The sequence below is a fragment of the Micromonospora fulviviridis genome (assembly GCF_014648395.1).
Taxonomy (GTDB): domain Bacteria; phylum Actinomycetota; class Actinomycetes; order Mycobacteriales; family Micromonosporaceae; genus Micromonospora; species Micromonospora fulviviridis.
Map to the genome: position 1 here is coordinate 1 of NZ_BMRA01000001.1, position 56,725 is coordinate 56,725.

The window sequence follows — 56,725 nt, forward strand, 5'->3', positions numbered from 1 at the left end:
ATGTACAACGACCGGCGGCCCACCATCATTCCGGGCCCGGCCACCCCGCCTCGCGGGGCGCCTTCCTCGGTCGTTCACCCGGATACAACGACGCCCACCCGCCCGCCATTCCGCCAGTAGAGCGCCGGCGGCCACCCGGCGAAACGGACACCCCGCCCACGCCGGCCCGGCCGGTCGAACGTCATGGGTGTATCCGGACCTCGGTGACAGCCAATGACGCTCCATCCACGGCCCCCGTGCCCCGTCGATGGATCGGCATGGAGATATCCGGACCTCCGAGACCCATGACGTTCCACCCAACAGCCCCGCGCACCGCCGGTGGAACGCCATGGAGGTATCCCGGCCCCGGAGACATACATGGCGTTCCACTCACCGGCTGAGGCCGCGCCCGAAGCGGACATTCACCCCAAAACCCGCGATCAACCCTGGACCGCCGACCCCGCACCCGGCCCACCCGCTCGGCCCCTTTGCTCTGCTGCCACGGACGCAACACCCCGAGACCTCCCCCGTTGCGTGGAGGGCTGCAGAGCAAAGGCGGTGACCGAGCACCTGCCACCCGTGCTGGAGGCGATCGGATCTGGTCCGTCCCGACCTGGCATCAGGGCGGTCGGGGGCAGGGGCAGAGCTACAGGGTCAGCGGCGGCCGTGCCGGGCGCGGAGGTAGTCGGAGACGACGTACTCACCGAGGTCGTCGAGGTCCGGCGTGAACATCCGACCCTTGGAGCGGCGGGCCACCGCGTCCACGAAGCGGCGCAGGCCCGGGTCGTCGCCGAGCATGAACAGGTTGAGCGTGGCGCCGTACCGGGTCAGCTTGTCCACCTCGCGGATGGTCGCCTCGATGGTCTCCGGCAGCGGCGGCCAGTGGAAGTACGCCTCGCCGTCGGACGGGTCGAGGTGGGCGGTGGGCTCGCCGTCGGTGACCACCAGCACCACCGGCTCGGCGCCGGGGTGCCGGCGCAGGTGCCGCCCGGCCAGCCGCAGCGCGTGCTGGAGGTTGGTGCCCTGCTCCATGTCCGGCTCCACGGCGGCCAGCTCCTGCTGGGTCAGCGGCACGGCCTCCCGGCCGAATCCGATGATCTGCAGGGCGTCCTGGGGGAAGCGGGTCGCCATCAGGTGCGACAGCGCCAGGGCCGTCTGCTTCATGGGGCCCCAGCGCCCCTGCGAGATCATCGAGTACGACAGGTCGACGCAGAGCGCCACCGCCGCCGACGCCCGCCGCTCGGTCTCCATCACCTCGAAGTCCTCGACCGCGAGCTGCACCGGCACCCCGGGGCCGGCCCGGCGTACCGCGCGGGTGAGGGTGCGGACCACGTCGAGGGGCTGCTCGTCGCCGTACTCCCACTGCCGGGAGGCGCCGCTCACCTCGCCGGCCGCGCCCGCGGAGCGCAGGTCGTGCTGACCGCGCGGTCCGGCGGTCAGGTCGGCGAAGACCCGGCGCAGGGCGGTGCCGGCGAGCCGGCGCAACGCCTTCGGGCTGAGCGTCAGCCCTTCGGCGTCCCGGGTCACCCAGCCCTGCCGGCGCAGCTCACGCTCAAGTTCCCGCAGCCGGCGTACGTCGTCGGCGGCGTCCCGGCCCAGCGTCCGGGCGACCGCCTCGACGTCGACGTCGTCCAGGGTGGCGCCGGGCTGGTCCTGGTCGAGGGAGTCGAGCAGCTCGTCCAGTTCGGCGATCTCGCCGAGCGCGCCGGTGGCCTCGCCGTAGCCGAGCGGCTGCTCGCCCCGGACCCGCTCGCCGCGCTGCCAGTTCAGGTCGGGGCGCAGCGACCGCAGGTGGGCGTCCAGCTGGGACAGTTCCCCGGCCAACTGCTCGCCGAGGGACTGGCGCATGAGCCCGGCCAGTTCCTCACGCTGCCGGTCCGACAGCGACCGCATCAGTCGCTCCCCGGCCGCCGACCGGCGGGCCAGCACGTCGATCAGCTCGTCGACGTCCTTCGGCTGCTCCGGGAAGAACTGGCCGTGCCGGCGCATGAACTCGGCGAACGCGTCGGTGGTGTCCTCGGACCGGGCGTGCCGGGCGAGCAGGTCGTTGAGGTCGCGCATCATCTCGGCGAGCTGCTGCTGGGCGGCGGGGTCGGCGGCGGCCCGCGCCGCGTCGCGCAGCCCGGCGAAGCGCTGTTCCAGCACGTCGCCGCGCAGCCCGTCGAGGATCCGCTGGTACGTCTGCCGCGCCTCGTCGCTGGCCCAGTCGTATCCGGACAGCTCCTCGACGGCCCGGGCGGTCGAGCGGGGCAGGTTGTCCAGCACCGCCTCGGCGAAGCGGGCGGCGTCGCCGTCGCGCCCGCGCAGCTCCTCCCGCTCGGCGGCGACAGCCTGGTCGAGCAGGGCCTGAGCGCGGGTCACCGCGCCGTCCAGGTCGCCCCGGCGCAGCGCCTCCCGCCGCAACCGGCGGGCCCGGGCGGCCAGGTCGTCCAGGCCGCCGCGCCCCTGGGGGCCGCGCCGCAACAGGTCGCGCAACGCCTCCCGCAGGCTGCCGCCGGCGAGGACCTCCGAGCCGACCGCGTCCACGGCGGCACGTACGTCGTACGGCGGGGCGAGCGGGTCGGGCCCGCCGCGCCACTGCCCGTACCGGAAACGGTTGCCGGCCACGGTCAGCCCCGGCCGCCGTAGACGGTGCGCCCGGACTCGGTGACGTCCTTGCCCAGCCGGCGGGTGAGGTGCAGCCCTTCCAGGACGAACTCGATCCCGGCGGCGGCCTCCTCGGGGGTGGGCGCGTCGCCGAGGCCGAGCCGGTCGAGCACCTTGGCCAGCCCGGGCACGGTGCCGACCTGGCGCAGCAGATCGGCCGAGGCGACCAGCTCGCCGGTCTCGATCTCGCCGCCCTCGGCGACCAGCGCCGTGAACCCGGAGAGATCCAGCCCGGCCAGCCGGGCCCGGAACGTCTCGGCGGTGGCGGTCCGCAGCAGGTGGGCGAGGACCTCGATCTCCCGCCCCTCCTCACCGCTCTCGAACTCGACCTTGCCACGCAGCGTGGAGGTCACCGAGACGGCGTCGCCGACCCGGGCGACCGGGGCCTCGTGGGCGGCGGTGGCGAGCAGGCCGGCGCGGCGCAGCGCGGCGGCGGCGACGGTCTCCGCGGCGGCGATGGCGAACCGGGCGGAGACGCCGGAGCGCGGGTCCACCGACGGCGACTCCCGGACGGCGCGGGCGAACCGGGCGAGCACCTCCAGCACGTGCTCGGGGACGGTGGCGACCAAATCGGCCTCCTGCCGGATCAGCTCCAGCTCCAGCTCCAGGTCGAGCGGGTAGTGGGTACGGATCTCCGCGCCGAAGCGGTCCTTGAGCGGGGTGATGATCCGGCCCCGGTTGGTGTAGTCCTCCGGGTTGGCGCTGGCCACCAGGAGCAGGTCCAGCGGCAGCCGGAGCTGGTAGCCACGGACCTGGATGTCGCGCTCCTCGAGCACGTTGAGCAGCGCCACCTGGATCCGTTCGGCCAGGTCGGGCAGCTCGTTGACGGCGAAGACGCCCCGGTTGGTGCGCGGCACCAGTCCGAAGTGGATGGTCTCCGGGTCGCCGAGGGTACGCCCCTGGGCGAGCCGGACCGGGTCGACGTCGCCGATGAGGTCGCCGACGCTGGTGTCCGGGGTGGCCAGCTTCTCGCCGTAGCGCATCGAGCGGTGCAGCCAGCCGATCGGCAGGTCGTCGCCGCGCTCGGCGACCAGGGCGCGGGACGCCGGGGTGAGCGGGTGCATGGGGTGCTCGTTGAGCACCGAGCCGGGGATCACCGGGGTCCACTCGTCGAGCAGCGCGCCGAGCGAGCGGATGAGGCGGGTCTTGCCCTGGCCGCGCTCGCCGAGCAGCACCATGTCGTGGCCGGCGAGCAGCGCCCGCTCGACCTCGGGCAGCACCGTGTCCTGGTAGCCGACGATGCCGGGGAAGCGCTCCTCGCCGGCGCGCATCCGGGCGAGGAGGTTGTCGCGGAGCTCCTGCTTGACCGTGCGGTAGTGATGTCCGGACGCCCGCAGTTCGCCGAGCGTGCCGGGCAGGTCGGCGGGCGGGACCGGGGGAACCTGGTTGGGCGCAGTCACCCGACCCACGCTATCTCGGCCGGGTGACCGCGCGCCGCCTTCCGGACGGCCGGATCGTCACGGACGGGGAACGGGCCGCCCGCAGCGGGCGCAGGCGCCCCGGCGCCGCAGGTGGTACGCCAGGGTGGCCGCCCCGAGCGCGACGCCCCAGAGGGGCCAGAGCAGCATCGGCGCGGAGGCCAGGCTGAACTCGTGCCCGATCTGCCAGAACTCCGGCTTGGTGAGCAGCCCCAGGGTGGCCGCCGTCACCGACAGCGCGACCAGCGTCGCGGGGACGACCGCCAGCCGGATCGGCACCCGCCGGCCGGCCAGCCCCGGCAGCCACCGGGGGAACCGCTCGCCCCAGGGGCGGACCAGCCCGAGGGTGAGGATCGCCCCGACGGTGGCGAACGCGCCCAGCCCGGCACCGGCCCAGACGAGCCCGGTCTCCCGCATCTCGGCGAGGAAGTCCTGGGGGATGCCCAGCGGGATGCCGGCCGCCCAGGCGAACCGGGTGACCGCGTAGGCGAAGGGGATCACTGCGGCGGTGTACGCGGCCCAGCGTCCCCAGCGGGCGGCCGAGGCGGGCGAGGTCCAGCCCCGCTCGTCGTCGTCCCGACCGCAGGCCGGGCAGGCGCCGACGGTACGCCGCTGCCACAGCAGCAGTGCCCCGGCCAGCAGGACGCCGCCCACGAGGGCGGCGCACCGGGCCGCCAGCGGCCAGTCGAAGACCTGCCCGTAGTCGACCGGCGGCCAGCCGAACGGCGCGCCGATGATCAGCATGGGCAGGTAGCCGAGCACGACCAGCACCCGGGCGTCCGGGACGACCACGGTCAGCGCGAAGACGACCGCCCAGCCGTAGCCGAGCAGCAGCACGCGGGGCAGGCCGGGACGGCGTACCGTCGCCGGGCCGCTCATGGCGAGCGCCGCGACCGCCGCGAGCAGCAGCACCCCGGCGAAGAGGGGTGCGCCGGCGTCCACGGGGACCAGCCGGAGCAGGCTGACGTCGCCGCCGTGCGGGTCGTTGGCGCCGAATGGGTAGCCGGCGCCGGTCAGTGTCGAGACCAGGGCGAGCACGCCCCAGCCGCCGAGCCAGGCGGCGGCGAGCGGGGCGGCCAGGTCGAGCCGGGTCCGGGTGGCCCGACGGGGTGGGGAAACGGTTGTTGTCGTCATGACCTCAGCCTCGGCCGGCCGGGCCCCGGATCCCTCCCGCGCCGGGGTGGACCGTCTCCCCCGCGCGAGGGGTCAGCCGGTCGGCACCACGAAACCCGACTCGTACGCGGCGATCACCGCCTGGGTCCGGTCGCGCACGCCGAGCTTGGCCAGCACGTTGCCGACGTGCGTCTTGACCGTCTCCACGCCGACCACCAGCCGGTCGGCGATCTCCGGGTTGGACAGCCCGGCGGCCATCAACCGCAGCACCTCGGCCTCCCGCTCGGTGAGCCGGGCCGCCCGCAGCCCGTCGGAGCCCCGGCCGCCGTACGCGCCGACGAGCTGGCGGATCGCCGCCGGGAAGAGCAGCGACTCGCCGGCCGCCACCACCCGGATCGCCTCCACCACCTCGGCCGGGCGGGCCCGCTTGAGCAGGAAGCCGCTGGCTCCGGCGCGCAGCGCCTCGTAGACGTACTCGTCGTTGGCGAACGTGGTGACCACCAGGACGCGGGGCGGGTCGGCGGACGCGGCCAGCAGCCGCCGGGTGGCCTGGATGCCGTCGATGGCCGGCATCCGGACGTCCATGAGCACCACCCGCGGGCGCAGCCGGGCCACCAGCGACGGCACCTCGGCGCCGTCCGCGGCTTCGCCGACCACCCGCAGGTCGGGCTGGGCGTCCACGATCGCCCGCAGGCCGACCCGGATCAGCTCGTCGTCGTCGACGATCAGCACGTCGATGGTCATCCGGTCTCCTCCCTCGGCGCCGGCAGGGTGGCCCGTACCCGCCAGCGGTCGCCCTCCGGCCCGGCGGTGAGCTGCCCGCCGAGCAGCAGCACCCGCTCCCGCATGCCGTCGAGGCCGCGCCCGCCGCCACCCGGCCCGGTGGTGCCGCGCAGCCCGTTGACCACCTCGATCTCCAGACGACCATCGGGTACGGCCACCCGCAGCCGCACCGGCCCCCGGCCGTGCCGGACCGCGTTGGTGAGCCCCTCCTGGACGATCCGGTAGCCCTCCCGGGACACCACGGCGGGCAGGTCGCGCAGCGCCCCGCTGATCCGGGGCTCCACCTCCAGGCCGGCGGCCCGGGTGTCGGCGACCAGCCGGTCCAGCCCGTCGAGGGTGGCCTGCGGCGCGGTGGGGGCGGGCGCCCGCCCGTCCTCGGTCTCCCGGAGCAGCCCGAGCACGTGGTCCAGGTCGTCCATCGCGCGGCGGCTGGTCTCCTCGATGGCGCGCAGGGCCCGCCGGGTGAACTCCGGGTCGGTGTCGAGCAGCTCGCGGGCGGCGCCGGCCTGGAGGGTCGCCACGGTGAGCGCGTGCCCCACCGAGTCGTGCAGCTCGCGGGCCAGCCGGTTGCGCTCGGCCAGCCGCGCCGACCGGGCCTCCAGGGCGGCGATCCGCTCGGCCTGGGCCGGGCCGAGCAGCACCGGGGCCATGGAGGCGGCGAGCGCGCCGAGCCCGGCGACCGCGTACCCGAGCGCGACCAGCAGGGCCAGCCCGGCCAGTCCCGCCGCGACCGGGTGGCCCGGGCCGAACGCGCCGAAGCCGTCCTCGGGGGCGACGCCGGTGTCGACGCCGGCCAGCCCGGCGACGAAGACCAGCGCCATGGGGAACGCGCTGATCGCGGCGAACAGCACGAGGCCGCCGGTGAGCAGGTGCAGGGCGATCCAGAGCGCGGCGCGCAGCCGGGTCTCCCGATCGATCCGGTGGCCCGGGGCGGGCTCGGGCAGGTCGACCGCGAGCAGCGCCCGGGCGGCGGCGATCTCCAGCGCCCGGCTGCCGGCGAGGAACACCGGCACGGCGGCGAGCACCGCGGCGACCAGCAGCAGGCCGGCGCCGATCGGGCGGGGCACGTCGTCGTTGCCGAGCAGCTGCGCGAACGCCGCGGCGAGCAGCGCGTACGGCAGGACGAGCACCCCGCCGAGGAGCAGGAACACGGCGCGCCGCCAGGTGCTCCCGCGCACCAGCGGCGCCAGTACGCCCGGGACCGTCACCCGGCCATTCTGCCGCCGGGAACGGCCCGCCGACTCCCCCGCGACGGGGAGATCGGGTCAGCGGTGGTCCTGGACGTACTTCTCCGGGTCCTTGTCGCGGAAGGGCAGGTTGCGCCCGTTCTTGTGCTCGCCGTAGAACTTCAGCCAGCGCGCCCCCAGCTCGGCCCGTAGCTCGACGCCGGCGTGCCGGCGGAAGTCGGGCAGCGCCTCGTCCTCCTCCTCGGCCAGGTGTTCGCTGTTCTCCCGGCGGGCCCGCCAGACCGCGGCCCACCAGGCGTCCGAGCCGACCTCGTGCAGCTTCGACTCGGCGATGGCGTCGCGGATCTTGTTGTGGTCGCCGATGGCGTCCTCGGTCTCCTCCGCGCCGTCGTCGCCGTGCCGGACCAGGTGCGGGTAGAGGATGGCCTCCTCGGCCTCGGCATGGATGTCCAGGTGCAGGGCGAGCGCCTCCCAGACGGCCAGCAGCTCGGCCGGGTCGCGGGCGTCGTCGAGCCGGGCGAAGCCGCGGCGGAAGGCGGCGTGGTCGTCGAGGATCAGTGCGGTGATGTCGTCCATGGTGGTCACCTCCCGGTGCGGGCGCGGATCAGCTTGGGTACGGCGGCCAGCCCGGTGATCGGGCGGAACGCGTGGGCGGCGGTGACCAGTGCGGCGTACTCGTCGTCGGCCAGGTCGATCTCGGCGGCGGCGGCGTTGCGCTCCATCTGCTCCACCCCCGACGCGCCGGGGATGGCGACCACGTTGGGGTGGCGGAGCAGGTACGCCAGGGCGATCTGGCTGGGCGTGGCGTCGTGCGCGTCGGCCACCTCGCGCAGGGTGGCGATCAGCTCGGTGCCCCGCTCCAGGTTCTCCGGCAGGAAGTACGGGTTGGCCCGCCGCACCGCCCCGGTGGGCGGGTTCCGCGCGTCGTACCGGCCGGAGAGGAAGCCCTGCCCCAACGGGCTGTACGCGATGACGATCCGGCCGGCCTGCTCCGCGTACGGAATGAGGTCCTTCTCGGGGCCGCGGTCGACCATGCTGTAGCGGACCTGGTTGCTCAGCACCCGGCGGCCCAGCGCGGCCTCGGCGAACCGCCAACGGCGCAGGCCGTAGTTGCTGACCCCGACCTCGCCGACCAGCCCGACGTCCTGGAGCGCGCGCATCCCGCGCATGGTGGTGGTGTCGGCGACCACCGGGTTGGGCTGGTGCACCTGGTAGAGGTCGAGGCCGGCGACGCCGAGCCGGGCGGCCGAGGCCACGGCCCGCTGCTGCACCACCGGGGCGAGCGGCAACACCGGGAAGATCTTGCTGGCCACCACGACCTTGGCCCGGTCGTCGCCGAGCGCCGCGCCGAGGATGCGCTCGCTGCGGCCGAAGCCGTAGATCTCGGCGGTGTCGAAGAGCGTGACGCCCAGGTCGAGCGCGCGCCGGACGATCTGCGCGGCCCGCTGTTCGAAGTCCGGGCCGTAGCCCCACTCCCGCGAGCCGAACTGCCACGTGCCGAGGCCGATCTTGGAGATGGGCTTGGGGGTGTCGAGCGGGACGTAGCGCATGGACTCGAAGCTACCCAAGCCCGCAGGCCGGCATGCCCGTTCCGCCGTCCCGGCAGAATGGTCGGGTGACTCTCCTCATCCGCCCCGCCCGCCCCGAGGAGGCGGCCGAGCTGACCGAGCTGGCGCTGCGCTCCAAGGCCCACTGGGGGTACGACGCCGCTTTCCTGGCCCGCTGCCGCACCGAGCTGACCCTCACCCCGGCGGACGTGGCCGCCCGGCCGGTGCGGGTGGCCGAGCGGGACGGCCGGACGGTGGGTCTGCTGGTGCTCGGCGGTGAGCCGCCCGCGCTGGAGCTGGACATGCTCTTCGTGGACCCCCCGGCGATCGGCACCGGCGCGGGCCGGGTGCTGTTCGAGCACGCCGTGGCCACCGCCCGGGCCGCCGGCGCCCGGACGCTGTGGATCGAGGCGGATCCGGAGGCCGAGTCGTTCTACCGGCATCTCGGCGCGGTGCCGGCCGGCACCTCGGTCTCCCCGTCCACCGGCCGGGAGCTGCCCAGACTCCGCTACGACCTGGGCACTGGCCGGGGCTAGGGTCTTCAGACGTGACCTACCTAGCCAGCGAAGACCGTTACGACTCGATGATCTACCGGCGCAGCGGCCGGAGCGGCCTGCGCCTGCCCGCCATCTCGCTCGGGCTGTGGCACAACTTCGGGCCGGACCGGCCGTACGAGCGGCAGCGGGACATCGTCCGGCGCGCCTTCGACCTCGGGATCACCCACTTCGACCTGGCCAACAACTACGGCCCGCCGCCCGGCGCGGCGGAGGAGAACTTCGGCCGGCTGCTCGCCACCGACCTGAAGCCGTACCGGGACGAGCTGGTCATCTCCAGCAAGGCCGGCTATCTCATGTGGCCCGGCCCGTACGGCGAGTGGGGCTCGCGCAAGTACCTGATCTCCTCGCTGGACCAGTCGCTGCGCCGGATGGGGCTCGACTACGTCGACATCTTCTACTCCCACCGGTTCGACCCGGACACGCCGCTGGAGGAGACCATGGGCGCGCTGGACGCGGTCGTCCGCTCCGGCAAGGCGCTCTACGTCGGCATCTCCAACTACAACTCGGAGCAGACCGCCCGGGCCGCCGAGATCCTCCGCGAACTGGGCACGCCGCTGCTGATCAACCAGCCGTCGTACTCGATGCTCAACCGCTGGACCGAGGACGACGGGCTGCTGGACACGCTGGAGCAGGCCGGTGCCGGCTGCATCGCGTACAGCCCGCTGGCGCAGGGTCTGCTCACCGACCGCTACCTGGGCGGCATCCCGGCCGACTCCCGGGTGCGGACCAGCGTCTTCCTCAACGAGAGCGACCTCAGCGAGGAGAAGATGGCCACCATCCGCGGGCTCGCCGCGGTCGCCGAGCGGCGCGGCCAGAGCCTGGCCCAGCTCGCGCTGGCCTGGGCGCTGCGCGACCCCCGGATGACCAGCCTGATCATCGGGGCGAGCAGCGTGGCCCAACTGGAGGGGAACGTCGCCGCGCTGGACAACCTCGACCTCGGCGTCGACGACTTGGCCGAGATCGACCGGCACCTGGGCTGAGGACTACCAGATCCGGCGCCGGCCGGCCCGGTGGTTGCGGACCCCGCACGGCCGGCCGGCCGGCACGCTCCCGGCCCGCCGCAGCCGCATCGCCACCACGACGACGAGCAGCACGGTGACCCCGGCCGCCGCGCCGACCACGAGCGGCCGGGGGAACGTGCGGGTGTCGGTCACCGCCGCCACCGGCACCCCCGCCGCCGGGTCGCCGGCCCGGTCGCCGGTCGCGGCCCTCGGCACGGTACGCGGGGCCGCCGCGCTCGCCGGGGGCGACGCCGACCGGCCGGTGGGCGCCGCGGACGCCGCCCCGCCCGACGCCGGCCGGAACACCACGTCGGAGCAGGAGTAGTAGGTGTCCTGGGTGTCCGAGTTCTGCCAGATGGTGTAGATGATGTGCCGCCCGGTGCGCCCGGCCGGGAGCCGCCCCGGCATCTGGTAGGCGCCGTCCCGGATCGGCGGGTCGGTGACCGCCAGGAACGGCTTCTCCTCCAGGTCCGCCCAGGTCAGCCGTCGGGTCGGGGCGTACGAGGCGGTGGTGGCGTAGAACCGGAACGTGCCCTTGTGCGGGATCGTGGTGCGGTAGCGGAAGGTGTATCGGGCCCCGGCCGTGAGCGTGGTGGCCGGCCAGTCGGTCCGGGGCAGGTCCAGCCCCCGGTACGCCGACAGCCCGCCGCTGCACAGTTCCCCGTCGGGGATGCGTTCCCGGTCCCGCCCGTCGATCCGGGCCACCCGGATGTTGTCCCACTCCCGCACGGCCGCCCCGGCGGCGATCGCGGCCCGGCAGGCCGGCGTGTCCGCCCGCCCACCCTCCGGACCGCAGGCCGCGGCCCGGCTCAACGGGCTGGTGGGGGCGCCGTGCGCGCTCGCCGGCACGCCGGTGAGCAGCAGGGTCGCGGCGACGGCGGCGAGCGCGGCGGGCGTTCGGCGTACGGCCATGTCATCGACCTCCCGCGCACTGGTACGGGCACGGGCCGGCAAAGGTTCGATCGACGCGTCGGTGTGCCGCGGACCACGGGGCGCCCGAGTGCTGGGAGCCGGTCGGCGCGACCGGGGCGGTGGCCCTAGCGTGGTCGGCATGCGGGTCGCCGTCTTCAGCACCAAGCCGTACGACCGGGACTTCCTCGCCGAGGCGAACGCGGCGGCCGGGCACGACCTGGTCATGCTGGAGCCCCGGCTCTCGGTGGAGACGGCGGCGCTGGCGGCCGGCGCCGACGCGGTCTGCGCCTTCGTGAACGACGACCTCGGCGAGCCCGTGCTGGACCGGCTGGCCGCGGCCGGGGTACGCCTGGCGGCCCTGCGCTCGGCCGGCTACAACCACGTGGACGTGGCGGCGGCGACCCGGCTGGGCGTCACCGTGGTACGGGTCCCGGAATACTCGCCGTACGCGGTGGCCGAGCACTGCGTCGGGCTGATGCTCGCGCTGAACCGGCGGATCCACCGCGCGCACAACCGGGTACGCGAGCACAACTTCGCGCTGACCGGGCTGCTCGGCTTCGACCTGCACGGCAAGACCGTCGGGGTGGTCGGCACCGGCAAGATCGGCGTCTGCCTGGCCCGGATCATGGCCGGGTTCGGCTGCCGGGTGCTGGCCAGCGACCCGTACCCGAACCCGGAGGCGCTCGCCGTCGGCGTCGAGTACGTGCCGTTGAAGACCCTGCTGGCCGAGTCGCACGTGGTGACGCTGCACTGCCCGCTGACCCCGGAGACGCACCACCTGATCGACGAGGAGCGGATCGCGCAGATGCGCTCCGGTGTCATGCTGATCAACACGAGCCGGGGCGCGCTGGTGGACACCCGGGCCGTGATCCGCGGGCTGAAGACCGGCCGGATCGGCCACCTCGGGCTCGACGTCTACGAGGAGGAGACCGAACTCTTCTTCGAGGACCTCTCCGACCAGATGCTGCGCGACGACGACTTCTCCCGGCTGAGCACCTTCCCGAACGTGCTGATCACCGGCCACCAGGCGTTCTTCACGCAGGAGGCGATGCACAACATCGCCGCCACCACCATCGCGAACCTGAACGCGGTGGAACGGCACGGCCCCGACGGGGTCACCGGGCCGGCCCGGGTCTGCTGACCGAACGGACCACCGGGGCGGCGGTGGAGCGGGGTGCGGCCCTACAGTGACGGCACCCCGTGATCAAGGAGCGTGCCGTGTCCGAGCCGCCACAGACGCCAGAACCGCCCCGACCCGCCCCGGCGGCCGGGTCCGCGGCCGGCGACGTCCCCACCGACGTCACGCCGCACCTGCTCGTCGCGCCCGCGGTGGCGGGCGCGCCGCCCGCGGTGCCGTGGCCCGGCCCCGAGGGGCAGCCCGCCTGGGCCATCCCGGTGGTCGTGCCGCCCGGCACCCGCGGCTACGCGCTGTTCGTGCCACTGGTGCCCGTGGCCGAGGGAGAGCCGGGCGCGGCCCCCGGGCAGGCAGCCGCCCCGCGGATGATGGTCCCCGCGCCGGGCGTGCCCACCCAGGCCGCGCCGCCGGCCGTCGAAACTCCGACCCCGAGCGGCCCGGCGTCCGCGTCCGGTGACGGCGGTACCGGCACGACGACCGACGACGCTGCCGCGCCGGCCCCCGCCTCTGCCGGACGGGCCAACTCCGAGGCTCAGCCGGCACCGGCCACGAAGGCCGAGCCGGAAACCGGGGCCGCCTCCGCCCCGGCGACGACCGCAGCTCCGACCGCCGGACCAGCGATGGCCGCTGCGCCGCCCGCCGGACCTGCGACGACCGGCACGCCGGCAGCGCCGCCCGCCGTCGTCCCGGCGCCGCCGGTCGCGGCGCCGCCCTATCCGGTGGCGGTCCACGGGGTGCAGCCCTGGGGCGGCTACCCGCCCGGTGCCGGCTGGACGCCCCGGCCGCGGACGCCCCGGACCTCGTTCCTCGGCGCGCGCTGGCCGGGCCCGAAGCAGGCCACCGGCCGCGCGGTGCCGCTCGCGGTGCTGGCCGGCGCGCTCGGCACCGCGTTCTTCGTGCCGCTGAGCCGCGTCGGCATCGGCTGGTTCCTGGGCTGGCTCACGCTGACCCTCGGCGTGCTGGTCGCGGTACGCCGGCGTACCGCCGACCTGCCCCGCACCGAGCGGCTGATCCGCGGCGGGTGGGCGGCGGCGGCGCTGGTCCTGCTGGCCGTGCTGGCCTTCCGCAACGCCTGGTGGCTGGTGACGTTCTGCGTGCTCGGCGCGCTGGGCTGCGCCACCCTGGCCATCGTCGGCGGCCGGCTGGTCCGCTCGATCCTGTTCGGCCTGGCCGCAACGCCGTTCGCGGCGTTCCGCGGCCTGCCCTGGGTGCGCCGGCACGTCACCGCCTCCCCGGAGGCCGGGACCGTCCGCAAGGTCACCGGCTCGGTGGTCGCCACCGTGCTGGTGCTGCTGGTCTTCGGCAGCCTGCTCTCCTCGGCCGACGCGGCCTTCTCCGAGGTGCTGACCGCCATCGTCCCCGAGATCAACATCGGTACGGTGTTCCGCTGGATCTTCCTGGCCGCGGTCGGCGGGCTGATCGCGGTCGCGGCGGTCTACACCCTGGCCGCCCCGCCCGACCTGTCCACCGTCGACCGGCCGAGCGGCCGCCGGCTCGGCGTGCTGGAGTGGGCGCCGGCCATCGGGGCGCTGACGCTGCTCTTCGTGGGCTTCGTGATCGTGCAGTTCACCGTGCTCTTCGGCGGACAGCGGCACGTGCAGAAGGTCGCCGGCCTCAGCTACTCCGAGTACGCCCGCAGCGGCTTCTGGCAGCTCCTCTTCGTCACCCTGCTGACCCTGGCCGTGCTGGGCGGGGTGAGCCGCTGGGCCAGCCGCGAGCGGCCGGTCGAGCGGCACCTGCTGCGCGTCCTGCTGGGCCTGCTCAGCGCGCTCAGCGTGGTGATCGTCGTGTCGGCGCTGTCCCGGATGTGGACCTACCAGAAGGTCTACAGCTTCACCGGCGAGCGGATCTTCGTGATGGCGTTCGAGCTGCTGCTCGGCGCGGTCTTCCTGATGATCCTGGCGGCAGGCGTGCGGTGGCAGGGCCGGTGGATCCCGGGCACCACGGTGGCGCTGGCCGTCGCCATGCTGCTCGGCCTGGCCGTGCTGAACCCGGAGGACTACGCGGCGAAGCGCAACATTCTCCGGTACGAGCAGACCGGCAAGATCGACGCCTGGTACCTGCGGGCGCTCTCCGCCGACGCCACGCCCGCGCTGACCGGGCTTCCCGACCCGGTCCGCCGCTGCACGCTGAGCTGGATCGCCGACGACCTTGAAGAGTCCGACCCCTGGTACGCCTGGAACCTGGGCCGGTACCGGGCCCGCCAGGCCCTCGACCGGGTCGGGCCGGACGCGATCGGTGGTCCGAAGGACTGCCGCCGGGCCGACCAGTTCGACCTGCCCAAGTCCCGCCGTACCCGGTGACGTCGCCGGCCGGGCCGCGCAACGCCGCGGCCCGGCCGGCGGCGCATCCTGCCCGTCCGCGAACGTTCACCGTTCCCTCACGTCAGGGCCACGACGGACACCGACCCCGCACCTAGCTTCGGCTGCGCGAACGTCAACCGAGGTAGCGGAGGTTTTGCCATGTCCGTCCGTCAGCTCATGACGGTGCTGGCCGTCGGGGCGGTGCTGGCCGTGCCGACGGCCGCCCACGCGGCCCCCGTCGCCGGCCCCGGCGTGCTGCCGCAGAAGACCCACTTCGACCTGCAGGCGCACCGGGGCGGGATCGGGCTGACCACCGAGGAGACCCTGACCGGTTTCGCCAAGGCCATGCGCCTCGGCGTCACCACGCTGGAGCTGGACACCCAGGTCACCCGGGACGAGAAGGTGGTCGTCACGCACGACCGGCAGGTCAGCGCGCAGAAGTGTCGCGACACCGGGCCGGTGACCCCGGGCGACCCGATGTACCCGTACGTCGGGAAGTACATCAAGGACCTGACCCTGGCCCAGATCAAGACCATGGACTGCGGCTACCAGCAGCTGCCCGGGTTCCCGGAACAGGAGCAGATCGCCGGGGTCCGGATGGCCGAGCTGCGGGACGTGCTGGACCTGGTGAAGGCCTGGCGCGCCCACCAGATCACGCTGAACATCGAGACGAAGGTGGAGGCCGGAGCGCCCGAGCAGACCGCCCCGCGCGAGCTGTTCGTCCGCCGGGTCTTCGAGGAGATCCGCGCCTCGGGCATCGAGGACCAGGTCACCATCCAGTCCTTCGACTGGGGCGCGCTGCGGGTGATGCACCGGCTCGCGCCACGGTGGCCGCTGGTGGCGCTGACCAACTACGACTTCCTCCAGGTCGGCAGGCCCGGCGCCTCGCCCTGGCTTGGCGGCTTGGACGCGGACGACTTCGGTGGCGACTTCGTCCGGGCGGCCGCCGCGATCCCCGGCGTGACCACCCTCTCCCCCAACTACGGCTTCCCGCAGAACGGCACGGTCGCCGACCCGGCCTTCCGCTTCTACCCGGACCCGAAGATGATCGCCGACGCGCACGCCCGCGGCCTGAAGGTCGTGCCGTGGACCTGCGACGACCCGGCCACCGTGGCGGCGCTGATGGACCTGGGCGTCGATGGGATCATCACCAACTACCCGGACCGGGTCCGGCAGCTCATGGCCGAGCGGGGCATGCGCCTGCCCAAGGCGTACCAGCCGCGCTGAATTCCGTGCAGGCGTCCGTCCCGCGGGGCGGACGCCTCCCGGCCCGGTCAGGCCGGGCCGCCGCCGAAGCCGATCTCGTTGCCGTCCGGGTCACGGAAGATCGCCTTGCGGACGCCGTTGTCGTAGGTCTCCTGCTCGGCCGGCGTCAGGCCGCGCTCGGCGATCTGCGCGAGGCGGGCGTCGAGGTCGTCGACGAAGACGGTGTGCATGGCGTGCCCGGCGTGTTCGGGCCGAACCTCGATGTACAGGTACCGGTGCTCGGCGATCTCCCACACCGCCTCGGTGTCGTTCGGCAGGAACGAGGGCGGCGCGCCCAGGAGCCGCTCGCACCAGGCCGCCGCCGCGCGGTAGTCACGGACGGGCAGGCCCGCGAACAGATCTACTGTCATGCGCCCATGCTAGGGATCACACCGACAATTCCCCCAGGATGGCCGGAGCGGGCGCGACCTGCTTCGAACACGACGAAGGGCGTCCGTCATCGCTGACGAACGCCCTGATCGCTAAGGGTGGAGCCGAGGGGACTCGAACCCCTGACCCCCACACTGCCAGTGTGGTGCGCTACCAGCTGCGCCACGGCCCCTTGCGGTGTCCCCGGTCGCCCGGGCACGGAGAGAACTATACACACGCCGGCTGGCATGGTCATCTCGCGGGGGTACCCCCGCCGGTGGCTCAGTTCAGGGCCACGTCCGGCGGGAAGTGGGCGACCGCCGCCATCATGCCGCCCTGCCGGCGCAGCACCATCGGCCAGAGGTCGTCCGGGCGGTCGACGAAGGCGTCACCCGGGAGGGCGTCGAGCACGAACCAGGACCCGTCCTCGATCTCCCGCTCCAGCTGACCGGCGCCCCAGCCCGAGTAGCCGGCGAACACCCGGATCCCGCCCACGGCGTCGCGCAGCTTCTCCGGGTCGACCGAGAGGTCGATGGTGCCCACCGCGCCGGAGACCCGGTGGAAGCCCTTCACCGGCTTGATCGGGTGGCGCATCCGGGCCAGGCAGATCGCCGAGTCGGGCTGCACGGGACCGCCCTCGAAGAGCACCGCGGGGTGTCGGGCCAGATCGCTCCAGTCGCCCAGGACGTCGGCCACCGGGACCTCGGTGGCCCGGTTCAGCACCACGCCGAGCGCGCCGCCGGGCTCGTGGGCGACGAGCAGCACGACCGTGCGGTCGAAGTTCGGGTCCTTCAACGCAGGCGTCGCGACCAGTAGCCGCCCGGTCATGGAATCCATGGCTCGGCCACCGATCGCCTGTCCCTCACCCTGCATGTCCGACACCCGTCAGCCGTACGCCGCTACCAGCCGCGCTGTCAACGCCATGCAAGGCACCATAGCCTGCGGTCCGCCCGCTGGCTAAGGTCTGACCGGCGGGTGATCGCGACCGAATCGAGGGAGGGCCGGATGGCGGCTACGGCCGAACTGGCGGTGATCGGCGGGTCGGGCCTCTACGCCCTGCTCGACGGCGCCACCGAGCACGTGCTGGAGACGCCGTACGGCGCGCCGTCGGACCCGGTCACGATCGCCGAGGTGGCCGGCCGGCGGGTGGCGTTCCTGCCCCGGCACGGGCGCGACCACCGCTACCCGCCGCACCTCATCCCCTACCGGGCCAACCTCTGGGCCCTGCGCTCCCTGGGCGTACGCCAGGTGCTGGCGCCCTGCGCGGTCGGCGGGCTGCGGCCGGAACTGGGCCCGGGCACGTTCGTGGTGCCGGACCAGCTCATCGACCGCACCAGCGGGCGGCCCCAGACCTACTACGACCACGGCGCGGTGCACGTGTCGTTCGCCGACCCGTACTGCCCGGCGGGGCGGCGGACGCTGCTCGACGCGGCGGCCGGGCGGGGCGTGCCGGCGGTGGACGGCGGGACGGTGGTGGTGGTCGAGGGCCCGCGGTTCTCCACCCGAGCGGAGTCGCGCTGGTTCGCCTCGATCGGCGGCACGGTGGTCAACATGACCGGTCACCCCGAGGCGGTGCTCGCCCGCGAACTGGCCCTCTGCTACACCTCGATCGCCCTGGTCACCGACCTGGACGCCGGCGTCGAGGCGGGCGGGTCGGTGACCCAGGAGGAGGTCTTCCGGGTCTTCGCGGAGAACACCGACCGGCTGCGCGGGGTGCTGCTGGACGCCGTCGCCGCGCTGCCCGCCGAGCGGGACTGCCCCTGCGGACGGGCGCTCGACGGGATCAAGCTTCCGTTCCCGCTGCCCTGAGCGCCGGGAAGCGCCCGAAAAGTCGACCTCGGCCCGATAGATTCGGCTGGTCGGGACGCTGATCACCGGGCCGTCTCCCGGCACGTGCGGGGGACGGGAGGCAGCCGGCGATGGCAACGGTCCGCGACACGACCTACGACCTGCTCCGCGCGCTGGGCCTGACCACCGTCTTCGGCAATCCCGGCTCCACCGAGGAACCCTTCCTCGCGGACTTCCCGGCCGACTTCCGCTACGTGCACGCCCTGCAGGAGGCGTCGGCGATGGCCATGGCCGACGGCTACGCGCAGGGCACCGGCCGGCCCGCGCACGTCAACCTGCACACCGCCCCGGGCATCGGCAACGGCATGGGCAACCTGGTCACCGCCTGGCACAACAAGACCCCACTGATCGTCACCGCCGGCCAGCAGACCCGGGAGATGCTGCTCATCGAGCCCCGGCTGGCCAGCCCTCGGGCGGTCGAGCTGGTCCAGCCGTACGTCAAGTGGGCGCACGAGCCGGCCCGCGCGCAGGACGTCCCGGCGGCCTTCATGCGGGCGTACGCCTCGGCGGTGCAGCCCCCGGCCGGGCCGGTCTTCCTCTCCCTGCCGATGGACGACTGGGGCCGGCCCGCCGACCCGCCGCCGCCGGTGCGGACGGTGGCGACCCGGATCGCGCCGGACCCGGACCTGCTGCGCGGCTTCGCCGCCACGCTGGCCGCCGCCCACGCCCCGGCGCTGGTGCTCGGCGCCGCGGTGGACCGGGCCGACGCCTGGCCGGCCGCCGTGGCGCTGGCTGAACGGCTGGCCGCCCCGGTCTGGGCCGCCCCGGCCCCGGAGCGGGCCGTCTTCCCCGAGAGCCACCCGCAGTTCCGGGGCGTCCTGCCCTACGCGATCGGCCCGCTGGCCGAGGCGTTGCGCGGCCACGACACGGTGCTGGTGGTCGGCGCGCCGGTGTTCCGCTACTACCCGCACGTGCCGGGCGACTACCTGCCCGCCGACACCCGGCTGCTGCACGTCACCGACGACCCGGACGAGGCGGCCCGGGCCCCGGTCGGGGAGAGCCTGCTCGGCGACGCCGGGCTGGCCATGGCCGGGCTGGTGGAGCTGCTGCCGCCGGCGGACCGGCCCCCGCCGCCGGCCCGGGACGCCCCGGCGTCGCCGGAGGCCACCGACCCGCCGAGCGCCGACGCCGTCTTCGCCGCGCTGGCCGGGCAGTGGCCGGCCGACGGGGTGCTCGTGCAGGAGTCACCGTCCAACCTGGCCGCGCTGCGGCGCCGGCTGCGGATCGACCGGCCCCGGTCGTACTTCACGATGGCCAGCGGCGGCCTGGGGTTCGGCCTGCCGGCAGCGGTGGGCATCGCGCTGGCCGAGCGGGACACCGGGCGCGGCCGGCCGGTGGTCGCGGTGGTCGGCGACGGCTCGTTCCACTACTCGGTGCAGGCGCTGTGGACCGCCGCGCAGCTCGGCCTGCCGCTCGCCGTCGTGGTCCCGGTCAACCGGCAGTACGCGATCCTCAAGGCGTTCGCCGAGCTGAAGCACACACCCGGGGTCCCGGCGCTGGACCTGCCCGGGCTGGACGTCACGGCGGTGGCGCGCGGCTACGGCTGCGCGGCCGAGGTGGTGGAGTCGCCGGACGCGCTCGGCCCGGCGCTGGCCGCCGCGCTCGCCGCCGACCGGCCGACCGTGCTGCCGGTGCCGATCAGCACCGACGTGCCGCGGATCCTGTAGGGGTCAGCGGCGCACGGCGAGCGGGGTGCCGCTGACCACGTCGAGCACCACCCGGTCGCCGAGCGGCGCCTTGAGCGTGACGCTCACCGGCTTCATCACGAGCTGCATCGTGCACGGCCCGGTCGAGCGGACCACCCCGCCGCCGAGCACCACCACGTCGTCCCGCTCCAGCACCAGCGGCGTGGGTTCCCCGTCGCAGGCGCCCGTCCCGACCCGGTAGTCGACCCGGTTGCCGGTCGTCGCCCGCAGGTCCAGGGCCGCGACGAATCCGTCGTCCACGGGGCGGCTCGGCGCGGTCCCCTCGGGCGGGGCGCCGACCGCGCTGGGCGCGACGGCGAGGCGGGCCACCGGCGCCCGCAGCCCCTCCACGGTGAACAGCCAGGCCGGCACGGTGGCCTGGCCCCGGCTGGTCCGCACCGACGCGCTGCCCAGCGTCACCCCGGTGACCGTCAGCGGCACGCACGGGCTGGCCGCCTGGGTGGCGACCGGCCCGTCCGGGCCGGGCTCGACGGTCGGGCCGCCCTTGGGCCGCGGCGCCGGGGCCATCGGCCGCCCGTCGCAGGGCGGCGGGTCGCCCTGGTCCAGCTGGGCGTACGCCTCGGCGGCGCTGATCAGCGGGACCCGCAGCGTGCCGTCCGGGAAGCGGACCGTCCCGTCGGCGGGCCGGGTGGCCGGCAGGTCGATCTGGTCCCGGTACCAGCCGTTGAGGAAGGCCTGCTTCGTCTCGTCGGTGAAGCCGGGGTCGCCGGTCAGCACGGTGGCCTCGTCGAGCGGGACGTACCCACTGCGCCAGGCGGGGCCGGGGCGCCACGCCTCGGCCACCTCGGTGGCCCGCTGGCCGAACGCCTCCCAGCGGTGGTCGGGGCCGGAGACCGACGGACCGCTCGGGCCGGCGGCCGGCGGGCCGGCAGGGTCGGCGCCGGGCGCGGCGCAGCCGGCCAGGACCAGGAGCGGCAGCCCGAGCAGGGCGAGTGATCGACGCATGCCGGTTGGACGCGACGCTCCACCGGCCGGTTCCCCGGTCAGTCCTCCCCGCCCAGGTCGGCCTGGTACGCCTCCCAGAGCAGGTCCGCGCCGCGCTGCCGGTGCCGGTCGAGCGCCCGCAGCAGGTTCCGGGCCTGCTCGCGCAACTCCTCGGCGGGCACCGCGGGAAGCCGTACCGCGTGCTGGAGCGCGGCGAACGCGGCCGCGATGGCGGCGTGCTCGCCGGCCAGCAGGCGTACGCCCCGGTCGAGCCGGGGCGCCTGGTGGAGCAGTTCGGCGTAGAAGCCGGCCGGTCCCTCGGTGACCCGGACGTGCTCGGCGAAGCCCTGCCGGACCGGGCCGAGGCGGCCGATCAGGTGCTCCCGCCAGCGTGGCTCGGCCGGCGCCGCGGCGAGCGCCCGGGCGAGGGCGCGCACGTCGCCGGCAGGGCCGGGCCGGGGCGGGGGCACGGCGGTGACGGTGGACGGCTGCTGAATCGGATTGGTGACCATGGCACCTCCCGCGCTGCTGCGCTACCGCGTACAGCGATGGTGAACCCGGTCACCCGACCTGTCCAGGAGGGGCGGGCGCCTCATCTGCCCCTTCCGCCCCGGCAGTCACAGCCGCCCCTACAGTCCCAGGGGATTGCCCGCCATGTCGCGCAGTCGGCCGGCGAGGGCGTGCGCGTCGGCGTCCCGGCCCTGGTCCGGCCGGCCGGCGGTGATCGCGTCGGCGAGCGCCCGCAGCTCGTCCGGGGGCGGGCTGCCCGGCCCCGGGCCCTGCAACGGGATGGTGACCCTCCGGCCGCTGTCCCGGTCTTGGGCGATCAGCGTGGGCACCCGCACCACCCCGTCGTCGCCGATCCGGTGGGCGACCGCGCCGCCGCGCACCTCGGCGGTGGCCAGGTCGACGGTGCGGGTGCCGAGCGCGCCACGGACCGAGGCCCGGGTCCCGTCCAGCCAGGCGGCCGTGCGCAGCACCCGCAGCACGAGGTAGAGCCCGATCAGCACGAACGGCAGCCCGCAGAGTCCGGCGTAGCGCAGCGGTGCGGGCGCGGCGGTGGCGCCGTCGTGCAGGTCGGGCGGGAGCAGGTCGGGCGGCAGGTCCCGGACGTCGTCGTACGAGGGGACCGGGTCGCCGAAGCCGCCGACCCGGCGCAGCAGGCCGTCGGCGACCAGCGGCAGCAGCACGAAGGCCGCGCCGACGGCGGTGCACAGGACGCCCACCAGGGCGGCCACGGCGCGCTGGCCGGACGCCGCGCCGACGGAGAGTGGGATCCGCTCATTCGTCACAGGCGGCAGCCTAGAGCCGAACGAGCCTGGAGACGACTGTGCGCCCCGGTCCGGTGGACCGGGGCGCACAGGTCAGGTGGTGGAGGTGCCGGGAATCGAACCCGGGTCCTTCGCCGCCTTGTCAGGGCTTCTCCGAGCGCAGCTCGCTGTGCCTCTACTCGGCCCCTCCGATCACGCGAGCGAGTCGGTGTGACGGGCCCAGTCGCTGATTGATCTCGCCGCACGGACCCCGCGACCGGGTCCGGTTGGCCAGCCTTCTAGCTGATGCCGGCTAACTGGGTCGAAGGCGCTCCCAGGCCGACAGACTTGCTACTCGCCTCAGGCGGCGAGAGCGAAGTCAGCGCGATTGTTCTTGGCGCTTATTGGTTTCCGACGAACGATTCTCGAGACGACGTCGGCTTCCTCGGCTCGCTTCCCCTGCCGCAACGTACGAAGTCGAAACCAGTCACCCCCTCGACGGGCTGCCCCTGTCGGCAGCAACACCAAGCCTAACGCCTGGCGCAACCGGATTCATTCCGAGGCCGGCCGGAAGCCGGCACCCGGACGAACCGGACGTTTCACTCACCCATGCCCTTGCCGCGCCGGCCCACCACGCGGGCGATCTCCCGCTCGGCGTCCCGCTTGGCCAGGTCCTGGCGCTTGTCGTACGACTTCTTACCCCGGGCCAGGCCGATCTCCACCTTCGCCCAGCCGTCGGAGAAGTAAACCTGCAACGGCACCATGGTGAGACCGCTCTCCTTGGTCTTGCCGATCAGCCGGTCGATCTCCAGCCGCTTGAGCAGCAGCTTCCGGGTACGCCGGGGCTCGTGGTTGGTCCAGGTGCCCTGGGTGTACTCGGGGATGTGCATGCCGTGCAGGTAGAGCTCGCCGTCACGTTCCTGGGCAAACGCGTCGACCAGCGACGCCCGCCCGGCCCGCAGCGACTTGACCTCGGTGCCGGTCAGCGACATGCCCGCCTCGTACGTGTCGAGGATGGCGTAGTCGTGCCGCGCCTTCTTGTTGGAGGCGACCACCTTGCGACCCTTTTCCCGTGGCATCGGCGCCACCTCCCTTCCGATCGCGGAGCGCGGATCATGCTACCGGAAGTACAAGGGCCCTCCCGCGCGGTTTATTCCGACGCGGGAGGGCCCTCGGAGAGCCGTACCGGCAACTAGACCCGCAGGTAGAAGCGGAGCGTGACCCAGGCGGTCACCGCGCTGACCAGGCCACCGACGGCGGCCATCAGCGGGAACGTCAGCAAGATCTCGGACCAGGAGATCGGCGTGATGAGGCCCTCCAGGGCCGCCATCGAACTCCCCGCCGCGAGCACCTTCAAGGCGATCAGCGCGACGAGGCCGAGGATCGAGCCGATCAGACCGGCCACCACCGCCTCCAGCACGAACGGCGCCTGGATGAACCAGTTGGAGGCGCCGACCAGCTTCATGACCGCGACCTCACGCCGCTTGCTGTACGCGGCCACCTGGATGGTGTTGGCGACCAGCAGCAAGGCGGCCACCGCCATCACGATCGCGATGACCAGCGCGCCGTTCTGGAAGCCGGAGAGCACGCCGAAGACCTTGTCGAGCAGCTTGCTCTGGTCGACGATCGTGTCGATGCCCTCGGAGGTCTTGTACTCGTCGTAGATCTTCTTGTACTGCTCCGGGTTGACCAGCGTGAGCCGGAACGACTCGGGGAGCTGGTCGGGCTTGACCGCGTTCACGAGGTCCGGGGCGTCGGCGTACATCTGCTGGAAGCGCTTGTACGCCTCGTCCTTGTTGACGTACGTGACTTCCTTGATCATCGGGTCGGCCTTGAGCTTGGTCTCGAGGTCGATCCGCTGCTGCTCGTTGACGTCGGTCTTCAGGAAGATCGAGACCTGGACGTTCTCGTAGTAGAGGTCCTTCATGTCGCCGACCTTCTGGTACAGAAGGCCACTGCCGCCCAGCATGAACAGCGACACCGCCATGGTGATGATCATGGCGAGGGTCATGGTGACGTTGCGCCACAGTCCGACCAGTACCTCGGACAGGACGTACTTCATCCGCATCGGGATATTCCTCCGGCTCTCCGGCGTGAGGTGTTCGTCGTCAGGGTCTGCGGGTCGTCAGCGGCTCAGCCGTAGACGCCGCGGGCCTGGTCGCGCACGATGCGGCCGCTCTCGATCTCGATGACGCGGCGGCGCATCTGGTTCACGATGTTGGAGTCGTGCGTGACCATCACGACGGTCGTGCCGGTGCGGTTGATCCGGTCCAGCAGGCGCATGATCTCGATCGAGGTGTCCGGGTCCAGGTTTCCGGTGGGCTCGTCCGCCAGCAGGATCAGCGGCCGGTTCACGAACGCCCGGGCCACCGCGACCCGCTGCTGCTCACCACCGGACAGCTCGTGGGGGTAGCGGTGCTCCTTCCCACCGAGCCCGACCAGCTCCAGCACCTCCGGCACGACCCGGCGGGCGACCGCCTTGGTCTTGCCGATCACCTCCAGCGCGAACGCCACGTTCTCGTAGGCGGTGCGGTTCGGCAGGAGCCGGAAGTCCTGGAAGACGCAGCCGATGGAACGCCGGAAGTGGGGTCGCTTCCAGGAGCGCATCGACGTGACGTCCTTGCCGTTGACGACGACCCGCCCCTTGTTGGGGGTGACCTCGTGCAGCAGCAACTTGATGATCGTGGACTTGCCGGAGCCGGATGGACCGATGAAGAAGACGAACTCGCCCTTCTCGATCGAGACGGACACGTTGTCGAGCGAAGGCCGGGACGCCTTCGGGTACGTCTTCGTCACTTGCTCAAGCTGAATCACGGGTCGAGAGTCTACGCGGTGTAACCGGAGAGCCAAGCCCCCCGCCCCTCCGAAGCGAGTCGCGTCGTCGATTCAGCCGGTCAGACAGAGATCGACGAAGCGCTGCGTCCGAGATCGATCACGCACCGTCAGCGGTGAGCTGCTGCTGCTTCCGCCAGCGGATACCCGCCTCGATGAAGCTGTCCAGCTCGCCGTCGAAGACCGCGGACGGATTGCCCGTCTCCTGCTCGGTCCGCAGATCCTTCACCATCTGATAAGGGTGCAGAACGTACGAGCGCATCTGGTCGCCCCAGGAGCCGGCGGCGTCGGTCTTCAGGCCCTGGAGCTTGGCCTGCTCCTCCTGCCGCTTGCGCTCCAGCAGCCGGGCCTGGAGCACCCGCAGCGCGGAGGCCTTGTTCTGCAGCTGGGACTTCTCGTTCTGGCAGGTGACCACGATGCCGGTCGGGATGTGGGTGATCCGGACCGCCGAGTCGGTGGTGTTGACGCTCTGCCCGCCCGGGCCGGAGGAGCGGTAGACGTCGATCCGCATCTCGTTCTCGGGGATCTCGATGTGGTCGGTCTGCTCCACGACCGGCAGCACCTCGACGCCGGCGAAACTGGTCTGCCGGCGGCCCTGGTTGTCGAACGGGCTGATCCGGACCAGCCGGTGGGTGCCGGACTCCACGCTGAGCGTGCCGAAGGCGTAGGGCACCTTGACCGTGAAGGTGGCCGACTTGAGGCCCGCCTCCTCGGCGTACGAGGTCTCGTAGACCTCGGTCGGGTAGCCGTGCCGCTCGGCCCAGCGCAGGTACATCCGGAGCAGCATCTCGGCGAAGTCCGCCGCGTCCACGCCGCCCGCGCCGGCCCGGATGGCGACCAGCGCCTCCCGGGAGTCGTACTCGCCGGAGAGCAGGGTGCGGACCTCCATCTCCTGGATGGCCTTGGTCAGCCCGGTGATCTCCGACTCCACCTCGACCAGGGTGCCGGGGTCGGACTCGGCCTGGGCAAGCTCCAGCAGCACCCCGGCGTCGTCGAGGCGGGAGCGGAGGGTGCCGAGCTTGGAGATCTCACCGTTGACGTACGACAGCTGCGAGGTCACCTGCTGCGCCTTGGCCTGGTCGTCCCACAGGTCCGGCGCGGAGGCCTCCTGCTCCAGGCGGGCCTTCTGCTCGCGCAGCTTGTCGAGGTCGAGCACAGCCTCGATGTTGCGTAGGGTGGCGTCGAGTTCCTTGAGCTGTTCGGCGTAATCGGCAGCGGTCACGACAGACAAGCCTACTGCCTATGCTGGCCGGTCCGGCGCAGGTGGTCAGCCGACCGGGGCGCTCTTGAGCCAGGACAGCGCGGCCCGGTGGTAGGCGACGGCGAACTCGAGCGCGCTGGCGTCGTAGTTGTCGCCCTCCTTCTTGGCGTTCTTGACCTGCTCACGCACCGCCGCCAGGGCCTCGGTGTGGTACTCGTTCGCCGAGGCGTACAGGTTCTTGAGCTGGCTCGCCGAGTGCAGGTTGCCGAAGGCGATCCGTAGCGCGATCGGGTTACGGATGGTGTCCCGCCCGGGGTTCTCCGCCAGCCAGCGGGAGAATGTCCGTTTCCCGGCCGCCGTGATCGCGTACGGCTGGCTCAACCGCGGCCCGGGCTTGCCGAGCCGCACGAGACCCTTCTCGGCCAGGACGGGAAGCTCCCGGTAGACCTGGCTGCGGGTCATCGACCAGTACGGCGCCAGCCGGCGCTCGGCGGCGGCCATCAGTTGGCCGCCTGTCATCGGGCCGTCGTGCAGCAGCCCCAGCAGGGCCGCCGCCGTCGGGTTGACTCCGGATTCCGCCATGCCCTCTAAGCTGCCACTTTGTCGGACCTGGCGTCCAGGATTTGCCGTTTTAGCCACCCGTTGGCTGGTCCGATGTGCACTGTCGGCGGACGACAGTCCGCCGGGGACCTCCGGGGCCTCCCCCGGCCGGCCGGTCGCCGGTGACGCTGGGTGCGTCACCGGCGACCCTGCGCAGGTCAGCCCATGTGCGAGTAGCCGTGGTCGGTCGGCGGGACGAAGGTCTCCTTGATCGTCCGCGGCGACATCCAGCGGACCAGGTTGTGCCAGGAGCCCGCCTTGTCGTTGGTGCCGCTGGCCCGGGCGCCGCCGAACGGCTGCTGCCCGACCACCGCGCCGGTCGGCTTGTCGTTGATGTAGAAGTTGCCGGCCGCGTACCGCATCTTCTCCGCCACCTGGTCGACCACCCGGCGGTCGGTCGCGAAGATCGACCCGGTCAGCGCGTACGGCGCGATCGACTCGGCCTGGTGGACCGCCTCGTCGAAGCGGGCGTCGTCGAAGACGTGCACGCCGAGGATCGGGCCGAAGTATTCCGTGGTGAAGGTCTCGTGCGCGGCGTCCGAGCACTCGAAGAGGGTCGGCCGGACGAAGTAGCCGACCGAGTCGTCGGCGGTGCCGCCGGCCAGGACCGTGCAGCTCTCGTCACCGTTGATCAGCTCCAGCGCGGCGGTGTGCCGGCTGAACGCCTTGTCGTCGATCACGGCGCCGCCGAAGTTGCTGAAGTCGGTGACGTCGCCGTAGGTGAGCGACTCGGCGGTGGCGGCCAGCCGGTCGCGCAGCCCGCCCTCCCAGATCGACCGGGGGATGTACGCCCGCGAGGCGGCCGAGCACTTCTGGCCCTGGTACTCGTAGGCGCCCCGGATCAGCGCGGTGTGCAGGGCGTCCACGTCGGCGCTGGTGTGCGCCACCACGAAGTCCTTGCCGCCGGTCTCGCCGACCAGCCGCGGGTAGCCCCGGTAGCGGGCGATGTTGTCGCCGACGGTCTTCCACAGGTGCTGGAAGACCTTGGTGGACCCGGTGAAGTGGATGCCGGCCAGATCGGGGTCGGCGAGCACGACGTCGGAGACCTCCTCGCCGCGCCCCGTGACCATGTTGATCACGCCGGGCGGCAGGCCGGCCGCCTCGAACAGCCGCATGGTGAAGTGGGCCGCGAACTGCTGGGTCGGGCCCGGCTTCCAGACCACGGTGTTGCCGAGCAGGGCCGGCGCCGAGGGCAGGTTGCCGGCGATCGCGGTGAAGTTGAACGGGGTGACCGCGTAGACGAAGCCCTCCAGGGGCCGGTGGTCGAAGCGGTTCCACACGCCCGGCGAGGACATCGGCTGCTCGGCCAGGAGCTTGCGGGCGAAGTAGACGTTGAACCGGAGGAAGTCGATCAGCTCGCAGGCCGAGTCGATCTCCGCCTGGACCACTGTCTTGGACTGGCCGAGCATGGTGGCCCCGTTGAGGGTGTCCCGCCAGGGCCCGGAGAGCAGGTCGGCGGCGCGCAGGAAGATCGCGGCACGCTCCTCGAACGGCAGCGCCCGCCACATCGGCGCGGCGTCCTTGGCGGCCTTCACGGCGGCGCGGGCGTCGTCGTGGGTGGCGTGGGCGGTCACACCGAGCACGTGGGCGTGCCGGTGCGGCTGGACCACGTCGATCGGGTCGCCGGCGGCCATCCGCTGCTCGCCGGCGATGGTCATCGGCAGGTCGATCCGCTCGGCGGCCAGGTCGGCCAGCCGCCGCTGGAGCCGCGCCCGCTCGGCGCTGCCGGGCTCGTAGGTGTGGACCGGCTCGTTGCGCGGCTCGGGTACGGAGAACACGGCGTCCATCACAGGCTCCTGTGCGATCTCGACGGCGGTGGCGAAATCGGACCCGCGGGCGCCGGCCGGGCGGCCGGGTGCCGGGCACCACGCGGCGGACCGGTCGCGGCGGCGGGACCTCGGCCAATTCTTCCATGCGAGGGGCCCGGCCCCACCCCCACCGCCCCTGTTCGGGCCGCCTTCGTCGGCGCACCCGGACGCACCACCGCACACCGGACCGTAGGCGACAAGCCACCCGCCCCCGACGAATCCTCGGCCTGCCCCCGCCCTTCACCTGCGATCCATCACCGCACGCTCCCGCCGGCCCGCCGGGTCGGAAGGGGGACCGGGAGGGCCGCGTACGCTGGATGACCGGTGACCTGCCCGGCCGTCGCGGCCGATCCGGCGTCCGTCGAGAGGGAGACGATGAGCAAGCAGCCCGGCAGCTCCACGGCCGCGGATCCGGACCAGCCCGCCACCGAGCCGGCCGTCGGCTCCCCCTCGGACGAGACCACCGAGCCCGCGCCCCCCGGGGGCCGCCTCGCGCACGCGCCCGGCGCCCTGGTGGTGGCCGTGCTCTCGCTCGGCTGGCTGGCCGCCATGCTCTGGTCCACCCGGGCGGCGATCACCTCGGCCGCGGCCGGGGTCACCGCGATCAGCCTCTCCGCGTACGCCCTGCCCGGCGTGATCACCGCCGCGCTCGTGGCCGGCGCCGCGGTCGCCCTGGCGGCGACCAACCGGCTGGGCCGGGCCACCCTGCGCTTCCTCGCCGCCGTCGGCGCCGGCCTGCTGGTCGGGCTCGCCGCCGCCGTGGCGGTCAACCTGACGTACGCCGACAACGCGACCACCAACACCATCGCCGGCACCACGGTCGCGGCGGCGATCATCGGCGGGGCGATGGCCGGCGCGCGCAACGCCCGGGTGGTCGGCGGGCTGGCCGCCGCCACGCTCGCCGCGCAGGTCTTCGTGGTGCTGTTCAGCCGCGCCCGGGACCCGCTCTCCGACCTGTTCGGCGCCGGGGACAGCCAGGAGTCGATGCTCGACGCCGCCAAGTGGGTGTCCCGGACGGAGTCCCTCCTCGCCGGGCTGATCGCCGGCCTGGTGGCCTACCTCTACCTGGCGTGGGCCCGCCGCCGCGCCGAGCGGCGGGACGGCGTGGTCACTGAGCTGCGCTGGCCGGGGTACCTGGTGGCCGGGGCCGGCGCCGGCCTGCTCCTGCTGCTCACCGAGGTGATCATCCGGGTCGGCGGGCGCGGGCTGCTCGACCTGGCCGCCGCGCTCAGCGAGGCGGACCAGGTGGCGCAGACGGCGCTGGGCACCTCGCGGGTGGACAACGGCATCTGGGTGCTCTTCGTGGGCGCGCTCACCGCGCTCATCCTGTTCGGCCGCACCCTCGGCCCGCGCGCCGTGGAGGACGAGGACGAGTCCGACTCCTGAGCCGCCGCGCGGGCGTCAGGATGCCTCGCGCAGCAGCAGGTCCAGCTCGGTCACGTCGTACCACTCCAGCTCGTGGTCCTCGGCCCCGTCGACGGTGAACTGGGCGTCCGGGTCGCCGGCCTGCGCCTCCGCCACCACCTCGGCGGCGGCGGCCACGTCCTCGACGGCATCCGCGCCGTCCACGTGGATCGCGGCGACGGACTTCACCGGCACCGGCCCGGAGAGGCGCACCACGCTGGACCCCAGCTCGCCGCCGGTCCGGCCGACCGCGCCCGCCGGCAGGTCCGCCGAGACGACGACCCGGCGCCGGGGCGCGCCCGGATCGGCCCGGAGCAGCAGCAGCGCCTCCTGGGCGGCACGGGTGAAGGCGACGTACTCCAACTCCTCCTCGTCGCCCTCGGCGTACCACTCCCGCAGCTCCGGGGTGACCGCGTGCGCCTCCCCGCCGGCCAGGCCCTCCTCGCGCAGCCGGGCCAGCATCGGGACGGTCGCCGGCACGTACACCCGGACAAGCTCGTCGGTCACCGGTCTCTCCCGCCGTCAGGCCCCGGCCGGCGGACGCCGGCTCCGGGCGCCGATCATGCCGTACGCCGTGACCGTCATACACCCCGCACCGGCCAGGACGAAGCTCCGGGCCGGTGTGTCCCCCGGCGGGATTCGCCGTGGCGGGCCTGGGGCGATCGCCCTCCTGATGGCAAACTGAGGCAAACGAAACCAACCCCGGGAGTCGTCGTGGAGCCGAGGTTCCTGCTGCTGTCCGACGTGGCCGCCGAGCTGAACGTCTCGGACTCGCAGGTCTACCACATGGTGCGCAGCGGCGAGCTGCCCGCCATCAAGATCGGCGGCCGGGGGCAGTGGCGGGTCGAACGCGCCCGCCTGGAGGAGTACATCGAGCGCAAGTACGCCGAGACCGCCGAGTGGGTACGCGGCAATCCGCTCACCGAGCGCGACGCGGAGTGACCCCACGGTGGCGCACGGGCATTGACGATCGGCGTTGCCCTGCCCGAGAATGACAAGCTGTCGGAGGCAAACGAAGGCAAACGCAATGAACAGGGGTTGAGGATGGTCGACACCCGCCGCCCACTGGCACCGCGTCCCCCGGTCCGGCTCCGGCCCGCCCCGCCCCTCGATCCGCCCTGCACCGACCGGGATCCGGCCTGGGGCAACGCGTGGGACGACGGCTGGGGCGACGCCTGGGGCAATGCCGACCAGCTCGCGCTCGACCTGTTCGATCCACGCCGGGACACCGACCGGCCCGCCGGCCGCGCCGCCGACAGCCCGACCCGCCGTGCCGGTCGCGTCGGTGAACGAGCCGCCGGGCGGCCTTCCGGTCCGGCCGGCGACCGCTCAGCCGGTAGGGCGGCGGAGGTCCGCCCGGTGCCGGCCGGGCCAGGGCACTCGGCCGGGCCGCCGCCCGCCGCCCTGGTGACCGCGACGCCCGAGGCGGCCCGGGCGGCGCACCGGTTCGTCCGCACCTTCCTGGAGATCGTCAACGGCTACCGCCCACCCGGGCAGCTCCGGCCGCTCTGCCTTCCCGAGGCCGCCGCCCGGGTGTCCGCCGAGTTGACCCGCGCCGCCCGCCGGGTCGGTCCGGTGCGCCGCCGCACCGCCCGGCCGGTCCTCCAGCTCCGGCGGCTGCGGGTCAGCGAGCCCCGTGCGGGCGCGGTCGAGGCCGCGGCCGTGCTCGCCGGAGCCGGGGGCGTGAGCTGGGCGATCGCCCTGCGCCTCGAACACCGCCGCGGCACCTGGCTCTGCACCGTCCTCGACGTCCTCTGACCGACCCGGATCGACCCCCGCTCGGCGAACCCGGCGCCAAGTCCACCGCTTGATCAACTCCAGCTCGGCGAGGTGGCGGCATCCCGACCCCTCCAACACCGCCATCTCGGCGATCTGGAGTCGATCACCGACGTTGGGGTGCCAGCTGCGAGATCGCCGGGGAGTGGGCCGGGTGGGACGGGGACGGGCCCCGGCCGGATGGCCGGGGCCCGTCGGGCCGTGCAGGGTGGCGGTCAGTTGCCGCCGTTGGGGGCGCCGTGGCAGCGCTTGTACTTGCGGCCGGAGCCGCACGGGCAGGGCGCGTTGCGGGACGGACCCTCGCCGGCACCGTCGACCTGGCCGGGGGCGGCCCGCCGGGCGGTGCTCGCCGCGACCGCCTGGCCGCTCATCCCGGCCGTCGACCGGCGCGGGGTGGTGGCGGCGGGACGCTCCGACGTCTCCGGGCGGCCGATGCCGAGCGCCGGCGCCTGCTCCTCGGCGCGCTCGATCACCGGGGCGCCGCGGCCGGCCTCGCCGTCGACGGCGGGCGCCGAGTATTGCAGGCCCTGCTGCTGCGGCGCGCGGTTGAGACCCTTGGCCCGGATCTCCACCGGCTTCTCCAGCAGCTGGACCTCCTCGGCCTCCGGCGCGGGCTCCTCGACCTGGACCTCCAGGTTGTAGAGGAAGCCGACCGTCTCCTCCTTGATGCCGTCCATCATGGTGGCGAACATGTCGAAGCCCTCGCGCTGGTACTCGATGACCGGGTCGCGCTGGGCGTACGCCCGGAGGCTGATGCCCTCCTGGAGGTAGTCCATCTCGTAGAGGTGCTCGCGCCACTTGCGGTCGATCACCTGGAGCAGGACCATCCGCTCGAGCTGGCGGACCGCCTCCTCACCGAGCGTCTCCTCGCGCCGGTCGTACGCGGCGTGCGCGTCCTCCTTGAGGCGGGCGAGCAGGAAGTCCTGGTCGAGGCCGGCCCGGGAGCCCACCTCCTCCTCCAGCTCGTCGATGGTGATGCCCACCGGGTAGAGCTGCTTGAGGTTGGACCAGAGCTGGTCGAGATCCCAGTCCTCGGCGTAGCCGTCGCTCGTGGCCCCCACCACGTACGCACCGACCACGTCGTCGATCATGTTCCGGACCTGCTCGGAGAGGTCCTCGCCGTTGAGCACCCGGAGGCGCTCGGCGTAGATCACCTGACGCTGCTTGTTGAGCACCTCGTCGTACTTGAGGACGTTCTTGCGGATCTCGGCGTTCTGGCCCTCGATCTGGGCCTGCGCGCTCTTGATCTGGCGGGTGACCATCTTCGACTCGATGGGCACGTCCTCGGGGATGTTGAAGCGTTCCATCACGGCCTCGACGGCACCGGCCCGGAAGCGCTTCATCAGGTCGTCCTGCAGGGACAGGTAGAAGCGGGACTCGCCGGGGTCACCCTGCCGGCCGGCGCGACCGCGCAGCTGGTTGTCGATCCGGCGGGACTCGTGCCGCTCGGTGCCCAGCACGTAGAGGCCACCGGCGGCGGCGACCTCCTCCGCCTCGACGTCGCAGGCCTGCTTCCACTTCGGCAGGATCTCCTCCATCGCCTTGGCGTACTCCTCCGGCTGCTCGACCGGGTCGAGGCCGCGCTGGCGGAGTTCGTTGGCGGCGAGGAACTCGGGGTTGCCGCCGAGCAGGATGTCCGTGCCACGCCCGGCCATGTTGGTGGCGACGGTGACCGCGCCCTTGCGCCCGGCCTGGGCGACGATCTCCGCCTCCTTGGCGTGGAACTTCGCGTTCAGCACGGAGTGCGGGATGCCCCGGCGGCGCAGCATGTGGGAGAGGATCTCGGAGTTCTCCACCGAGACCGTGCCGACGAGCACCGGCTGGCCCTGATCGTGCCGCTCGGCGATGTCCTCGACCACGGCGTTGAACTTGGCCTTCTCGGTCTTGTAGATGACGTCCGCCCGGTCGAGGCGGACCATCGGCCGGTGCGTCGGGATGGTCACGACGCCGACCTTGTAGACCTTGTTGAACTCGCTCGCCTCGGTCTGGGCGGTGCCGGTCATGCCGGAGAGCTTCTCGTAGAGGCGGAAGTAGTTCTGGAGGGTGATGGTGGCCAGGGTCTGGTTCTCCTGCTTGATCTCCACCCCCTCCTTGGCCTCGATCGCCTGGTGCATGCCCTCGTTGTAGCGGCGACCGTGCAGGATGCGGCCGGTGAACTCGTCGACGATGAGGACCTCGCCGTCGCTGACGATGTAGTCCTTGTCGCGCTTGTAGAGTTCCTTGGCCTTGATCGCGTTGTTCATGTAGCCCACGAGCGGGGTGTTGACCGACTCGTAGAGGTTGTCGATGCCGAGCCGGTCCTCGATCTTGGCGACACCGCGCTCGGTGATGGCGATCGTGCGCTTGGCGTGGTCGACCTCGTAGTCGCCCTCACCGTCGGTGCCGGGCTGGAGGCGGGCCACCACGGAGGCGAACTCCTGGTACCAGCGGGCGGAGTGCTCGGCCGGGCCGGAGATGATCAGCGGGGTGCGGGCCTCGTCGATGAGGATCGAGTCGACCTCGTCGACCACCGCGAAGAAGTGGCCGCGCTGGACCAGCTCATCCCGCGACCAGGCCATGTTGTCGCGCAGGTAGTCGAAGCCGAACTCGTTGTTGGTGCCGTAGGTGATGTCGCACTCGTAGGCCGCCCGGTGCTCGCTGGCCGGCCGGTTGGGCAGCACCACGCCGACGGTGAGGCCCAGGAACTCGTGCACCCGGCCCATCCAGGCGGCATCGCGCTCGGCCAGGTAGTCGTTCACCGTGACCACGTGCACGCCCTTGCCGGCGAGCGCGTTCAGGTAGACCGGCATGACCGAGGTCAGGGTCTTGCCCTCACCGGTCTTCATCTCGGCGATGTTGCCGAAGTGCAGCGCCGCGCCGCCCATCACCTGGACGTCGTAGGGGCGCTGGCCGAGCACGCGGGAGGCGGCCTCCCGGCACACCGCGAACGCCTCGGGCAGCAGGTCGTCGAGGGTCTCCCCGTCGGCGAGCCGCTCCTTGAACTGGTCGGTCATGTCCCGCAGCTCGTCGTCGGTGAGGTTGACGTAGTCGTCCTCGATCGAGTTGACGGCGGCCGCGATGGCCTTGAGCCGACGCACCATGCGGCCCGCGCCAGCGCTAAGGACCTTTTCCAGAATCGACACGGATCAACGCTCCCCTAGACAGTCTCGAACCATCGTAGGCGCTCCGGCGCGGCGATGGTCACTGGTGGCGGCGGTCCGGAGCCGCGAACCCGACATAACGCCGAACGGGCGCGCTGACCGGCGGGAATCGGGTTACGCCGTACGCGAACGATCCGGCACGATGGCTCGGGTGGAGCCTGTGGAGATCATCGAGGACGGCCTGCTGCTGCGAGCCTGGCGGGCCGAGGACGCCGACGCGGTGTACCGCGCCTGCCAGGATCCGGACATCCAGCGCTGGACCACCGTACCTCGCCCGTACCTGCCCGAACACGCTCTGGGATTCGTGACCACGATCAGCGGCACGGCCTGGGCGGAGGGCGGTGGGGCGCCGTTCGCGGTCTGCGACGCGGAGACCGGTGAGCTGCTCGCCTCCTGCGGCCTGGTCGCCATCGACCGGAGCCTCGACTCCGCCGAGATCGGCTACTGGACCGCGCCCTGGGCCCGCGGCCGCGGCGTGGCGGTCCGGGCCACCCGGGCGGTCGCCCGCTGGGCGTTCGACGCGCTGAAGCTGCGCCGGTTGATCTGGCAGGCCGAGGTCGGCAACCACGCCTCCCGGCTGGTCGCGCTCCGGGCCGGCTTCCGGGTCGAGGGCGAGCTGCGGCTGGCCCACCCGGCGGTCGACGGCCGCCCGGAGGGCTGGATCGGCTCCCTCCTCCCGGCCGAGCTGGCCGCGCCCGGCGAGCCCGCCCCGTACGGCCCGGACACCCTCCAGGCCCGCCGGGCGGCGGTCTTCGGCCGGCCCCAACCGGTCCTGTTCGCCACCGCCGGCGCCACCGAGCTGCGGCTGCGCCCGCTGGAGGAGCGCGACATCGACGCGCTCGTGACCACCTGCCGCGACGAGGAGACCATCCGCTGGACCACGGTGCCGCACCCCTACCAGCGGGAGCACGCCGAGGGCTTCCTGCGGGACATCGCGCAGGCGGCCTGGGCCCGGGGCACCGGCGCCTCCTACGCCGTCGCCGACGCCGACGACCGGTACGTCGCCTCGATCGACCTGCGGATCTCCCCCGGCGCGCCGCTCGTCGCCGACGTGGGCTTCATGACCGCGCCGCACGCCCGGGGCCGGGGCTACCTGCCCGCCGCGCTCGCCGCGCTCTGCGCCTGGGGCTTCACCACGCTGGGGCTGGCCCGGATCGAATGGCGGGCCAACGTCGGCAACACCGCCTCCCGCCGGGCCGCCGAGAAGGCCGGCTTCACCGTCGAGGGCACCCTCCGCGGCGGCGTCCAGCACCGCGGCGAACGGCAGGACGTCTGGATCGGTGGGCTGCTCCCGCAGGACCTGCAATGACACCGGAGACCATCGAGGCGTACGGGGTGCGGCTGCGGCTGGATCGGCTCACCGACGTGTCGGACACGGCCGCCGCCTGCGCCGACCCGGTCACCCAGCGGTTCCTGCCCGGCCTGCCGGACCCGTACACCGAGGAGAGCGCCCGGTGGTGGATCACCGAGGGCGCGCCGGCGGCCTGGGCCACCGGCGGCGCGGCGTACGCGATCGCCGACCCGGCCACCGACCGGCTGCTCGGCGCGGCCGGCCTCAGCCACCCGGTGGCGGAACGCGGGCAGGCGGAGATCGGCTACTGGGTCGCGCCGTGGGCGCGACGCCGGGGCGTGGCCACGGCGGCCGTCCGCGCCCTGGCCGAGGCCGCCTTCGCCGCCGGCACCGTCCGGCTCGAACTGCTCGCCCACGAGGAGAACACGGCCAGCCAGCGGGTGGCGCTGGCCGCCGGGTTCCGGCACGAGGGGGTACGCCGGTCGGCCGGCCGGAGTCGGGACGGTCGGCACGACCTGGCCGTCTGGGTACGCCTCGCCGACGACCCGCCCGGGCCGACCGCCCGGCTGCTGCCGGACCTGCCCGAGGGCCGGCTCACCGACGGCGTGGTGACGCTGCGCCGGGTCGCACCGGCGGACGCCGACGCGCTGTACCGGCTGCACGCACGGCCGGAGGTGGTGGCGAACCGGGTACCGCCGGTGCCGCCGACCCGAGCCTCGATCGAGCGGCGCTGCCGGCTGGCGGAAAGCCGTTGGCTGGCTGGCCAGTCCGCCGACCTGGCGATCCTCGACGCGGCGACCGGCACGGTGGCCGGCGGCTGCGCCCTGATGTACGACGAGCCGGCCACCGGCCAGGCCATGCTCGGCTACAGCATGCTGCCGGAGGCGCGCGGCCGCGGGCTGGCCACCCGGGCGGTCGGTCTCGTCGCCGCCTGGGCGTTCGACATCGGGCTGGCCCGGCTCTGGGCCGGCACCCGGCCCGAGAACGTCGCCTCGCAGCGGGTGCTGACCAAGACCGGCTTCCAGCGGGAAGGGCTGCTGCGCGGCCGGCTCCCCGGCCCGGACGGGACCCGGGTCGACTCGCTGATCTTCGGGCTGCTGCCCGGCGACCGCACCACCTGACGGCGGAAGCCGTGGTGGTCGCCCACCACGGCTTCCGGCCGGTCGTGTCCTGCGGGGTGGTCAGGGGTCAGGTGTCGAGCGAGATGATCCCGTAGTCGTAGGCGTGCCGGCGGTAGACCACGCTCGGGCGGCCCGACTCCTTGTCCTGGAACAGGTAGAAGTCGTGGCCGACCAGTTCCATCTGGAACAGCGCGTCGTCGACCGTCATCGGCTCGGCGGGGTGCACCTTCGCCCGCGCGATGTGCCACGGCTGGTCGTCGTGCTCCTCATAGCCGCCCTCGTCGGGCCGTTCCGCGACGGCGGTGGCCGTCCCGTGCCCGTTCAGGGTCGCCAGCCCAGGCCCGTCGAGGTCGGCCACCGGCAGGTCGGCGGTGGCGGCGGCGACGGAGAGCGGCGCGTGCCGGCCGCGGTGCACCCGGCGGCGGTCGGCCGCCCGGCGGAAGCGGGTGTCCAGCTTGGCGATGGCGGCATCCAGCGCGCTGTAGAAGTCATTCGTGCAGGCCTCGGCCCGGATCACCGGGCCGCGCGTCACGCAGGTGATTTCCACCCGCTGGCAGTGATCGGCCTGGCGCGGATTGCGCTCGTGGAACAACTCGACGTCCACGCGAATGAGCTTGTGGTCGTAGCGTTCGATCTTTGCGAGTTTCTCGGCTACGTGCACCCGGTAATGGTCCGGCACTTCGACGTTACGGCCCTTGACCACGATGTCCACGTGACCTCCCTTGTTCGGACGGTCGTTCGGTCCGGATCTTCCGGTCGACGCACCCAGGGAGAACCCCGTTCGGCGTCGACCGATGGTGTACGGCTACGCCTCCTTCCAGTGCCGGGGAAGGTTTGAGACCTCCTACCCCCGACACGAAAACGCTAACTCCTGTTCGGCCACCAGTCACCCCCAGTTGCCAGGAGAGGCCGCGAAATTTAACAGCTCATACACCATGGGGTGAAACGGAAACACGAAGCGTCACTGATGGTGCCGTTTTTGCGTTGCGGCGAGCACGGCCGCGCCCTTTGGCGTCATTCCCGCGTCGCGCAGAACACGGCTCACCGCCGCCAGCGTGGCCCCCGTGGTGACGATGTCGTCGAGCAGCACCACGGACCCGTCCGCCCGGCCGGCCCGGCGCAGGCGGAACGCCGCCTCGGCCGCCGCGGCGCGGCCGGCGCTGTCCAGCGCCACCGAGTCCGGCCGGGGCAGCGCGCGCAGCGGGCGGAGCACGCGTACCGGCCAGCCGGCCGCGCGCAGCCGGGCCGCCGCGTGGCGGGTCAGCCGGTCCAGGTGGTCGCCGTAGCGGGCCCGGGCCGCCCGCGCGGTGTCCGGCACCGCCACCAGGGTCACCGGACGCCGCTCGCCGACCGCCGCGGCGACCACCTCGGCCAGCAGCGCGCCCAGCGGCCGGGCCAGCCCGTGCCGGCCCCGCTCCTTGTACGCCAGCAGCCCGTTGCGCAGCGCGCCCGCGTACGGCCCGAGGGCGACGCAGGGCGGCAGGCCGGGCGGGGCCGGATCGGGGCGGGTCGGCGCGGGGGCCAGTGCCTCCAGGTCACCCACGCAGCGCGGGCAGAAGCCCTGGCGCAGGCCGGGTACGCGCTCCCCGCAGCCGGCACACCCGGCCGGCAGCACCAGATCGGTCAGGTCCGACCAGAGTCCGCCCAGGTCCCGCACCGGCGCCTCTCAGTAGAAGAAGAACGGGGCGCTCGGGTCGGACGGCTTCGCGTCCGCCGCCACGTCCCGCACCTGGGCCCGCTCGATCTTGCCGATCGGGTTGTTCCGGTAGGCCGCGGTGGCCTGGTACATGTACGACAGGGAGGGCAACGGTCCGACCGCGCCGCCCGGGAAGGCGGCCAGGTGGGACACCGTCGCGCCGGTGTCCCGGTTGAGCGCGTACTCCCCGGCCCCGTCGACCGTGGTCTGGTAGATGGCCGGCAGCCGGCCGTCGCTCCCGGCGAAGACCAGCTGGTTCTCCGCGTACCAGTCGACCGCGGTCAGCCTGGTGAGCCGGGTGGTCAGCGGTCGCGGCGCGCCCACGCTGACCTCCCCGCCGTCGACGGTGACCGGCGCGACGTAGAGCGCGCCACCGATGATCAACGCGATCCGGTGCCCGTCGAGCGAGGCCGCCACCGCGGTGACCGAGCCGGAGACGGGGACCTGGCCGGGAATGGCGACCCGGCTCATCCCCGCGTCACCGTCGAACTGGTAGAGCGTGCCGTCGGCCACCACCAGGCCGGACGGGTGCCGCACGTCGGCGGAACGCAGCCAGATCGGGCGGCCGATCGAGCGGTAGGCGTGGGAGCTGCCGTTGAACACGTTCACCGGGTTCGGGCCGGTACCGACCAGCAGCCGCTGCTGCTGGCCCGACCGGGTCACCAGCGCCGCCAGCACCTGGTCGCCGGACCGGCTGAGCGCGGCCGACACCACGTTCCGGTTGGCGTCGCCCTCGACCGGCACCGCGCCGACCGGCTCGCTGGCGATGGCGAGCGGGTGGATCGCCCCGTCGTAGACGCAGAACCGCTCCGGGGCGCGCAGCGTCGGGTACACGGGATGGTCGGCCCGCTCCTGCCGCAGGTCGACCGTACGCCGCTTCTGGTTCTGGATCTTGAGGTCGAGCTGCCCCGACAGCTCCGGCAGCGACCACGCGAGCTGCGTGGCGAGCTTGGCCAGCCGGTCATCGCTGGCCGCCGGCATGGTCAGGTTGACCTCCCACCGGTCGTCGGAGCGGGTGGCGTTGTTGATCGGCGCCGTGCCGTCGGGCACCTTCGTCACCCCGGGGGCGAGCCATTCGGAGGGGCCGCCGGTCAGCCACCGCACGACCTCGGTGACCCGCCGCTCGACCGGCACCGCGTTGGGCAGGTACCGCCAGTCGGGCACCAGGCGGTTCTGGTCGGAGTTCCAGAAGTAGATGGTGTGCGTGCCGTAGTACTGGCGCAGCGCCTCGTCGCTGAGCAGCAGCACGTTGGGCAGATCGGTGATCACCAACCCCTGGCTGCCGGAATCGGCGGGACGGAGCTGGAACACGTACTCGGTCTCCCGGGCCGCGGGCGCGTCCAGGGTGCCGTCGGCGCGCAACACCCCGACCTGCTGCACCCGGACCTTGACCTGCCAGAGGCCCTGGTTGGTCAGCAGCCGGCTCTCCGGGGACTCCAGCAGCCGGACCACGGTCAGCTCGACCTCGCTGCTCTGCTTCTTCCGCAGCCGGCCCTGGGCCTCGTTCGCGATGAACTGCTTGACCCGGTCGTACGCCTGCTCCCGCTCACCGGCCGCCGCCGCGAGGTAGTCGCGGATGAACTCCTTGGGGTCCTCGGTGGCGCTGCGGGTCGGCGGTTGACTGCCGCTGCCGTTCAGCGAACCGGACTCGCCGGCCGGCCCCCGGCCGTCGACCTGGACCTCGGTCTGGTCCGGGATGCCGCACCCGGCCAGCCCGACGGGCAGCAGCGCGCCGGCCAGCAGCACGGTCACCAGCCGGCGCCGCAACGGCTCACTCCTCGCGCTCACGGTGCCACCTCGGCCCGGTCCGTACCCTCGGCCGGACCGACGGCCAGCGCCCCGGCGCCGGTGCCCGGCCCGATGGCGAGCAGGCCGCCGTCGCGCGGGCCGCCGAACGGCAGGGTGGCGTCGGCCGGCACGAGCCGCAGCGGCGAGGTGGTCAGTCGGTCGCCGGCCCGGACCGGCAGGGTCAGCCGGAACTGGGCGCCCTGCCCGGGCGCGCCCCACGCCTCCAGCCAGCCGCCGTGCAGCCGGGCGTCCTCCAGGCTGATCGACAGGCCCAGCCCGGTGCCGCCGGTCTGCCGCGCCCGGGACGGGTCGGCCCGCCAGAACCGGTTGAAGACCAGCTTCTCCTCACCCGGCTTGAGCCCGACGCCGTGGTCCCGCACGGTGATCGCCACCGCGCTCTGGTCCATGCCGAGGGTGATCCGCACGGGCTTGGCTTCGCCGTGCTCGACCGCGTTGCCGACCAGGTTGCGCAGCACCCGCTCGACCCGGCGCGGGTCCACCTCGGCGATCACCGGGCTGTCCGGCAGGTCCAGCTCGATGGCCACCCCGACCCGCTCGGCCAGCCCGGCCAGCCGCTCGGCCACCCGGTGCACCACCGGCACCAGGTCGGTCGGCTCGCTGTCGAGCATGGCGAAGCCGGCGTCGAAACGGCTGATCTCCAGCAGGTCGGTGAGGAGCTCCTCGAACCGGTCCAGCTCGGCCTGGAGCAGCTCGGCGCTGCGCGCCACGGCCGGGTCGAACTCGTCCCGCTCGGCGAAGATCAGGTCGGCGGCCATCCGGACCGTGGTCAGCGGGGTCCGCAGCTCGTGGGAGACGTCGGAGGTGAACCGGCGCTGCAGCCGGGACATCTCCTCCAGCCGGAGGATCTGCCGTTGCAGGTTGGTCGCCATCTGGTTGAACGAGGCCGCCAGCAGGGCCAGGTCGTCCTCGCCGTTGACCACCATCCGCTGGTCGAGCAGGCCGGCGGAGAGCCGCTGGGCGGTCCGGGCGGCCACCCGCACCGGGGTCACCACCAGGCGGGTGACCAGGGCGGCCAGCAGGCCGAGCAGCAGCACCAGGGCCGCGCCGGTGGCGACCACGGTGGCCCGGGCGTCCGCCGCCGTGGCGTCCTGCCGGGCCAGGGGTACGAGGTAGTAGAGCTCCACCTGCCCGAACCGGGTCGGCACCGGGGAGCCGTAGACGAGGTATTTGGTGCGCTGGCCGTCGAGCGTGCCGGTGCGGACCTGGTGGGCGACGTTCCCGGCCGCCACCGAGGCCCGCAGCTCCCGGCTGATCAAGGGACGCACCTGCACGTCGGGCGAGGTGCGCGACTCGATGTAGCCGGCGAAGTTGTCGGCCGTGATCGCCACCACCACGCCACTGGTCTGCGCCGGGTCACCGCCGGCCAGGTAGTTGACCGTGCCGTCGATGGTGTCCTGGAGCTGGGCCTCCTGCGGCTGGCTGTAGAGGTTGAACTGCTTCGAGGCGTAGTCGCTGCCGTTCTGCAGCCGCAGCAGGACGTCGGTCTCGGCGTTCTCCAGCAGGATGTTGGTGAGCTTGTCGGCGATCAGGTACGCGAACCCGCCCACCAGCAGGCTGGACGCCACCAGTGTGATGGAGACCACACGGACCTGGAGCGAGCGCCGCCAGGTCTGGTGGACGCCGGCGGCGAGCCGGGCCGTACGGCCGGCCAGGACACGCCACAGCGCCCGCGCGGCGGGGAGCCGGCGGGGCGCGGCGGTCGGCGAGTCGGGGGGCGGGGAGGTCACCACAGTGATGACCAGGCTATCCGGTGCCCGCCTTGTAGCCCACGCCTCGCACGGTGAGGATGATTTCGGGTCGCTCCGGATCCGGCTCGATCTTGGCGCGCAGCCGCTGCACGTGCACGTTGACCAGGCGGGTGTCGGCGGCGTGCCGGTAGCCCCAGACCTGCTCCAGCAGCACCTCCCGGGTGAAGACCTGGCGCGGCTTGCGGGCGAGCGCGACCAGCAGGTCGAACTCCAGCGGCGTCAGCTTCACCTCCTCGCCGTCCCGGCTGACCGTGTGCGCGGGCACGTCGATGGTGATCTGGTTGCCGGGCGGGCCGATGGTGAGCAGCTCCGGCGCCACGTCCTCGCCCCGGCGCAGCCGGGCCCGCATCCGGGCCACCAGCTCCTTGGGCTTGAACGGCTTGACCACGTAGTCGTCGGCCCCGGACTCCAGCCCGAGCACCACGTCGACCGTGTCGCTCTTGGCGGTCAGCATCACGATCGGCACGCCGGACTCGCCCCGGATGGCCCGGGCCACGTCGATGCCGCTCATGCCGGGCAGCATCAGGTCGAGCAGGACGATGTCGGGCCGACTGTCACGGAACGCGGCCAGTGCCCGTTCTCCGTCCGCGACGAAGGAGGGCACGAAGCCCTCGCTGCGCAGGACGATGCCGAGCATCTCGGCGAGTGCGGGGTCGTCGTCGACCACCAGTACCCGGGCTCTCATGGGGTTTATCGTTCCATCCCCGTTCGCTCGAAGGGTTCGCCGTCTTCACGGCACCGTAGCGCCGAGGGCGGTCCGGCACCACAGCTGACGGCGTGGCCGCCTGCGTGGCGCGCCGTGGCGGACGGGTCCACCGGACGCGGACGCGCCGTGCAACCATGATCCCTCGGGCGTGTCGCCGCCCGCCACCTCGACCCGCTCGCCAGGAGTACCCGTGCCCGACGTCGGCCCGACCGCGGTGCTCCCGCGTCGCCCGCTGACGGTCGGCGAGCTGCTCGACTCGGCCGTCCTGCTGCTGCGCAACCAGGCCCGGGTGCTCGTCCCGCTCGCCCTCCTGCTGGCCCTCGGCGAGCAGGCCCTGCTGCACCCGTTGCGGGTGCTGGCCGACGCCCGGCCGCCCGAGTGGTGGTTCGACCCGGACCGGCTCGGCTGGTACTGGCTCCTGCTCGCGCTCGGCGCCGGCACCGAGGCCATGATCATCGCGCTGCTCGGCAACCCGGCCGCCCGGGGCGCCGGGGCCGCTCTGCTGGGCCGCCGCACCGGGGCACGCGAGCTGCTGCACGGCGCCCGCTGGGGGGCCACCCTGCTGGCCGGGGCCGCGGTCGGGTCGACCGTCCTGCTCGCCGGGCTGGCCGGGCCGGCCTGGTTCGTCGCGTACGGGCTGCTCGGGGCCGTGGTGCCGGTGCTCGTGGTGGACCGGGTGGCGGCGTACCGGGCACCGGGGCGGGCGCTGCGGCTGGCGGTCCGGGTCGGCGGGCGGGCCGCCGCGATCCGGCTGCTCGGCTACCTGGGCTGGTGGCTGATCCGGCTCGGCATCGGGCTGGGCGTCTACCACGGCCTCGGCCTGCTGGGCCTCTTCGACGTCTCCGCCTGGGCGCTGCCGGTCGCCACCGTCGCCTGGGTGGCGGTCGACGCGGTCGCGTACCCGGCGCTGGCCTGCCTCGACGCCGTGCTGCACCTGGAGACCCGGATGCGCACGGAGGGGCTGGACATCCGGCTCTCCCGGGCGCCGGCCGGCACCCCGGAGCCCGTCCTGCTGGCGGTGCCGAGATGAGCCGGTGGTGGACCGAGGCGGTCGCCGCGCTGGGCGACGCAGTACCACTGCCGCTGGCCGCCCTGCTCCTGCTGGCCGGGGCGCTGCTGGTCGCGCTGGCCTGGTACTTCTTCCCGGCCTGGGTGCCCCGCCGGCTGCCCCGCGTCGGCCGGCCCCGGCTCCCTCGGCTCCGCCTGCCCCGGTTCCGGCTGCCCCGGCTGCGCCTGCCCCGACTGCGGCGGCCGAGGCTGCGGTTGCCCCGGCGGCGTCGCCGGGCCCGGCCGGACACGCCGGCGGTGCCGGTCCCCGCGCCCCGGTCGCCCGGGTCGGCGCCGGCCGCCCACGTCGGCCTCGCCGACCGGCTCGCCGCCGAGGGCCGGTACGCCGAGGCGGTCCGGGAACGGCTGCGCGAGATGGTCCGCCTCCTGGTGGCGCGGCAACTGGTGGAGCCCCGCCCCGGGCTGACCGTCACCGAGCTGACCGCGGCCGTCGGGCGGGTCCGGCCCGGCGTGCGGCCCACCCTGCACGCCGCCGGGACGATCTTCTCCGACCTCTGGTACGCCCAGCGTCCGGCCACCGCCGCCCACGACCACCGGATGCGTGACCTCGCCGCCGACCTGCGCCGCGAGCTGGCCGCCGAGGGGGACCACCGGTGACCGCCACCCTCGACCCGGTCCGTCCGGCGGCCCCGCCCGCGCCCCGCCGCCGGTGGCACCGGATGCTGGTCCCGCCCGGGCTGGCCGTGCTGCTGATCGTGACCACCCTGGTCCTGCACGCCGTGGACCAGCCCGACCCGACCGACCGGGGCTTCCTGTCCCCGGTCGCCACCGGCGACGACGGGGGCAGCCGGCTGGCCGAGGCGCTGCGCGAGCAGGGCGTGCCGATCCGCCGGGAGACCGATGTGCGGGAGGCCCTGCGGGCCGCCGGGCCCGGTCCGGTCACCCTCTTCGTGCCCGCCCCCGAGCTGGTGCACCCCCACACCCTGGCCGCCCTGACCGTGCTGCCCGGCGGCAGCCGGCTGGTGCTGGTCGAACCGTCCCGCCGGGTGCTGACCGGCCTGGCCCTGCCGCTGGAACCGACCGACCGCCGGTGGGCCACCCGGGCCGTGCCGCCGGACGCCGACGGGCCGTCGTGCCGGCTGCCCGAGGCGCTCCGCGCCGGCACCGCCGCCGTCGACCACCAGCGGTACGCCGGGCCGTCCCCCGCCGACCGGTGCTACGCCGGCGCGCTGCACCGGATCTCCTGGGGCGCCGAGGTGGTCGTGATCGGGGCCAGCGACCCGTTCCGCAACGACCGGATCGACGAGTGGGGCAACCGGAGCCTCGCCACCGGCCTGCTCGGCGCGAATCGCCCCCTGGTCTGGCTCGACCTGCCCGGCCCCGAGCCGGCCCCGACCGGGCCGAGCCTGTCGCCGACCCCGGACGGCGACGGGACCCCGCTGCCCCGGCGCAGCGGCGAGCGCGCGGACGACCGGGCGGACCCGCCGCCGAACTGGCACAACCCACTCTGGGACGCCTTCCCGCCCTGGTTCTGGGCGGTGCTGGCGCAGCTCGCCGTGGCCGGGCTGCTGCTGGTGCTCTGGCGGGCGCGCCGGCTCGGCCCGCCCGTGCCGGAGCCGCTGCCGGTGACCGTCCAGTCCGCCGAGACGGTGCTCGGCCGGGCCCGGCTCTACCGCCGGGCCGGCGCCCGGGACACCGCCGCCGCGACACTGCGCGCCGCCGCGCTCGACCGGCTGCTGCCCCGGCTCAACCTGCCCGCGGACACGCCGCCCGACGAGGTGGCCGCCCGGGTCGCCGCGCACGCCGGGGCCGACCCGGAGCGGGTGGCCGAGCTACTGCACGGCGCCGCCCCGGAGGACGACCGGGAGCTGCTGGAGCTGGCCCGCGAGCTGGACGCCCTGACCCGTACCCTGGCCCCCCACCCGACCGAAGGAGATCCCCGGTGACCGGACCCGTCATCGCCGCCGCGTCGCCCGCCGCCCAGCCCGACGCCCGCGCCGCCCTGCACCGGCTGCGAGCCGAGGTGGCGAAGGCCGTCGTCGGGCAGGACGCCGTGGTCACCGGCCTGGTCATCGCGCTGCTCTGCCGGGGGCACGTACTGCTGGAGGGCGTGCCCGGGGTGGCCAAGACCCTGCTGGTGCGGACCGTGGCCGGCGCGCTGGACCTGGAGTCCAAGCGGGTGCAGTTCACCCCCGACCTGATGCCCGGCGACGTCACCGGGTCGCTGATCTTCGACCCGCGCACCGCCGCCTTCACCTTCCGCGAGGGGCCGGTCTTCACCAACCTGCTCCTCGCCGACGAGATCAACCGCACCCCGCCGAAGACCCAGTCGGCGCTGCTGGAGGTCATGGAGGAGCGGCAGGTCTCCGTCGAGGGCGAGCGCCGCCCGCTGCCCGACCCGTTCATCGTGGCGGCCACCCAGAACCCCGTCGAGTACGAGGGCACCTACCCGCTGCCGGAGGCGCAGTTGGACCGGTTCCTGCTCAAGCTGACCGTGCCGCTGCCGGAGCGGGACGAGGAGCTGGGGGTGCTCCGGGCGCACCACGCCGGCTTCGACCCGCGCGACCTGCGCGCCGCCGGCGTACGCCCGGTGGCCACCGCGGCCGACCTGGCCGCCGCCCGGGCGGCGGTGCGCGCGGTGCACGTGGCCGAACCGGTGCTCGGCTACATCGTGGACCTGTGCCGGGCCACCCGGGTCGCCCCGGCGCTGGAGCTGGGCGCCTCGCCCCGGGGCGCCACCGCCCTGCTGAGCACCGCCAAGGCGTGGTCCTGGCTGGCCGGCCGGGACCACGTCACCCCGGACGACGTGAAGGCGGTCGCCCGGCCCACCCTGCGGCACCGGCTCCGGCTGCGCCCGGAGGTGGAGCTGGAGGGCGTGACCGTGGACGCCGTGCTGGACGCGGTGCTGGCCACCGTGCCGACGCCGCGATGACCTGGCGGGCGGGTCTGCTGCTCGCCGCGAGCGCGGCGACCCTGCCGGCCTGGCCGGCGCCGTTCCTCGGCGTCGCCGTGCTGACCGCGGCGGTGCTGCTGCTGGTCGCCCTCGACTGGACCCTCGCGGCGCCGCTGCACGGGATCACCGCCACCCGTGCCGGCGACCGGGCGGTCCGGCTCGGCGGCACCGCCACGGTCACCCTGCACCTGGCCAACGCCTCCGCCCGGACGCTGCGCGCCCAGGTACGCGACGCCTGGGTGCCGTCGGCCGGTGCGCGGCCCGACGTCCCCACCGGGCGGGTGCTCACCGTCGGGCCGGGCGGCACGGCCGCCCTGCCGGTCCGGCTCACCCCGGCCCGGCGCGGCGACCGGCCCGCGGTGGCGCTGACCGTACGCTCGCTCGGGCCGTTGCGGCTGGCGTTCCGGCAGCGCGCCGGCCACCCGGCCACGCCACCGTGGACGCTGCGCGTGCTGCCCCGCTTCGACTCCCGGCGGCACCTGCCGGAGAAGCTGGCCCGGTTGCGGATCATCGACGGCGTCCAGGTCACCCGCGGGCGGGGCCACGGAACCGAGTTCGACACCCTCCGCGAGTACGTGGTCGGCGACGACGTGCGCTCGATCGACTGGCGGGCCAGCGCCCGCCGCTCCGACGTGCTGGTGCGCACCTGGCGGCCGGAACGGGACCGACGGCTGGTCTGCGTGCTGGACACCGGCCGCACCTCGGCGGTCCGGCTCGGCGACGAGCCCCGGCTGGACACCGCGATCGATGCGGCGCTGCTGCTCACCGCGCTGGCCGCCCGGGCCGGCGACCGGGTCGACCTGCTCGCCGCCGACACCGCCGTCCGGGCCCGGGTGACCGGCAGCGGCCGGCCCGCGCTGCTCGCCCGGCTGGTGGACGCGGTCGCCCCGCTCCAGCCGGCGCTGGTGGAGACCGACTTCGAGCTGATCGCCGGGGAGGTGCTGCGCCGGGAACGGCAGCGCAGCCTCGTGGTGCTCTTCACCGCCCTGGAGGCGGGCGCGCTCGGCGAGGGGCTGCTGCCCGTGCTGCCCCGGCTGGCCGCCCGGCACCGGGTGGTGCTCGCGGCCACCCACGACCCGGTGCTGGCCGGGCTCACCACCGCCCCGCCGACCGGGCCCGACGACGCGTACGCCGCGGCTGCGGCCTGGCGGGCCCTGGCCGAGCGGGACCGGGTCCGGGCCGCGCTGTCCCGACACGGGGTGACCGTGGTGGACGCCCCGGCCGACCGGCTCGCCCCGGCGGTCGCCGACACCTACCTGCGGCTCAAGTCCCTCGGCCAGCTCTGACCGCCCGCCCGCCGAGGAGCAGCGCGTACGCCAGGAAGGCCAGCCAGACGGTGGCGCCGATCCCGACCCGGACGGCGACCGGCAGCGGCGCCGGGGTCACGAACGCCTCCAGCAGCGCGGAGACCGCGAAGAGGCCGACCAGGCCGGCGGCGACCACGATGGCCGAGCGGCCCGCCTCGGCGACGGCCCGGCCCCGGCTCAGGTGCGCCGGCGGGGCGATCCAGGCCCACGCGGTACGCAGCCCGACCCCGGCCGCGACGTAGATGCCGGTGAGTTCGAGCAGCCCGTGCGGGGTGATCATGCCGAAGAACACGTCGGCCCGGCCGTACGAGATCATCACGCCGCCCACCACGCCGATGTTGAGCGCGTTCTGCCAGAGCAGCCAGACCACCGGCACCACCAGCACCCCGGCGGCCAGGCACTGCGCGGCCAGCCAGGCGTTGTGCGTCCACAGGTGGAACGCGAAGGTGGGCGCCGTGAACTCGGTGTAGTAGCCGGCGAAGCCGGAGTCGACGAGTTGCCGGGCCGCCTCGGCGCCGATGAACGCGGCGGCGGTGTCCGGGTGGCCCGCGACGAACCAGATGAGGAAGGCGGTGAGCGCGCTGAACCCGGTGGCCACCGCGCACCACCAGGGCCAGGCCCGGTAGAGGGCGGCCGGCAGGTCGGCGAGGAGGAACCGGCCCACCGCCGCCCAGGAGGGCCGGGGGCGGCCGGTGATCCGGGCCCGGGCCGCGAGCACCAGGTGGGAGAGGCGGCCGACCAGGGCCGGTTCGGGGGCCCGGCTGCGCAGCGCGGAGAGGTGGGTGGCGGCGCGCTGGTAGAGGCCGACCAGCTCGTCCACCTCGGCCGCGTCCAGCTTCCGCCGGCCGGTCAACTGCTCCAGCCGCCGCCACTCGGCGCCGTGCTCGGCCACGTACGCGTCGAGATCCACTCGTCCTCCCCCGTCCGGCGCACATAGTGTTCACTGTCGGGGTGCGCGCGCAACCTCCCCCACCGGCCCGGTGGGCCGACGCCGGTCTGGTCAGCGGCGAGGCGGTGGAGCTGGACGTCCGGGCGGCCCGGCTGGGCTCCCGGGTGCTCGCCCTGCTGATCGACCTGGTGGCCCAGCTCGTGGTGGCGCTGCTGCTCGGCGCGGGGCTGTCGGTGCTGGTGGTCAGCCTGCCGCGCGACCTCATGGACGCCGCGCTGGCGGGCGCCCTGCAGCTCGTGGTGCTGGTGCTGGTGCTGGTCGGCTACCCGGTGCTCATGGAGCGCTTCGCGGGCGGCCGGACGCTGGGCAAGCTGGCCGTGGGGCTGCGGGTGGTCCGCGCCGACGGCGGCCCGGTCGGGGTCGGCCAGTCGCTGACCCGGGCGCTGGTGGGCGTGGCCGTGGAGTGGCCGGGGCTGGTGCTGCCGCTGCTGAGCTGGGCCGCGAGCGTGACGGTGATGCTGACCGACCCGCGCGGCCGGCGGCTCGGCGACCTCGTCGCCGGCACGCTGGTCGTGCACACCCGGGGCGCCGGGGTGTGGCGGCCGGTCCCGCCACCCGTGCCGCCGCTGCTCGGCTGGGCGGCCACCCTCGACCTGACCCGGGTGGACGACGGGTTGGCGCTGGCCGTCCGGCAGTACCTGGGCCGGTTGCACCAGCTCGCCGGGCCGGACCGGAGCCGGCTGGGCCGGGAGCTGTGGGCCGAGGTCGCGGCGGTCACCTCGCCGCCCCCGCCGTGGGCCGCGCCCGAGCCGGCGTACCTGGCCGCCGTGCTGGCCGAGCGGGGACGACGGGCCGCGTACCGGCTGGGCCGGGCCCGGGCGGTCACCGCCACCTTGTGGCCGGAGCTGGCGCCCGCGCCCGTGGCCGCGCCGGCCCCGACCGCGCTGCGGCCCGCCGTGCCGTCCCGGCCCGATCCGGTACGCGGACAGCCCACCTCGGTCGACGCGAGGCGCTGACCCGGTCAGGAGAAGAGCGCCCGGCCCCACCAGTCGCCGGCGTCGCGGACGCCGGGCGGGCAGGCGAACAGGCCGCTGGACATGTGCCGCAGGTATTCGTTCATGGCGTCGTTGCGGGCCAGCCGGGTCTGGATCGGCACGAACTGCTTGCGCGGGTCCCGCTGGTAGGCGATGAAGAAGAGCCCGGCGTCGAGCCGGCCCAGCCCGTCCGAGCCGTCCACGAAGTTGTAGCCGCGGCGCAGCAGGCGGGCGCCGTCGTTCTGGTCCGGGTGGGCGAGCCGGACGTGCGCGGTCTCGGCGATCACCAGCTCGCCGTCGTCGCCCTTGACGGCGAAGTCCGGCTCGTCGAACTCGGCGCGCTTGCCGAGCGGCGCGCCGCTGCCCTTGGTGCGGCCGACGATCATCTCCTGCTCGGCCAGCGGGCTGCGGTCCCAGGTCTCGATCAGCATCCGGATCTTCCGGGTGACCAGGTAGGAGCCGCCGGCCATCCAGGCCGGGCCGTCGCCGGGCTGGGCCCAGAGCTGCTCGCGGAGCAGGTCGGCGTCCTCGGCCTTGAGGTTGGCGGTGCCGTCCTTGAAGCCGAACAGGTTGCGCGGGGTGGCCTGCCCCCGCGACGTCGACGAGGTACGCCCGAAGCCGAGCTGGGACCAGCGGACGCTGACCACGCCCATGCCGATCCGGGCCAGGTTGCGGATGGCGTGCACCGCGACCTGCGGGTCGTTGGCGCACGCCTGGACGCAGATGTCGCCGCCGGACAGTTCCGGCTTGAGCGCGTCCCCGGCGAAGTGGGGCAGGTCGGCCAGGGCGGCGGGCCGCTTGTCGGCGATGCCGAACCGATCCCGGCCCTGGGCGTCGCGGAACAGCGTCGGGCCGAAGCCGACGGTGATGGTGAGCTGCGACGGGGGCAGCCCGAGCGCCTCGCCGGTGTCGTCCGGCGGGGCCTCCGGCACGCCGCCGACCGCGCCGATGAGCCCGGCGTCCTTGCCGGCGGTCATCCGGGCCGCGGCTGCGGTCCATTCCTGGAGCAGCGCGACCAGCCGGGCCCGGTCCTTGGTGATCACGTCGAACGCGACGAAGTGCAGCCGGTCCTGGGCCGGGGTGGTGATGCCGGCCTGGTGCTCGCCGTGGAACGGGACCGCGCCGGCGGCCGTCTCGGTGGCCGACGCCTGGTCGCCGCCGCCGAGCAGCGCGCCCGCGCCGACCGCCACCCCGGCGACACCGGCCACGCCGGCCCCGGCCAGGGTGATGGCCCGGCGCCGGGACACCCCGGTCCCGCGGGTCGTCTCGTCGGTGTTCGGCTCGCTCATCACGTCACCTCCGGATCCGGTCGTCATCGGGCGACGACCGCGGCAACCTTGCTGATCGGCTCGGCCAGGGCGTTGATGCTGTCCGAGAGTTCCTTGAGCTCGGTCTTGCTGAGCTGGGTGTGCAGCTTCCAGCCGTCACCGGCGCGGTGCTTGCCGAGCATGGCCTCGACGTTGGCGAACTCGGTGTCGAGCTGCTTGACGAGGTCGGGCGAGCGCTGCTCCAGGGCGGGGCGCAGCGCGGCGATGGCCGCCTTCGAGCCCTCCAGGTTGGCGTTGAAGTCCCAGAGGTCGGTGTGCGAGTACCGCTCCTCCTCGCCGGTGATCTTGCCGCTGGCGACCTCGTCGAGGAGCGCCTTGGCGCCGTTGGCGAGCTGGAGCGGGGTGAGCTTCTCGGCGTTGGCCTTGGCCACGATCGCCTTGACGTCGACGAGGAGCTGGTCGGCGATGGCGCCGTCCTTGCTGACGTCGCCGGTGGTCCACAGGTCCTTCTCGATCCGGTGGAAGCCGGTGAACGGCATGCCCTCCTCGACGACCTCCTCACGGCCGTCGATCTTCGGGTCGAGGTCGCCGAAGCTCTCCGCGACCGGCTCGATCCGCTCCCAGTAGGTGCGGGCCACCGGGTACAGGTCCTTGGCCCGGGCCACGTCGTTGGCCTTGACCGCGGCCACGAACTCCTCGGTCTTGGTGAGCAGCGCGGCGGTCTGGCTCTGCACGTAGCGCTGGTAGCTGGCGGTGGCCTGGCCGAGCGCGGCGTCGGGCGCGACGGTCGCGGCGGTGCCGCTGACCTTCAGGGCGCCCCGGATGCCGCGGCCGCTCATGCCGGGCTTGCAGGCGGTCTCGTACGTGCCGGCGGGCAGTTCGACGCGGAGCTCGCGGCTCAGGCCGGGGGCGATGTTCTCCACCTCGCCCATGACCCGGTCGCCAGCGGCGTAGACGTAGAACTCGTTGACCTTGGACCCGGAGTTGGTCACCTTGAAGGTCACCTGCCCGGCCACGATCTCGGTGGCGCCGACCTCGCAGGCGCTGTCGGTGGCCTTGACGGCGATCGGGCCGTCGGCCTTGGCGTCGGAGTCGTCACCGCCCCCGCAACCGGCGAGCCCGGCGACGGCGAGCACCCCGGCAGCGGCGGGCACGACGAATCGAGTGGTACGCATCGGTGGTGTCTCCTCGGAAACGGGCGGGTCAGGCGCGCTGGGTCGCGGTGGTGGTGGGAGCCTCGGCGGCGGCCGGCTCGGCCGGTGTGGTCGCGGCCTCGGTGGCCGGCGCCGGTGCGGTTGCGGCCTCGGTGGCCGGCGCAGGCGTGGTGGCGGCGTCACCGGCCGCGGCCGGCGGGGCGGCGGGGGCGGCGGGCCGGGCCGGGGCGGCGGGCTTCCGCAGGAAGAGCACGAGCACCGGGACCGCGTAGGCCACCCAGGCGATCATCTCCAGCACCGTCGGGGCGGCGGTGATGTTGAACATGCCGGCGAGCAGCGCTCCGTACCAGGCGTTCGGGTCGAGCGTCGAGGAGATGTCGAAGGCGTGGTTGTTCAGGCCGGGCAGCACACCGGCCTCCTGGAAGTCGTGCACGCCGTACTTGAGGATGCCGGCGGCGACCAGGATCAGCAGCGCGCCGGTCCAGGTGAAGAACTTGCTCAGGTTGATCTTCAGGGCGCTGCGGTAGAGCAGGAAGCCGATCACCACGGCGGTGGCGACGCCGCCGGCCAGGGAGAGCAGCGCGCCGGCGCCGGTGCCGCCGGCCGCGCTCTGCGCGGCGGAGTAGAAGATCAGCGCGGTCTCCAGGCCCTCCCGGATCACCGCGAGGAAGGCCATGCCGGCGACCGCGAGGGAACCGACGGCGAGCGCCTCGGTGAGCTTGCCGCGCAGCTCGCCGGCGATCGTCCGGGCGGCCCTGCGCATCCAGAAGATCATCCAGGTCACGAAGACCACGGCGGCCACCGAGGTGACGGCCTCGAACAGCTCGCGGTCCTCGGAGGCGGCCAGCAGCGAGGTCGAGGTGTACTCGATCAGCCAGCCGAAGACGACGGAGAGCGCCACGGCCAGCCCGACCCCGGCCCACACCTGCGGCAGGCGGTCACGCCGCTGCGACTTCACGAGGAAGGCGACCAGGATGCTGACCACGAGGGTCGCTTCCAGGCCCTCGCGCAGGCCGATCAGGTACGTGGCGAACATCGGTACTCCGTGATTGGTTAGGCACGCCTCAGTTAACTTAGGGCAGCCATACCTTGCTCCCTGATCGGGCACCGAGTCAAGTCGATCGGCCGAACGTCACCCCGCCCGTCGGCATGCTGACATGCCCTGGTCACCTCACCTTTGCCCGGCGCGGCCAGCCCCGCCAGGGTCGTTCGGCCCCACCTGGCACCGGGAGCCGGCGCGCAGCGCCGGAGCCGGCGATTGCCCGCGTACGCGAAGGGGACCGGGACGACCGCGCGGCGGCCGGCCCCGGTCCCCTCCGGGCGTGAAACTCAGTAGCGGTAGTGCTCCGGCTTGAACGGGCCCTCCGGGGACACGCCCAGGTAGGCGGCCTGCTCCTTGGTGAGGGTGCTCAGCTTGGCGCCGAGCGCGCCCAGGTGCAGCCGGGCGACCTTCTCGTCCAGGTGCTTGGGGAGCACGTACACGCCGACCGGGTACTCGTCGGTCTTGGTGTAGAGCTCGATCTGGGCGATGGTCTGGTTGGCGAACGAGTTCGACATCACAAAGCTCGGGTGACCGGTCGCGTTGCCCAGGTTCAGCAGGCGGCCCTCGGAGAGCACGATGATGGCGTGGCCGTCCTCGAACCGCCACACGTCGACCTGCGGCTTGATGTTCTCCCGGGTCACGTCGGAGCGCTTCGCCAGGCCGGCCATGTCGATCTCGTTGTCGAAGTGGCCGATGTTGCCGACGATGGCCTGGTGCTTCATCCGGGCCATGTGCTCGTGGGTGATGACGTTGAAGCAGCCGGTCGCGGTGATGAAGATGTCGGCCTGCTCGACCACGTCGTCCAGGGTGGCCACCTGGTAGCCGTCCATCGCCGCCTGGAGGGCGCAGATCGGGTCGACCTCGGTCACCACGACCCGGGCGCCCTGGCCGCGCAGCGACTCGGCGCAGCCCTTGCCCACGTCGCCGTAGCCCATGACGACGGCCATCTTGCCGCCGATCAGGACGTCGGTGGCGCGGTTGATGCCGTCGATGAGCGAGTGGCGGCAGCCGTACTTGTTGTCGAACTTGCTCTTGGTCACCGAGTCGTTGACGTTGATGGCCGGGAAGAGCAGGGTGCCGGCGCGGTGCATCTCGTAGAGCCGGTGCACGCCGGTGGTGGTCTCCTCGGTCACGCCCTTGATGCCGGCCGCGATCCGGGTCCAGCGCTGGCCGTCCTCGGCGAGCGAGCGGTGCAGCAGCTGGAGGATGACCGCGTACTCCTCGGAGTCGGCGGACTCGACCGGCGGCACGACGCCGGCCTTCTCGAACTCGGCGCCCTTGTGGACGAGCAGGGTGGCGTCGCCGCCGTCGTCGAGGATCATGTTCGGGCCCTGCCCGTCGGGCCAGGTGAGCACCTGCTCGGTGCACCACCAGTACTCCTCCAGGCTCTCGCCCTTCCAGGCGTAGACCGGGACGCCGGCCGGGGCCTCGGGGGTCCCGTCCGGGCCGACGACGATCGCGGCCGCGGCGTGGTCCTGGGTGGAGAAGATGTTGCAGGACGCCCAGCGGACCTGCGCGCCGAGCGCGACCAGGGTCTCGATGAGGACCGCGGTCTGGATGGTCATGTGCAGCGAGCCGGTGATGCGGGCGCCGGCGAGCGGCTGGGCCTCGGCGAACTCGCGCCGGATCGCCATCAGGCCGGGCATCTCGTGCTCGGCGAGCCGGATCTCCTTACGCCCGAACGCGGCGAGCGACAGATCCGCCACCTTGTAGTCGCCCTCGGCGAGGGTGCTCGGCCGGGCTCCGGACGACGCGCCACTGGGGGCCGCCGGGAGGGTGCTGGTCATGGAAGCTCCTGTCGAACGATGACTGCGCAGCCTTCCACCTTACGCGCGTGGACTTCTTCTCCCCTGCCCGGTTGGCCGACCAGGCGGTGCCCCGCTCGGCGGACAGCGCACGGGGCGGTCGGTCGTGAACGGACTTTCCGCTCACGGCCCGGCCGCCCCGTGCATCCCCCCGGTTTGGTTCCCCCGCGCGTTACCGGACCTTCGTCGCGACAACGCTGCGTACCCATAGAGTCACACTGCGCCAAGAGCACGTCAAGCTATTTCGGGAAAGTCGGACTTGTGGCGGGCTGAGCCGCCGCGCAGGGCTTGCCGTCAGCGCAGGGCTCCCCGTCAGCGCAGGCCGGAGGTGGCGACGAACGCCTCGCCGGCCCCGTCGAGCACGAGCGGGCCGCCGGCCGCGGTGCCGATCGCCGCCTGGCCGGCCACCAGGGTGACCGTCCCCACCCCGTCGGCCACGGTGACCTCCCCGGCGCGGCAGAGCACCACCCGCGGGCCGGGCAGGTCCAGCCGCGCCGCCGGACCGCCGGACGTCACCTCGACCCGGTGCAGCGCGAAGTCGTCCACCGGCACCAGCCAGGTCACCACGCCGGGCGCCACCGGCTCCGGCCGGACCACCGGCTCGTCGAGCACCTCGAACCGCAGCACCCGCAGCAGCTCGTCCACGTCCACCCGCTTCGGGGTGAGCCCGCCGCGCAGCACGTTGTCGCTGGCCGCCATGATCTCCACGCCGGTGCCCCGCAGGTAGGCGTGCAGGTTGCCGGCCGGCATCCAGATCGCCTCGCCCGGCGCCAGCCGGACGTGGTGCAGCAGCAGCGCCACCACGACGCCCGGGTCGGCCGGGTAGTCGACCGCCAGGGCCCGGGCCAGCTCGGCGTCCGGCCCGGCGACCTCCGCCGCCAGCACGTCCGTCACCAGCCCGGCCCGCTCCGCCGCCGGCCAGCTCAACAGCAGGCGTACGGCCTCCCGCAGCCCCGCCGGCCCGGTGCGCAGCGCCGCCACCACGGGCTCCAGCGCGGGTACGCCGAACGCCGCGATCGCCGCCGCCGACTCGGCCGGATCCCGGAACCCGCAGAGCGCCTCGAACTCCGAGAGCGCGACCAGCAGCTCCGGCTTGTGGTACGGGTCGACGTAGTTGACCCGGCCGGGGTCGGCCGCGTACCCGGCCCGGGCCTGCTCCGCGTCCGGGTGGGCCTGGAGGCTCAGCGGGGCGTCCGCCGCCAGCACCTTC

The 56,725-nt window shown here is 73.9% G+C and carries 50 protein-coding genes, 1 tRNA gene and 1 other RNA gene (1 of these 52 cut by a window edge); 18 read left to right on the top strand and 34 right to left on the bottom strand.

What is annotated here, in order from left to right:
- Nucleotides 1-633: 633 nt before the first annotated feature.
- From IEY96_RS00005 to IEY96_RS00035, 7 genes are all read right to left on the bottom strand, one after another.
- Nucleotides 634-2,586, bottom strand: coding sequence for a vWA domain-containing protein (locus IEY96_RS00005; protein ID WP_189192735.1), 1,953 nt, complete (start codon nt 2,584-2,586; stop codon nt 634-636).
- 2 nt (nt 2,587-2,588) lie between these two features.
- Nucleotides 2,589-4,034 (bottom strand): magnesium chelatase ATPase subunit I, encoded by a 1,446-nt coding sequence (locus tag IEY96_RS00010; RefSeq protein ID WP_189192736.1) that lies wholly within the window; start codon nt 4,032-4,034, stop codon nt 2,589-2,591.
- Nucleotides 4,035-4,082: 48 nt separating this feature from the next.
- Complete coding sequence (locus tag IEY96_RS00015) at nt 4,083-5,177, bottom strand: hypothetical protein (RefSeq protein WP_189192737.1); 1,095 nt, start codon at nt 5,175-5,177, stop codon at nt 4,083-4,085.
- 72 nt (nt 5,178-5,249) lie between these two features.
- Nucleotides 5,250-5,900 carry a response regulator gene (locus IEY96_RS00020; RefSeq protein WP_189192738.1) on the bottom strand — a complete coding sequence of 217 codons (651 nt, stop codon included), beginning with the start codon at nt 5,898-5,900 and terminating at the stop codon, nt 5,250-5,252.
- Nucleotides 5,897-7,147, bottom strand: a complete 1,251-nt coding sequence (locus IEY96_RS00025; RefSeq protein ID WP_189192739.1) for a sensor histidine kinase — start codon at nt 7,145-7,147, stop codon at nt 5,897-5,899. The genes IEY96_RS00020 and IEY96_RS00025 overlap by 4 nt, the downstream gene beginning before the upstream one ends.
- 57 nt (nt 7,148-7,204) lie before the next feature.
- A complete protein-coding gene (locus IEY96_RS00030) occupies nt 7,205-7,702 on the bottom strand; it encodes a hemerythrin domain-containing protein (RefSeq protein ID WP_189192740.1) in 498 nt (165 codons plus the stop codon).
- A 5-nt stretch (nt 7,703-7,707) separates the two neighbouring features.
- Nucleotides 7,708-8,676, bottom strand: coding sequence for an aldo/keto reductase (locus IEY96_RS00035; RefSeq protein WP_189192741.1), 969 nt, complete (start codon nt 8,674-8,676; stop codon nt 7,708-7,710).
- A gap of 65 nt (nt 8,677-8,741) precedes the next feature.
- On the opposite strand from IEY96_RS00035, the gene IEY96_RS00040 reads away from it, so the two are divergent.
- Nucleotides 8,742-9,209, top strand: coding sequence for a GNAT family N-acetyltransferase (locus tag IEY96_RS00040; protein ID WP_229791322.1), 468 nt, complete (start codon nt 8,742-8,744; stop codon nt 9,207-9,209).
- Nucleotides 9,210-9,220: 11 nt separating this feature from the next.
- Nucleotides 9,221-10,210, top strand: a complete 990-nt coding sequence (mgrA, locus tag IEY96_RS00045; RefSeq protein WP_189192743.1) for an L-glyceraldehyde 3-phosphate reductase — start codon at nt 9,221-9,223, stop codon at nt 10,208-10,210.
- A 3-nt stretch (nt 10,211-10,213) separates the two neighbouring features.
- On the opposite strand, the gene IEY96_RS00050 is transcribed toward mgrA, so the two are convergent.
- The gene (locus IEY96_RS00050) at nt 10,214-11,143 is read right to left on the bottom strand and encodes a lytic polysaccharide monooxygenase auxiliary activity family 9 protein (protein ID WP_189192744.1); all 930 of its coding nucleotides are present in this window, start codon (nt 11,141-11,143) and stop codon (nt 10,214-10,216) included.
- Between the two features lie 139 nt (nt 11,144-11,282).
- Here IEY96_RS00050 and IEY96_RS00055 point away from each other — a divergent pair, with 139 nt between their 5' ends.
- From IEY96_RS00055 to IEY96_RS00065, 3 genes are all read left to right on the top strand, one after another.
- Entirely contained in the window at nt 11,283-12,284 is a 1,002-nt protein-coding gene (locus tag IEY96_RS00055) for a 2-hydroxyacid dehydrogenase (RefSeq protein ID WP_189192745.1), read from the top strand.
- A 77-nt stretch (nt 12,285-12,361) separates the two neighbouring features.
- Complete coding sequence (locus tag IEY96_RS00060; protein WP_189192746.1) at nt 12,362-14,581, top strand: DUF4153 domain-containing protein; 2,220 nt, start codon at nt 12,362-12,364, stop codon at nt 14,579-14,581.
- A gap of 159 nt (nt 14,582-14,740) precedes the next feature.
- Nucleotides 14,741-15,808 carry a glycerophosphodiester phosphodiesterase family protein gene (locus IEY96_RS00065; RefSeq protein WP_189192747.1) on the top strand — a complete coding sequence of 356 codons (1,068 nt, stop codon included), beginning with the start codon at nt 14,741-14,743 and terminating at the stop codon, nt 15,806-15,808.
- Between the two features lie 47 nt (nt 15,809-15,855).
- On the opposite strand, the gene IEY96_RS00070 is transcribed toward IEY96_RS00065, so the two are convergent.
- The 3 genes from IEY96_RS00070 to IEY96_RS00080 form a co-directional block, all read right to left on the bottom strand.
- Nucleotides 15,856-16,197 carry a VOC family protein gene (locus tag IEY96_RS00070; RefSeq protein ID WP_189192748.1) on the bottom strand — a complete coding sequence of 114 codons (342 nt, stop codon included), beginning with the start codon at nt 16,195-16,197 and terminating at the stop codon, nt 15,856-15,858.
- 118 nt (nt 16,198-16,315) lie between these two features.
- A tRNA-Ala gene (locus IEY96_RS00075) sits at nt 16,316-16,388 on the bottom strand.
- An 89-nt stretch (nt 16,389-16,477) separates the two neighbouring features.
- The gene (locus IEY96_RS00080) at nt 16,478-17,068 is read right to left on the bottom strand and encodes a YqgE/AlgH family protein (protein ID WP_091259972.1); all 591 of its coding nucleotides are present in this window, start codon (nt 17,066-17,068) and stop codon (nt 16,478-16,480) included.
- 132 nt (nt 17,069-17,200) lie between these two features.
- Between IEY96_RS00080 and IEY96_RS00085 the strand changes: the two genes are divergently transcribed.
- Together IEY96_RS00085 and mdlC are read left to right on the top strand one after the other, a co-directional pair.
- Nucleotides 17,201-18,004 carry an S-methyl-5'-thioadenosine phosphorylase gene (locus tag IEY96_RS00085; RefSeq protein WP_189192749.1) on the top strand — a complete coding sequence of 268 codons (804 nt, stop codon included), beginning with the start codon at nt 17,201-17,203 and terminating at the stop codon, nt 18,002-18,004.
- 110 nt (nt 18,005-18,114) lie between these two features.
- Nucleotides 18,115-19,710, top strand: coding sequence for a benzoylformate decarboxylase (gene mdlC / locus IEY96_RS00090; RefSeq protein ID WP_189192750.1), 1,596 nt, complete (start codon nt 18,115-18,117; stop codon nt 19,708-19,710).
- Nucleotides 19,711-19,713: 3 nt separating this feature from the next.
- Here the strand turns inward: mdlC and IEY96_RS00095 are convergent, their stop codons facing one another.
- The 10 genes from IEY96_RS00095 to pruA all read right to left on the bottom strand — a co-directional run bounded on the left by IEY96_RS00095 (nt 19,714) and on the right by pruA (nt 28,343).
- Nucleotides 19,714-20,694 (bottom strand): chromosomal replication initiator protein DnaA, encoded by a 981-nt coding sequence (locus IEY96_RS00095; protein ID WP_189192751.1) that lies wholly within the window; start codon nt 20,692-20,694, stop codon nt 19,714-19,716.
- 38 nt (nt 20,695-20,732) lie between these two features.
- Nucleotides 20,733-21,185, bottom strand: coding sequence for a hypothetical protein (locus tag IEY96_RS00100; RefSeq protein WP_189192752.1), 453 nt, complete (start codon nt 21,183-21,185; stop codon nt 20,733-20,735).
- A 117-nt stretch (nt 21,186-21,302) separates the two neighbouring features.
- Complete coding sequence (locus IEY96_RS00105) at nt 21,303-21,965, bottom strand: hypothetical protein (protein WP_189192753.1); 663 nt, start codon at nt 21,963-21,965, stop codon at nt 21,303-21,305.
- Between the two features lie 77 nt (nt 21,966-22,042).
- Nucleotides 22,043-22,418, bottom strand: a transfer-messenger RNA (tmRNA) gene (gene ssrA, locus IEY96_RS00110).
- Nucleotides 22,419-22,522: 104 nt separating this feature from the next.
- Nucleotides 22,523-23,002 carry an SsrA-binding protein SmpB gene (gene smpB / locus IEY96_RS00115; RefSeq protein ID WP_189192754.1) on the bottom strand — a complete coding sequence of 160 codons (480 nt, stop codon included), beginning with the start codon at nt 23,000-23,002 and terminating at the stop codon, nt 22,523-22,525.
- 113 nt (nt 23,003-23,115) lie between these two features.
- Nucleotides 23,116-23,991, bottom strand: a complete 876-nt coding sequence (gene ftsX, locus IEY96_RS00120) for a permease-like cell division protein FtsX (RefSeq protein WP_189192755.1) — start codon at nt 23,989-23,991, stop codon at nt 23,116-23,118.
- A gap of 65 nt (nt 23,992-24,056) precedes the next feature.
- Entirely contained in the window at nt 24,057-24,737 is a 681-nt protein-coding gene (gene ftsE / locus IEY96_RS00125; RefSeq protein ID WP_013284225.1) for a cell division ATP-binding protein FtsE, read from the bottom strand.
- A 118-nt stretch (nt 24,738-24,855) separates the two neighbouring features.
- The gene (prfB, locus tag IEY96_RS00130) at nt 24,856-25,977 is read right to left on the bottom strand and encodes a peptide chain release factor 2 (protein ID WP_189192756.1); all 1,122 of its coding nucleotides are present in this window, start codon (nt 25,975-25,977) and stop codon (nt 24,856-24,858) included.
- A gap of 45 nt (nt 25,978-26,022) precedes the next feature.
- Complete coding sequence (locus IEY96_RS00135; protein WP_091313480.1) at nt 26,023-26,538, bottom strand: PadR family transcriptional regulator; 516 nt, start codon at nt 26,536-26,538, stop codon at nt 26,023-26,025.
- 176 nt (nt 26,539-26,714) lie between these two features.
- Nucleotides 26,715-28,343 (bottom strand): L-glutamate gamma-semialdehyde dehydrogenase, encoded by a 1,629-nt coding sequence (gene pruA / locus IEY96_RS00140; protein ID WP_189192757.1) that lies wholly within the window; start codon nt 28,341-28,343, stop codon nt 26,715-26,717.
- Nucleotides 28,344-28,739: 396 nt separating this feature from the next.
- Here pruA and IEY96_RS00145 point away from each other — a divergent pair, with 396 nt between their 5' ends.
- Nucleotides 28,740-29,750, top strand: coding sequence for a hypothetical protein (locus IEY96_RS00145; RefSeq protein WP_189192758.1), 1,011 nt, complete (start codon nt 28,740-28,742; stop codon nt 29,748-29,750).
- Between the two features lie 15 nt (nt 29,751-29,765).
- Here IEY96_RS00145 and IEY96_RS00150 read toward each other — a convergent pair whose 3' ends face one another.
- A complete protein-coding gene (locus IEY96_RS00150; protein ID WP_189192759.1) occupies nt 29,766-30,275 on the bottom strand; it encodes a DUF6912 family protein in 510 nt (169 codons plus the stop codon).
- 207 nt (nt 30,276-30,482) lie between these two features.
- Between IEY96_RS00150 and IEY96_RS00155 the strand changes: the two genes are divergently transcribed.
- Entirely contained in the window at nt 30,483-30,710 is a 228-nt protein-coding gene (locus tag IEY96_RS00155) for a helix-turn-helix domain-containing protein (RefSeq protein ID WP_189192760.1), read from the top strand.
- Between the two features lie 102 nt (nt 30,711-30,812).
- Entirely contained in the window at nt 30,813-31,526 is a 714-nt protein-coding gene (locus IEY96_RS00160; protein ID WP_189192761.1) for an Rv3235 family protein, read from the top strand.
- Between the two features lie 233 nt (nt 31,527-31,759).
- Here the strand turns inward: IEY96_RS00160 and secA are convergent, their stop codons facing one another.
- Nucleotides 31,760-34,666, bottom strand: a complete 2,907-nt coding sequence (gene secA / locus IEY96_RS00165) for a preprotein translocase subunit SecA (protein ID WP_189192762.1) — start codon at nt 34,664-34,666, stop codon at nt 31,760-31,762.
- A gap of 160 nt (nt 34,667-34,826) precedes the next feature.
- Between secA and IEY96_RS00170 the strand changes: the two genes are divergently transcribed.
- Together IEY96_RS00170 and IEY96_RS00175 are read left to right on the top strand one after the other, a co-directional pair.
- Nucleotides 34,827-35,993, top strand: coding sequence for a GNAT family N-acetyltransferase (locus IEY96_RS00170; RefSeq protein WP_229791323.1), 1,167 nt, complete (start codon nt 34,827-34,829; stop codon nt 35,991-35,993).
- Nucleotides 35,990-37,096, top strand: coding sequence for a GNAT family N-acetyltransferase (locus tag IEY96_RS00175; RefSeq protein ID WP_189192764.1), 1,107 nt, complete (start codon nt 35,990-35,992; stop codon nt 37,094-37,096). Before IEY96_RS00170 ends, IEY96_RS00175 begins: the two co-directional genes overlap by 4 nt.
- A gap of 67 nt (nt 37,097-37,163) precedes the next feature.
- On the opposite strand, the gene hpf is transcribed toward IEY96_RS00175, so the two are convergent.
- The 5 genes from hpf to mtrA form a co-directional block, all read right to left on the bottom strand.
- Nucleotides 37,164-37,808, bottom strand: coding sequence for a ribosome hibernation-promoting factor, HPF/YfiA family (hpf, locus tag IEY96_RS00180; protein ID WP_189192765.1), 645 nt, complete (start codon nt 37,806-37,808; stop codon nt 37,164-37,166).
- A 249-nt stretch (nt 37,809-38,057) separates the two neighbouring features.
- Nucleotides 38,058-38,753 (bottom strand): ComF family protein, encoded by a 696-nt coding sequence (locus IEY96_RS00185; protein ID WP_189192766.1) that lies wholly within the window; start codon nt 38,751-38,753, stop codon nt 38,058-38,060.
- A 9-nt stretch (nt 38,754-38,762) separates the two neighbouring features.
- Nucleotides 38,763-40,559: an LpqB family beta-propeller domain-containing protein gene (locus tag IEY96_RS00190; RefSeq protein ID WP_189193560.1), complete on the bottom strand. Its 1,797-nt coding sequence runs from the start codon at nt 40,557-40,559 to the stop codon at nt 38,763-38,765.
- Nucleotides 40,560-40,576: 17 nt separating this feature from the next.
- Nucleotides 40,577-42,328 carry an MtrAB system histidine kinase MtrB gene (mtrB, locus tag IEY96_RS00195; protein WP_229791324.1) on the bottom strand — a complete coding sequence of 584 codons (1,752 nt, stop codon included), beginning with the start codon at nt 42,326-42,328 and terminating at the stop codon, nt 40,577-40,579.
- A gap of 16 nt (nt 42,329-42,344) precedes the next feature.
- A complete protein-coding gene (gene mtrA / locus IEY96_RS00200; protein ID WP_046564340.1) occupies nt 42,345-43,034 on the bottom strand; it encodes an MtrAB system response regulator MtrA in 690 nt (229 codons plus the stop codon).
- A 211-nt stretch (nt 43,035-43,245) separates the two neighbouring features.
- On the opposite strand from mtrA, the gene IEY96_RS00205 reads away from it, so the two are divergent.
- From IEY96_RS00205 to IEY96_RS00225, 5 genes are read left to right on the top strand one after another with little or no spacing between them, the layout of a single operon-like run.
- The gene (locus IEY96_RS00205) at nt 43,246-44,085 is read left to right on the top strand and encodes a hypothetical protein (protein ID WP_189192768.1); all 840 of its coding nucleotides are present in this window, start codon (nt 43,246-43,248) and stop codon (nt 44,083-44,085) included.
- Nucleotides 44,082-44,720 (top strand): DUF4129 domain-containing protein, encoded by a 639-nt coding sequence (locus IEY96_RS00210; RefSeq protein WP_189192769.1) that lies wholly within the window; start codon nt 44,082-44,084, stop codon nt 44,718-44,720. The genes IEY96_RS00205 and IEY96_RS00210 overlap by 4 nt, the downstream gene beginning before the upstream one ends.
- Nucleotides 44,717-46,009, top strand: a complete 1,293-nt coding sequence (locus IEY96_RS00215; RefSeq protein ID WP_189192770.1) for a DUF4350 domain-containing protein — start codon at nt 44,717-44,719, stop codon at nt 46,007-46,009. The genes IEY96_RS00210 and IEY96_RS00215 overlap by 4 nt, the downstream gene beginning before the upstream one ends.
- Nucleotides 46,010-46,020: 11 nt before the next feature.
- Nucleotides 46,021-46,995 carry an AAA family ATPase gene (locus tag IEY96_RS00220; protein ID WP_107079912.1) on the top strand — a complete coding sequence of 325 codons (975 nt, stop codon included), beginning with the start codon at nt 46,021-46,023 and terminating at the stop codon, nt 46,993-46,995.
- Nucleotides 46,992-48,302, top strand: a complete 1,311-nt coding sequence (locus tag IEY96_RS00225; RefSeq protein ID WP_189192771.1) for a DUF58 domain-containing protein — start codon at nt 46,992-46,994, stop codon at nt 48,300-48,302. Before IEY96_RS00220 ends, IEY96_RS00225 begins: the two co-directional genes overlap by 4 nt.
- On the opposite strand, the gene IEY96_RS00230 is transcribed toward IEY96_RS00225, so the two are convergent.
- Nucleotides 48,280-49,233: a stage II sporulation protein M gene (locus IEY96_RS00230; RefSeq protein WP_189192772.1), complete on the bottom strand. Its 954-nt coding sequence runs from the start codon at nt 49,231-49,233 to the stop codon at nt 48,280-48,282. The genes IEY96_RS00225 and IEY96_RS00230 overlap by 23 nt on opposite strands.
- Nucleotides 49,234-49,274: 41 nt before the next feature.
- Between IEY96_RS00230 and IEY96_RS00235 the strand changes: the two genes are divergently transcribed.
- Nucleotides 49,275-50,228, top strand: coding sequence for an RDD family protein (locus IEY96_RS00235; RefSeq protein WP_229791325.1), 954 nt, complete (start codon nt 49,275-49,277; stop codon nt 50,226-50,228).
- A 5-nt stretch (nt 50,229-50,233) separates the two neighbouring features.
- Here the strand turns inward: IEY96_RS00235 and efeB are convergent, their stop codons facing one another.
- From efeB to manA, 5 genes are all read right to left on the bottom strand, one after another.
- Nucleotides 50,234-51,535, bottom strand: coding sequence for an iron uptake transporter deferrochelatase/peroxidase subunit (efeB, locus tag IEY96_RS00240; RefSeq protein ID WP_229791326.1), 1,302 nt, complete (start codon nt 51,533-51,535; stop codon nt 50,234-50,236).
- Between the two features lie 23 nt (nt 51,536-51,558).
- Nucleotides 51,559-52,689, bottom strand: coding sequence for an iron uptake system protein EfeO (gene efeO / locus IEY96_RS00245; RefSeq protein WP_189192774.1), 1,131 nt, complete (start codon nt 52,687-52,689; stop codon nt 51,559-51,561).
- Between the two features lie 28 nt (nt 52,690-52,717).
- Entirely contained in the window at nt 52,718-53,704 is a 987-nt protein-coding gene (gene efeU, locus IEY96_RS00250; protein WP_189192775.1) for an iron uptake transporter permease EfeU, read from the bottom strand.
- Nucleotides 53,705-53,997: 293 nt separating this feature from the next.
- Nucleotides 53,998-55,497, bottom strand: coding sequence for an adenosylhomocysteinase (gene ahcY, locus IEY96_RS00255; protein WP_189192776.1), 1,500 nt, complete (start codon nt 55,495-55,497; stop codon nt 53,998-54,000).
- Between the two features lie 330 nt (nt 55,498-55,827).
- A protein-coding gene (gene manA / locus IEY96_RS00260) for a mannose-6-phosphate isomerase, class I (RefSeq protein ID WP_189192777.1) crosses the window boundary here: on the bottom strand, nt 55,828-56,725 show its 3' portion. The gene runs 254 nt beyond the window's last position; only the last 898 of its 1,152 coding nucleotides appear in the window; its start codon lies off the right edge, out of view — the gene reads right to left on this strand; the stop codon is at nt 55,828-55,830.

Excerpts from the sequence above, each read along its gene's own strand:
- IEY96_RS00015 (WP_189192737.1), bottom strand. The coding sequence starts at position 5,177 with ATGACGACAACAACCGTTTCCCCACCCCGTCGGGCCACCCGGACCCGG.
- IEY96_RS00020 (WP_189192738.1), bottom strand. The coding sequence starts at position 5,900 with ATGACCATCGACGTGCTGATCGTCGACGACGACGAGCTGATCCGGGTC.
- IEY96_RS00030 (WP_189192740.1), bottom strand. The coding sequence starts at position 7,702 with ATGGACGACATCACCGCACTGATCCTCGACGACCACGCCGCCTTCCGC.
- IEY96_RS00035 (WP_189192741.1), bottom strand. The coding sequence starts at position 8,676 with ATGCGCTACGTCCCGCTCGACACCCCCAAGCCCATCTCCAAGATCGGC.
- IEY96_RS00050 (WP_189192744.1), bottom strand. The coding sequence starts at position 11,143 with ATGGCCGTACGCCGAACGCCCGCCGCGCTCGCCGCCGTCGCCGCGACC.
- IEY96_RS00055 (WP_189192745.1), top strand. The coding sequence starts at position 11,283 with ATGCGGGTCGCCGTCTTCAGCACCAAGCCGTACGACCGGGACTTCCTC.
- IEY96_RS00065 (WP_189192747.1), top strand. The coding sequence starts at position 14,741 with ATGTCCGTCCGTCAGCTCATGACGGTGCTGGCCGTCGGGGCGGTGCTG.
- IEY96_RS00070 (WP_189192748.1), bottom strand. The coding sequence starts at position 16,197 with ATGACAGTAGATCTGTTCGCGGGCCTGCCCGTCCGTGACTACCGCGCG.
- IEY96_RS00080 (WP_091259972.1), bottom strand. The coding sequence starts at position 17,068 with ATGCAGGGTGAGGGACAGGCGATCGGTGGCCGAGCCATGGATTCCATG.
- IEY96_RS00085 (WP_189192749.1), top strand. The coding sequence starts at position 17,201 with ATGGCGGCTACGGCCGAACTGGCGGTGATCGGCGGGTCGGGCCTCTAC.
- mdlC (WP_189192750.1), top strand. The coding sequence starts at position 18,115 with ATGGCAACGGTCCGCGACACGACCTACGACCTGCTCCGCGCGCTGGGC.
- IEY96_RS00095 (WP_189192751.1), bottom strand. The coding sequence starts at position 20,694 with ATGCGTCGATCACTCGCCCTGCTCGGGCTGCCGCTCCTGGTCCTGGCC.
- IEY96_RS00100 (WP_189192752.1), bottom strand. The coding sequence starts at position 21,185 with ATGGTCACCAATCCGATTCAGCAGCCGTCCACCGTCACCGCCGTGCCC.
- smpB (WP_189192754.1), bottom strand. The coding sequence starts at position 23,002 with ATGCCACGGGAAAAGGGTCGCAAGGTGGTCGCCTCCAACAAGAAGGCG.
- ftsX (WP_189192755.1), bottom strand. The coding sequence starts at position 23,991 with ATGCGGATGAAGTACGTCCTGTCCGAGGTACTGGTCGGACTGTGGCGC.
- IEY96_RS00135 (WP_091313480.1), bottom strand. The coding sequence starts at position 26,538 with ATGGCGGAATCCGGAGTCAACCCGACGGCGGCGGCCCTGCTGGGGCTG.
- pruA (WP_189192757.1), bottom strand. The coding sequence starts at position 28,343 with ATGGACGCCGTGTTCTCCGTACCCGAGCCGCGCAACGAGCCGGTCCAC.
- IEY96_RS00145 (WP_189192758.1), top strand. The coding sequence starts at position 28,740 with ATGAGCAAGCAGCCCGGCAGCTCCACGGCCGCGGATCCGGACCAGCCC.
- IEY96_RS00160 (WP_189192761.1), top strand. The coding sequence starts at position 30,813 with ATGGTCGACACCCGCCGCCCACTGGCACCGCGTCCCCCGGTCCGGCTC.
- IEY96_RS00170 (WP_229791323.1), top strand. The coding sequence starts at position 34,827 with ATGGCTCGGGTGGAGCCTGTGGAGATCATCGAGGACGGCCTGCTGCTG.
- IEY96_RS00175 (WP_189192764.1), top strand. The coding sequence starts at position 35,990 with ATGACACCGGAGACCATCGAGGCGTACGGGGTGCGGCTGCGGCTGGAT.
- mtrA (WP_046564340.1), bottom strand. The coding sequence starts at position 43,034 with ATGAGAGCCCGGGTACTGGTGGTCGACGACGACCCCGCACTCGCCGAG.
- IEY96_RS00210 (WP_189192769.1), top strand. The coding sequence starts at position 44,082 with ATGAGCCGGTGGTGGACCGAGGCGGTCGCCGCGCTGGGCGACGCAGTA.
- IEY96_RS00225 (WP_189192771.1), top strand. The coding sequence starts at position 46,992 with ATGACCTGGCGGGCGGGTCTGCTGCTCGCCGCGAGCGCGGCGACCCTG.
- efeB (WP_229791326.1), bottom strand. The coding sequence starts at position 51,535 with ATGAGCGAGCCGAACACCGACGAGACGACCCGCGGGACCGGGGTGTCC.
- efeO (WP_189192774.1), bottom strand. The coding sequence starts at position 52,689 with ATGCGTACCACTCGATTCGTCGTGCCCGCCGCTGCCGGGGTGCTCGCC.
- efeU (WP_189192775.1), bottom strand. The coding sequence starts at position 53,704 with ATGTTCGCCACGTACCTGATCGGCCTGCGCGAGGGCCTGGAAGCGACC.
- ahcY (WP_189192776.1), bottom strand. The coding sequence starts at position 55,497 with ATGACCAGCACCCTCCCGGCGGCCCCCAGTGGCGCGTCGTCCGGAGCC.